This window comes from Amycolatopsis sp. NPDC104819 (genome assembly GCF_055583145.1).
This window is the reverse complement of record NZ_JBVJON010000003.1, coordinates 57672-113979: the sequence shown is the minus strand read 5'-3', so window position 1 is coordinate 113979 and position 56308 is coordinate 57672. Positions and strand designations below refer to the sequence as shown.

Sequence of the window (56308 nt, the reverse complement as noted above, 5' to 3'; positions counted from 1 at the left end):
CGTCGTGGTCAGCAGCGAGAGCGCCGCGGGCAGCGTCATCGCGGTGGCGAAGCCCTGCAACGCGCGGGCCGTCAGCAGCACTTCGGGGTTCGTGGCGACCCCGCCCAGCAGCGACGCGGCGGCCAGCAAGGCCATGCCGGACCGGAACATCCGGCGGCGCCCGACGAGGTCCGCGAGGCGCCCGCACACCAGGGTGAAGCCGGCCGCGGGCAGCACGAACGCCGTGCTGACCCACGGCAACGCCGTCAGGCCGAGCCCGACACCCGCGCCGACCTGCGGCAACGCGACGTTGAGGATCGAGAAGTCGATCGACAGCAGGAAACCGGCGCCGAGCAGCACGGCCAGCACCGTGCGCTGTCTCGACGTGAAACGGGCAGGGGGTAGCGCGACAAGGGACACGGGTTTCTCCAACCGGGGAGTCAGTCCTGCTCGGCGAGGCGCTTGATCTTGGCCAGGCGGCGGTCCCAGTCGGCCGCGAGCCCGGACATCCAGCGGGCCGTCGCGTCCAGGGCTTCGGACCGCACCGCGTACCGGACCTCGCGGCCGACCTTCACGCTGTCGACCAGCTGGGCCGTTTCCAGGACGGTGAGGTGTTTGACGATCGCCTGCCGCGAGACGGGGAGGCCGCCGGCGAGGGTGGTCGCGGTGGCCTGGCCGTGGGCGGCGAGCAGGTCGAGCACTTGCCGGCGGGTCGGGTCGGCCAACGCGGCCAGGACACCGTCGACGACGTCGGAGGACATCACGCGGCGCGAGCGGCGAGTGCGGCGAAGCACTGCTCCCAGCCCGCGGTGTGGTCCTTCACGACGTTGCGGCGGTTCTCGTCGGACGTCGGCAGTTCGGTGAACCCGCTCTCGACGACACGCAGCCGGGTGCCGGCGCCTTCGGGAGTCAGGGTGAACTCGACGAGGGTCGAGTTGTCTTCGCGCAGCTCCTCGCCGGGGAACGCGCTCACCCAGCGGTAGGCCAGGTAGTTCGGCGGATCGACCTTCTCGACGCGCATCGGGAACTCGCCGTGCTCCGAGTGCGTGACCACCAGGGTCTGGCCTTCTTCGGCCAGCGTGCCCCGGACGGTCTCGTCGTCGGTCGCCCAGAAACCGGGCTCGGCCACCAGGGCCCAGACCTTCTCCGGCGCCGCGGCGATCAGGGTCTCGCGTTCGATGATCATGTCTGACTCCTCTCATGTGCAACACCAGAGTTGCACATGAAGGACGGTGGCGCAACCCTTGGGTTGCACTTCGGGGACCGGTCCCGGCGCCGATGCACTACAAACCCGGTATGCCGCGGTCCAAGCGCCGTAAGCCCAAGAAGGCACGGCACCGCATCGAGCCGAAACGGGCCGTTCCCGTCGAGGAGGCGCCGGTTCGGACGCCGGTGGTGGTCCGGCCCGCCCCCGAGCGGCCGCCCTACGAGCAGGCGCTGGAAGAGCTGTGCCGGAACCTCGTCCGTGCGGTGGGCCTGCTGAAGACCAGGCGCGATCTCCGGCTGGGGAAAGCCTTCCTGGAAGGCCGCCGGGTGGCGCGCGGGCTGCTCGCGCCGCGGTGGCGCCGGATCTTCCAGGCTCCGCGGGCCAGCTACCTGCGGGCGCTGGGTCCGGCGCTGACCACGCTGAACCGGGAGCTGGAGCGCCGCGAGACGACCTCGCGTTACATAGCCGACCTGGAGCGCCGCGCGGAGTTGCAGGTCGAGCTCTACCGCGCCGACGTCGGGGCCGTGCCGGAGCCGATCTCGAACCCTTGCCTGGTCGCCGATCGGTGCGAAAACTGCGCTTCGCGCACCGAACGGCTGTTCGTTGTCGTCGAGGACAGTGCGGTCGATGGCCCTCCGGCGGGCGTGCGGGTGGCCTGCGCGACGTTGTGCCGCGACTGCCGCGGAATCCCGTTCCGCACCCTGTTCGACCCGGCCGAGATCTCCCGGCGCGTCATCGCGCACCGATCCCACTGAGCGGGCCTGAGGTGAAGGCATGACGGGGCCCCGGTTACCTCGGCGGCGCCGTGTTCGTGTTCGGCGTGTGTGGCTGCGCGGCGCAGTTAGTCCTCGTCAGCCGGGACTTCGCCCGCTTCGGCCGCGCGGACGGCTTCGCGGCTGGCGGCTTCTTCGCTGAGCCCGCGCCGCCAGTACCCGGTGAAGCAGATCCGCCGCTTGTCGACTTCTCGCTCCCGCACGAGGTGCCGCCGCACCAGCTTCACGACGCCCGCTTCGCCGGACACCCACGCGTACGGCGCTCCGCCCGGGAAGGTCGCTCCGCGCACCGCGTCCAGCAACGGCTCGCCCAGCGGTCGCGAGCCGCGGACGATCCAGTGGACTTCGACCGCTCCGCGCGTCTCGAACGTCTGACGCTCTTCGCGCTCCGAGACCTCGACGTAGACCGAAGCGCGCGTACCGGCCGGGAGCCGCTCGATGATCGCGCCGATCGCGGGCAGCGCCGTCTCGTCGCCGACCAGGAGCTGCCAGTCGGTGCCGGCCGGGACGTCGTAGAGGCCGTGCGGGCCCAGGAACGCCACGCGGTCGCCGGGCGTGACCCGCGACGCCCACACCGAAGCCGGGCCGTCGTCCCCGTGCAGCACGAAGTCGACGTCGATCTCCGCCGCCGCCGGCCGGTGCGCACGCACGGTGTAGGTCCGCATCGGCGGCCGGGTGCCGTCGGGCATCGCGAGGTACGTGCGGTACCACGACAGGACGTCGGAGCCGGTCTCCGGCAGCACCGGCGCCTCCTGGCCCGGCAGCGGGAAGAAGACCTTGACGTACTGGTCGGGCGCCCCGGGCGGCACCTCGCGGAAGCTCGCCGCTTCGAACGTCACGCGCACCGTGTGCGGCGTGACCGGCCGGACCACGGTCACCCGCGCGCGGTGGTAGGTCAGGGCCGGGCGCTCCACCTGCGTCGTCATTAGGGGAGGCTAACCTAAAAACCAGGGCTCAGAACAGGCCCTCCTCTTCCTCGTCCGGCTGCCAGCGGTATTTGCGCAGGTTGACGCGCTGGCCGTCGGCCAGCACACCCTCCGCGCGCAGCCGCTCCAGCTGGTCGTGGACCAGGTGCGGCGCCGGGGTGCCGTTCGCGCGCAGGATCCGGTGCCACGGCAGGTCGTGCCCGTCCTCGGCGAGGATCGCGCCGACCATCCGCGGTGAGGGGGCGCCCGCGAGCGCCGCGATGTCGCCGTACGTCGCCACCGTGCCGGCCGGCACCGACTCGATGATCTCCCGCACGCGCTCGTGCAGAACGTCGTCCATACCCCCACTCTGCCGCACGGGTACGACACTTTCAGTTGCCGCCCGTCGCACGCTCCGGCACCTTCACCGAACGCGCCGCCGTTAAGGCGTGCCGGTGCCACGCCGGTTACTCCGGTCGTGGTTCCATCGCTGGGTGAACGCGAGGCGAACGGCGCAGGCGGACGCGCGGCTGGTCCGCCCGCCGATCGCCGGCGCACCCACGTTCACCTGGGACTCCGCGGCCCGGCGCCTGCTCTCCGCGCCCGAGGGGTTCCGCCGCGTGCTCGGCGGCCCGGGCACCGGCAAGACGTCGCTGCTGGCCTCGGCCGCCACTCGCCGCATCGCCGAGGGCGCCGACCCGGAGAGCGTGCTGGTGCTCACCACGTCCCGCAAGGCCGCCGACGCGCTGCGCGCCGACATCACCCGGCGGCTCACCGCCGATCCCGACCAGGCGCGGCCGCTGCCGCGGACCGTCCGCGAGCCGCTCGTCCGGACCGTCCACTCCTACGCCTATTCGCTGCTGCGGCTGGAGGCGAACGCCGAGGAGCTCCCGCCGCCCCGGCTGCTCGCCGGCGCCGAGCAGGACGTCGTCGTCCGCGAGCTGCTGGCCGGTGACCTCGACGAAGAGGCCGAGTACTGGCCCGAGCAGCTGCGGCCGGCCCTGATGGTTCCCGGGTTCGCCGAGGAGCTGCGCGACCTGCTGATGCGCGCGGCCGAACGCGGGCTCGGCCCGGAAGACCTCGCGGAGCTGGGCCGCCGCCGCGGCCGTGAAGAGTGGGTCGCCGCCGGGCAGTTCTGGGCGCAGTACGAAGAAGTCACGCAGCTGCAGGGCGCGGGCGGCAACGCGCTGGGGGTCGCGAGCGCGCCCGCGCTGGACGCCGCCGAGCTCGTCACCTCCGCGCTGCTCGCCCTGGAGGACGACGACGAGTTGCGCGAACGCGAGCGCACGCGCGTGCGGCACCTGTTCGTCGACGACGCCCACCACCTCGACCCGCTGCAGACCAGCCTGGTCCGGATGATCGGGCACACCGCCGCCGAGTTCGTGGTGGCCGGCGACCCCGACCAGAACGTGTTCTCCTTCCGCGGCGCGGACGCGCACCTGTTCGCCGACGCCGACCCGGACGGCAGCCGGACCGTCACGCTCACGACGGCGCACCGGCTCGCCCCGGCGGTGCGCGTGGCGGTCGCGAAGATCGGCCGGACGCTGCCCGGCGCGTCGGCGCACCGCAAGATCGTCGCGCCGGAGGGGGCGGTCGGCGGCAATGTCCGGGTCCGCGTGATGCCGACCCCGGCCGCCGAGGCGAGCTGGATCGCCGACCAGCTCCGCCGCGCGCACCTCGTCGACGGTGTGCCGTGGTCGGAGATCGCGGTGCTCGTCCGGTCACCGGCGCGGACTTTTCTGGTGCTGCAACGCGCTTTGCGTGCGGCCGGCGTCCCGATCGGGTCGGCGACCGAAGAGCTGCCGCTGGCGAAACAGCCCGCCGTGCGGCCCCTGCTGGCCGTGCTGAAGCTCGCGCCGTCACCGGAGCTGCTCGACGTCGACCTCGCCGAAATGCTGCTGTCGTCGGCGCTCGGCGGCGCGGACCCGCTGGCGTTGCGCCGGCTGCGGCGCGGTCTGCGCCGGCTCGAGCTGGCCGGCGGCGGGCAGCGGTCGAGTGACGAGCTGCTCGTGGAAGCGTTGCGCGGCGGGGACATCCTCGTCGGGCTGGCCGACGCTGAAGCCGAGCCGGTGCGCCGTGTCGGCGGCCTGCTGCGGCTCACGCACCAGGCCGTCCTGCGCGGGGACGGCGTCGAGCAGGTGCTGTGGCAGCTGTGGACCGAAAGCGGTTTCCAGGACAAGCTGCTGAAGCAGGTCGAGCGCGGCGGCTCGCTGGGCGCGCAGGCCGACCGTGACCTCGACGCCGTGGTCGCGCTGTTCGACGCGGCCGGCCGGTATGTCGACCGGCTGCCGCGTTCGAGTGTCTCGTCCTTCGCGGACTACCTGGGCGCGCAACGGATCGCGGGCGACACGCTCGCCCCGGCCGCGGTCCCGTCCGACGGTGTTTCGCTGCTCACCGCGCACGCCGCCGCCGGTCGCGAGTGGACGGTCGTCGCCGTCGCCGGGGTCCAGGAAGGCGCGTGGCCGGACCTGCGGCTGCGCGGGTCCGTGCTCGGGGTGGAACGGCTCAAGGACCTGATGGCCGGGGTCGACGACGACGCCGTGTCGCAGACCGCGCCGATCCTCGCCGAGGAGCGGCGCCTGTTCTACCTCGCGATGAGCCGCGCCAAGCAGACGCTGCTCGTCACGGCGGTTTCGGGTGAGGACGAGCAGCCGTCGCGGTTCCTCGACGACCTCGAGGAGAACGGCGCCGACGACGGCGGCCTGGACTCGCGGATGAAGCCGCCCGGCCGGTCGCTGGTGCTCGCCGAGCTGGTGGGGGAGCTGCGTGAGGTCGTCTGCGACGACAAGGCCGATCCGGCACGCCGGCGTCGCGCGGCGAAGCAGCTCGCGCGCCTGGCCGAGGCGAAGGTGCCCGGCGCGCACCCGTCGACGTGGTACGGCCTGCTCCCGGCGTCGACCGACGCGCCGGTGCACGCGGCCGGCGACCTGATCCGGATCTCACCGTCCACAGTGGAAGTCCTGACGAAGTGCCCGCTGCGCTGGATGATCGAGCGCCACGGCGGCAGCGACCCGGCGCAGCTGGCCGCCGTCACCGGGACGTTGGTGCACGGGCTCGCGCAGGCGGTGGCGTCCGGCAGCACCGACGCGGAGCTGCAGGCCGCACTGGACGACGCGTGGGTGCGCGTCGACGCGGGCGCGCCGTGGTTCTCCCGGCGCGAGCGGCGGCGGGTCGAGGGGATGCTGCAGAACTTCGTCACGTGGCTGGAGCGCAGCCGGGCCGAGCTCAAGGAAGCGGGTGTCGAGCAGGACATCGAGGTCGAGCTGCCGGCGGGCGGTTCGGACGAGCCGCGGGTGCTGCTGCGCGGGCGCGTCGACCGGGTCGAGCTGGACGCCGAGGGCCGCCCGGTGATCGTCGACATCAAGACGGGCAAGGTCCCGGTGTCGGGCGCGGAGGCCGAGGCGCACCCGCAGCTGGCGGCGTACCAGCTGGCGGTGCTGCTGGGAGCGATCAAGGGCAGCAACGAGCCCGGCGGCGCGCGGCTGGTGTACGTGGCGAAGGCGAACAACAAGACGGGCGCGACGGAGCGGTCCCAGCCACCGCTGGACGAGGTGGGCGGCAAGCAGTGGCTGGAGCTGGTCCAGACGGCGGCGGCGTCGGCGGCGGGCCCGGACTACCAGGCCCAGGAGAACCCGGACTGCGACCGCTGCCCGGCGCGGGGCTGCTGCCCGCTGCGGCCGGAGGGCAGGCAGGTGCCGGGCCCGTGAGCGAGCCAAAAGATGTCGTGAGTGGTAATTCGGGTTCTAACCCTAATTACCACTCACGACCGAGTGGGGTGCGATCGTGAGTCCCCTTGTCATCGCCAACCCCGTCGAGCCCGCGGAACTCGCCGACGCGCTCGGGCTGCACCGGCCGACACCCGAGCAGGCCACCGTCATCGCCGCGCCCGTCGAACCCTCGCTCGTCGTTGCCGGGGCCGGGGCCGGGAAGACCGAAACCATGGCCGCGCGGGTCGTCTGGCTGGTCGCCAACGGGATCGTCAGCCCGGACCGCGTCCTCGGCCTCACCTTCACCCGCAAAGCCGCGCGCCAGCTCGGGGAACGCGTCCGCGCTCGGCTGCGGCGGCTCGCCGGGTCCGGGCTGCTCGACCGGCTCGATCCCACCGGCGGGCTGCGGTCCACTGTGGTCGCCGGTGAGCCGACCGTCCTCACCTACCACGCCTACGCCGGGCGCCTGCTCTCCGAACACGGCCTGCGCCTGCCGGTGCAACCCGGCGTGCGGCTGCTGTCCGAAACCTCGTCGTGGCAGATCGCGCACCGGGTCGTGTCCACTTGGGACAACGAGCTGGACACCGACCGCGTGCCGCCGACCGTCACCGCGGACGTGCTGCAGCTCGCCGGCGAACTGGGCGAGCACCTCATCTCGACCGACCAGCTCGCCGAGTACACCACCTGGATGTGCCGCGTCATCGAGAACGCGCCGCGCGCCAAGGGCCAGCGCGCCGCGCTGCCGCAGAAGCTCACCGAAATCATGGCCGCGCAGCACTTCCGGCTCGCGCTGCTGCCGCTCGTCGAGGAGTACCACCGCCGCAAGCGCAACGAAGGCGCGCTCGACTTCGCCGACCAGATGTCGCTGGCCGCCCAGCTGGCGAGCGGGTACCCGTCCGTCGTCCGCGGGGAACGCGAGCGGTTCGGCGCTGTGTTGCTCGACGAGTACCAGGACACCGGACACGCCCAGCGCGTGCTGCTGCGGGCGCTGTTCGGCGGCGTCGAGAACCCGCCGATGCCGGTCACCGCGGTCGGCGACCCCGCCCAGGCGATCTACGGCTGGCGCGGCGCCAGCGCGGCCAACCTCCCGCGGTTCACCACCGACTTCCCCCGCTTCGACGGCGAACGGCTCGTGCCCGCGCACGACTTCGGGCTGCTGACGAGCTTCCGCAACCCGCCGGAGATCCTCGACCTCGCCAACGCCATCGCCGAACCGCTGCGGGCGCGCGGCCTCGGTGTCGAACGGCTGCGGGCGCGCGAAGGCGCCGGGTCCGGGGACATCGCGTGCGCGCTGCTGCCGGACATCCGCGCCGAACGCGAGTGGGTCGCCGACGCGCTGGCCCGGCGCTGGCACACCGTGCGCGAGGAGACCGGCAAGCCGCCGAGTGCCGCGGTGCTGGTGCGGCGCCGCGCCGACATGGCCCCGATCGCCGCCGAGCTGCGGGCGCGCGGGCTGCCGGTCGAGGTCGTCGGGCTCGGCGGGCTGCTGGACGAGCCCGAGGTCGCCGACCTCGTTTCGACGCTGAAGGTGCTCGCGGACCCGCTGTCGGGTAGCGCCGCGGCCCGGCTGCTGACCGGCGCCCGCTGGCGGCTCGCGGCCGCCGACGTCGCTGCGCTGTGGCGGCGCGCGGGGGAGCTGTCGAGCCCCGAAAAGGCCGAGGGCCCGGAGCTGGTCGTCGACCGCGTCGAGCAGGCCGGGCTGATCGACGCCGTCGACGAGCCGGGCGCGCCGGAGCGGTACTCGCCGGAGGGCTACCAGCGCGTGAAACGCGTCAGCCGTGAGCTTTCCGCGTTGCGGCGGCGGCTCGACCAGTCGCTGCCGGAGCTGGTCGCCGACGTCGAGCGCACGATGCTCCTGGACGTGGAGTCGCTGGCCCGCCCGGGATCCGCCGGGCGGGCGCACCTGGACGCGTTCGCCGAGGTCGTCACCGACTACGCCGAGACGGCGCCGACGGCGACTCTGCTGTCCTTTGTGGACTACCTGAACACGGCCGCGCACGCCGAAGACGGGCTCACTCCCGGCGAGGTCGAGGTGGTGCCGGACCGCGTGCAGGTGCTCACCGTGCACTCGGCGAAGGGCCTGGAGTGGGAGGTCGTCGCCGTCCCGCACCTGGTGCAGGACGTCTTCCCCGGCCGGCGGCGGTCGTCGTCGTGGCTGCGGACCGCGACGTCGCTGCCCGCGGTGCTGCGCGGTGACGCCGAGGACCTGCCGGAGCTGCGGATCGCCGAGGGGTACGACCGCAAGGAAGTCCAAGAAGGACTGGAGCTGCACGAAGCCGGGTTCGTCGAGCGGGAGCAGTCGGAGGAGCGGCGGCTTTGTTACGTCGCGCTGACCCGCTCCGAGCACGCGCTGATCGTGTCCGGGCACTGGTGGAACGAAAGCAGCAGCCGGTCGAAGGGGCCGTCGGAGTTCCTGACGGAGATCGCCGGTGTGGTGCGCGAGACCGGCGTCGGACAGCTCGCCGAGTGGGCGCCGGAGCCGGCCGCCGAGGACGAGAACCCGCTGGTGTCGGACTCCCGGACGGCCCGCTGGCCGCTCGATCCCCTGGCCGACCGCCGCACCGGCGTGCAGACCGGCGTGGACCTCGTGTTCGAAGCACTGTCCACTTCGGACGAAGAAGAGTCCGAAGAGGACGACCCGGACGGCTGGACGACCGACACCGACGTCCTGCTGGAGGAGTGGGCGCGCAAGGACGACCGGGTCCGGCGGGTCCCGCTGCCGTCGAAGCTTTCGGTGAGCCAGCTGGTCGCGCTCGCCGACGACGCCGACCGCCTCGCGACCGACCTCGGCCGGCCGCTCCCGGTGGAGCCCAACAGCTTCGCCCGCCGCGGCACGGAGTTCCACGGCTGGCTGGAGCGCCGCTTCGCCGGCGACCAGCTCATCGAGATCGACGACCTCCCCGGCGCGGCCGACTTCGGCGAGGTCCCCGACGCGGACTTCGAAGACCTCCGGACGGCGTTCGAGCAGAGCGAATGGGCGTCGCGGGTGCCGCACGCGGTCGAGGTGACGTTCTCGGCCGACGTCGAGGGCATCACCCTGCGTGGCCGCATGGACGCCGTGTTCCGCCACCCGGACGGGTACTGGGAAGTAGTGGACTGGAAGACGGGCTCGGTGCCCCCGGAGTCCCGGCTCCCGGTGCTGTCGGTCCAGCTCGCGGCGTACCGGATGGCGTGGGCGGCGCTGAAAGACGTCCCGGTGGAGGAGGTCCGCGCGGCGTTCCACTACGTCCGCGCGAACCGCACGATCCGCCCGGCGGACCTGTTGGACCCGGAAGCCCTGCGCCGCCTGCTCCGCGACATCCCCGAGGCGTGACCAGACCCGTATCTCGCGTGATCAGGCCCGTATCTCGCGTGATCAGGCCCGTAACTCGCGAGATCCGGCTTCGATCACGCGAGTTACGGCTCTGGTCACGCGAGTTACGCGTTCGATCACGCGCTAGAGGTTCAGCGGGTAGAGGTGCAGGCTCTCGGCGGTCAGGCGCAGCCACGCGCCCGGCCGAATTTCCGAAGCCGGCAGGCGGATCTCGGCCAGCACGAGACTGTCGCCGAGGCGGAGGGTGGCGATCCGGTCGCCGGAGTCGTACGCCGCGACCTGGGCCGTGACGTGCACCTGGTTGCCGGTGCCGTGGAGCTCGGGCACGCCGATCGGGGTCACCGCCCGGATCCGTACCTCTGCCGGGAACTCCAGCTCGACCGGGCACTCACCGGTCCGCGGCGGCTCGGCGCCGCGCCAGGTCGCGTTCGCGGTGCCGAACGGCGAAGCGAACCAGACCACGCCGTCGTCCGACACGCTGGTGATTTCGGCTCGCACGACGATCAGGCGGCGTCGCGGACCTTCAGCGCCCACGCCACCAGCGGCCACTGCAGCGGCAGCCGGCCGAAGGCGATCGCGCGCTGCGGCAACGGCGCCCGGCGCGCGTCCACCGCCATCTTGACGTTGCCCGGGAAGACCCCGACGAACAGCAGCGCCGCCGCCAGGCCGCCCAGCCGGCGGGTCCGCGGGGTGGCCACGGCCGCCGCCACCGCCAGCTCCGCGACGCCCGAGCCGTACGTCCACGCGCGCCGGGAACCCGGGAGGGACCGCGGGATCAGGCCGTCGAACGGCTTCGGGACGGCGAAGTGCAGGATGCCCATGAAGCCCAGCGCCCCCGCCAGGACGTGCGCGGGCCGTTGCGAGGTAGCCATCGGCCGATCGTTCCACGCGGCGGCGGTTCCCGCGGTTCGGCTATCCTCCGGGCGTGAGTGACGCTCGACACCGGCCGCCCGGAGCGGGTGCATGAAGGCGCTGAGGCGGCTGCCGCTCGGCAGCCTCACCGATCGCCCGGACCACGAGCTCGTCGGCGTCCTGCGGATGCCCGAGCTGACGGTCAGCCCCCTGCGCGCCATCCTCAAGCGGGTCATCGGCGCGACCCTCGCCCTGCTGCTGACCGTGGTCATCGTCTACGTCGACCGCGACGGCTACCGCGACGCGAACGGCGACGGCCTGTCCCTGCTGGACAGCCTGTACTACGCCACCGTCTCGCTCTCGACCACCGGCTACGGCGACATCGCGCCCGCGACGTCGTCCGCCCGGCTGGTGAACGTGCTGGTGATCACCCCGCTGCGGGTGCTCTTCCTCATCGTCCTGGTCGGCACGACCCTGGAAGTGCTCACCGAGCGCTCCCGGCAGGCGTTCAAGATCCAGAAGTGGAGGACGAAGGTGCGCGACCACACGGTCGTCGTCGGGTTCGGCACCAAGGGCCGGTCCGCCGTCAACGCGCTGCTCGGCGACGACAACGTCGCCCCGGGCCAGATCGTCGTCGTGGACACCGACCAGCAGGCCCTCGACGCGGCCAGCGCGCTCGGCCTCGTCGCCGTGCACGGCTCGGCCACCCGCTCGGACGTCCTGCGCGTCGCCGCGGTGCAGCACGCCCGCGCGGTGGTCGTCGCCCCGAACCGCGACGACACGGCGGTGCTCGTCACGCTCACCGCCCGCGAGCTGGCGCCCAAGGCGCACATCGTCGCTTCGGTGCGGGAGGCGGAGAACGTCCACCTGCTGAAGCAGTCCGGCGCCGACCAGGTCGTCGTTTCCAGCGAGACGGCCGGGCGGCTGCTCGGCATGGCGACGTCGACGCCGCTGGTCGTCGACATCATGGAGGACCTGCTCACGCCGGAGTCCGGCCTGGCGATCGCCGAGCGGCCGGTCGAGCCGTCGGAGGAGGGCGGGTCGCCGCGGCACCTGCCCGACCTCGTGCTCGGCGTGGTCCGCGACGGCGTCCTCTACCGCGTCGACGCCCCGCAGGCCGACGCCATCGAACCCGGCGACAAGCTGCTCTACGTCAAGAAGGTCACGCAGGCGGAGAAGATCGAGCGATAGGTCCGCTTCGGCACCGAGCGGGACCGGGCCGCCTGGGTTTTGCCCGCCGGATCTGGAACCATGGCCGGGTGCCCCCGCGACCCCTCGCCCTGAAGTGGCCCACGGTGGCGATCCCCGCCGCGGCGGGCCTGCTCGTCGTGCTGCTGGCCTGGCTCGCCGGGCCGGGCCTGCTGGGCATCACCAACGACGACGTGGGCGCACCCGTGCAGGCCGAGGTCACGAAGCCGGCGCCGTGCGACGGGGCGGACGCGGTCGAGACCGTGAAGTTCACCGTCGCGGGCAAGACGCACGAAGGCACGCTGAACGGCTGCGGCCACGGCCAGGGCGAGCGCATCGACGTCGGCGTCCCGGAGGTCCTGCCGGACCAGGGCACGGTCACCGTCCGCGCCGCGGACACCTCGGCCGGCGCCTCGGACGCGCGCCGCCCGATCGGACTGTTCCTGCTGGTGTTCGCGTGCTTCTCCGGCGGGATGTTCGTCTACCTGTGGCTGAGCATCCCGCTGCGCCCCAAGACCGCTAGCTGACCTCGGACGACGGCGCCGCGAAGGTGTTGCAGTCGGCGATCCGGTTGCTCGTCGCGCCCGCCCGCCACCAGGACGCGTAGTGCGCGTTCGTCCCGTGGTCGTGGCTGCGGGACGTGTTGTCGCCGCGGGTCTCCTGGTCGTTCCAGGCCTTGTTGTACATGTCCCGGCTGATCGTGCCGCCCTGGTCGACGTGCGCGCCGAGGAACATGCCCGAGAAGCACTGGGCCTGCAGCTCCTTGCGCCGCGACATCTCGAGCCCGGCCGGGCTGTTCTGGCCGGCCTCGTAGATCTTCTGCCAGGCCGCGTCCATCAGCCCGGCGACCTCCTGGACGTGGTGGCCGTACTCGTGGGCGAACAGGGCCAGGTAGACACCCGGGTTGTTGCCGTACTGGTCGGTCTGCAGCCCGCGGAACGGGACGTACAGGTTGTTCTCGCAGTAGTACGCGGCGGTCGCGATGCCGACCTGGATGGTGCCGCACTCGGTCTCGAAGCTCGCGCCGGTCGGGAAGTGCAGGGCCGGCGAGGTGAACGGCAGGTGGTAGGCCTCGAGGAACGGGCCCCACGCCGCGTCGAGGCACTTGCTGGCGGCCGTGAAGAACGCTTCCGCGCCCGCCTGGGTGCTCCGCCAGGCCGGCAGCGTGCAGACGCGGTTCTGCAGGCCGGCGTTCGGGTCCTGCAGGATCGGGTGGTCGGCCAGCTTGAGGATCTTCTGCGGGCCGGTCGCGCTGGGGGTCTGCACCTCGGTCGACGGGCCGGGGGACGCCGAGGCCGGGGCGCCCGCGCCGCCGGGCGGCAGCTGCGAGGGGGCATCCTGCGACGTCGGCGTGTCGCGGTAGTTCGCGTTCGCCAGCGGGGCCTGGTCGCCGCGGTTGAGGGCCACGATCGCGACCAGCCCGAGCACCAGCACGGCCGCCGCGCCGAGGCACACCCCGATGATCGCGGCCGGTGAGCGGCGCTTCGGGGCGGAGACGGTGTGCGGGTGACCCAGCCACGGGGGAGCCGGTTGCGCATCCGGCACCGGCGGCGGCTGGACGGTTCCGCGAGGCGGTACCTGGCCGTGGGGCGGTTGCGTCACTAGGCAGTCCCGAAGGGTCTCGGTACGGACCGGGGGTACCCGATCCCGCCGTTCAGCATATCGGGGGAACGGGCCCTCTCGCACCCGTCTGTGCGCGAGCGGTCACGACGCACCGACGTCACCCCAGGTCTGGCCGGGTGTGACCGGCTCTGAAAGAGTGGCGGCAAGCACGTACTGCAGGCGAGGGGCTTCGATGACAGACACCGGTGGCGCGCCCGGCGGAGAGGGCGCCGACACGCCGACACCGAGCCAGGGGATCCCCCAGGCTCCCGCCCCTGGATCGGGTGAACCGAAGCCGCCGGAAGGTCACTCGGCGTCACCGGCGACGCCGCCGCGCGGGTGGCAGGCGCCGGATTCGCAGCCCACTCCGCCACCCGGTTGGCAGGCTCCCGGCCCGCCGGCCCCGCCGACCGCGTCGTACGGCATGCCGCAGTACCCCGGCCAGCCGCCGCGGTGGAACCCGCACGGCCTGGGCAAGCCGGGCGTGATCGCGCTGCGGCCGCTCAACATCGGCGACGTCCTCGACGGCGCGATCACCACGATCCGCCGGCTGCCGCTACTGACCCTGGGCATCGGCGCGGTGGTGGCGGTGATCGCCGCGGCCGTCACGTTCGTCGTGCAGAAGTTCGTGCTCACCGACCTCGAGAGCCTCGCGAACACCGCGCAGCTCGGGCCGGGCGCGACCGAGGCGGAGCTGCGTGACGCGCTCTTCGGCACGTTCGGCGACCTCTTCCTGGTCGCCATCCCGGCCGCGCTGATCTCGACGTTGCTGATGACCGTCACCACCGGCCTGATGGCCGCGGTGATGGGCCGGGCCGCGCTCGGCCGCGAGGTCACCTTCGGCGTCGCCTGGGCCGAGGTGCAGCCGCGGCTGCTGCCGCTGCTCGGCGTCGCGTTCGTCTACTCGCTGGTCTCGACCATCGGCCTGATGCTCTGCATCATCCCGGGTGTGGTGGCCTGGGTGTTCTGGGCGCTGGCGGCCCCGGCGCTGGTCCTCGAACGCGGCAGCTTCCGGCAGGCGTTCTCGCGGTCGGTCACGCTCGTCAAGGCCGCCTTCTGGCGGGTGCTCGGCATCCTCGTCCTGGCGCGGATCATCGAGTCGTTCTTCGAGAACATCATCCAGGTGCCCTTCAACCTCGGGTCCGGCGTGTTCTCCGGGATCCTGAACCCGGGCAAGATCGTCGTGCCCGGCACCGGCGATCTGCTGCTGCAGGCGGCCGGGCAGATCGTCTCCGGCACCATCGCGATCCCGTTCGTCACGCTGGTCACCGTGATCGTCTACCTCGACCAGCGGATGCGCCACGAGGGCATGGACATCGAGCTGGCCCGCGCGGCCGGAGTGCAGCAGCCGCCGCAGGCATGGTGACGCTGCTGCTCACCGACGTCCCGGTCGACATCGACCGGGACTCAGCGCGGCGCGCGGCCGCCGAAGAGCTGTCGGACCCGAAGTACCGCGACGCGAAGCCGAACATCCTCCAGCAGGTCGGGCAGTGGCTCGGCGAGCAGCTGCAGAAGCTGCTGGACGGGCTGTCGTCGGTGGTCCCGGGCGGGATCTTCGGGCTGGTGCTGGTCCTCGTGCTGCTGATCGTGCTCGTGGTGGTCGTCCGGCTGCGCACCGGCAAGATCGCCCGCACGGCCCGCGCCGAGCGCGCCGTCTTCGGCGGGGCGCGCCGGAGCGCCGCCGACTACCGCCGCTCGGCGGCCGAAGCCGCGGCCGCCGGCCGGTTCGACGACGCCGTGCGCGACCGCTTCCGAGCCGTCGTGCGGGCGCTGGAGGAACGCGCGCTGCTCGACGCCCGTTCCGGCCGGACGGCCGACGAAGCCGCCATCGAGGCCGGGGTGCTGCTGCCGAACGTCGCGGAAGCGCTGCGGCAGGGGGCGCGGCTCTTCGACGACGTCCACTACGGCGGCCGCGAAGGCACCGAAGCGGCGTACCGGACGCTGACCGAGCTGGACGAGCGCTGCCGCCGTGAACGCCCCGTCGCCTTGGCGGGCCCGTGACCACTTCGGTTTCCCCGGACCTGCGCCGGATCTGGCGCGGCGTGCGGATCCCGCTCGCCCTCGTCGCGCTGATCTTCGCCGCGGGCGCGCTGCTCCTGCTCGGCCGCGGCGAGCAGACGCACGGCATGCTCGAACCCGGCTCCTACGAACCCGGCGGCGCGCACGCGCTGGCGCAGCTGCTGCGCGACCAGGGTGTGGACGTCCGCACCGCGCACACGATCGGGGAAGCCGACAGCGAGATCGGCGAAAACGCGACACTGCTGGTCACCCAGCCGGACCTGGTCCCCGCGAAACGGCTCGACGCGCTGCGCGAGCGCGCCGCCGACGTCGTCCTGGTGACACCGGGCGCGCCGACGCTGCGCGATTCACTGCCGCTGGTGCGGCCGGTCGGCCAGAGCGGCCAGGAGACCCTGAGCCCGCAGTGCACGGTGGCCGCGGCCGTCGCGGCCGGCGACGTCACGCTCGGTGGGGTCGGATACGCCGCACCCGGCGCACGCTCGTGTTACCCCGCCGAGGACGGCGGCGGCACGCTGCTGCAGTTCGCCGACAACGGCGGCACAACGACGCTGCTCGGCTCGTCGGCGCCGCTGACCAACGCGAAGCTCGGCGACCAGGGCAACGCGGCGCTGTCGCTGCACCTGCTCGGGGCGCACCCGACGCTCGTCTGGTACCTGCCGTCGGTGACCGACCCGGCGCTGGACGCCAGCCGGAAGTCGATCTTCGAGCTGATCCCGGACGGCTGGTACTTCGGCGCCGCGCAGGCGTTCATCGCCGTGGCGCTGCTGGCGTTGTGGCGCGCCCGCCGGCTCGGCCCGGTGGTCACCGAGCCGCTGCCGATCGTCGTGCGCGCGGCCGAAACCGCCGAGGGACGCGCCCGGCTGTACCGGCGGGCGAAAGCCGCGGGCCACGCGGGCGAGACACTGCGGGAAGCGGCGCGGGCCCGGCTGCGGACCGCGCTGGGGCTGCCCCGCGACGCCGACGCGGCGGCGCTGGTGAGCTCGGTGAGCGAACGGACCGGACGGCAGGCCGCCGACGTCGGCGCGGTCCTCTACGGCCCGCTGGTGCCGGACGACCCCGCGCTGGTCCGGCTGGCCGGCGAACTGGACAGGGTGGAACGAGAGGCAGGGCGAACTTGACCAGCGAGAATACGACCGGGGCCCGGGACGCGCTGATCGCGCTGCGCGCCGAGGTCGGCAAGGCCGTCGTCGGCAACGACGCCGCCGTCACCGGGCTGATCCTGGCCCTGCTCTGCCGGGGGCACGTGCTGCTCGAAGGCGTCCCCGGCGTCGCGAAGACGCTGCTGGTGCGGGCACTCGCGGCGGCGCTGGACCTGGAGACGACGCGGGTGCAGTTCACGCCGGACCTGATGCCCGGCGACGTCACCGGCTCGATCGTCTACGACGCGCACAGCGGCGAGTTCTCCTTCCGCGAGGGCCCGGTGTTCACGAACCTGCTGCTCGCCGACGAGATCAACCGGACGCCGCCGAAGACGCAGTCGTCGCTGCTGGAGGCGATGGAGGAGCGGCAGGTCTCGCTCGACGGGAAGTCGCGGCCGCTGCCCGACCCGTTCATCGTGATCGCCACCCAGAACCCGGTGGAGTACGAGGGCACCTACCCGCTGCCGGAGGCGCAGCTGGACCGGTTCCTGCTGAAGCTGACCATGCCGACGCCGTCGCGCGAGGACGAGATCGGGATCCTCTGGCGGCACGCGCAGGGCTTCGACCCGCGCAACCTCGCTGCGGCGGGCCTCAAGTCGGTCGCGGGGGCCGCGGAACTGGCGGCCGCGCGCGAAGCCGTCGCGCGTGTGACGATCGGGCCCGAGGTGATCGGGTACGTCGTCGACCTGTGCCGCGCGACGCGGTCCCTGCCGTCGGTGCGGATCGGCGTTTCCCCGCGTGGCGCCACGGCTTTGCTCGCGGTGACGCGCGCGTGGGCGTGGCTCGCCGGACGCGACTACGCGACGCCCGACGACGTCAAGGCGCTGGCGCGGCCCGCGTTGCGGCACCGCCTGGACGTGCGGCCGGAGGCGGAGCTCGAAGGCGTCACCGCGGACGGGGTGCTGGACCGCGTCCTCGCGTCCGTGCCCGTGCCGCGCTGACATGGCCGTCACCGGAAGGCTCGGGCTGCTGGCGCTGTTCGGCGCGCTGGTGGTCGGGCTGCTCGCGCCGTCGGACACCGGGATCCTGGCGGTCGGCGGGGTGCTCCTGCTGCTCGTGGTCGTCGACCTCGTGCTGGCCGGGAGCGTGCGGCCGTTGACCTTCCGGCGGTCCGGCGACACGTCGGTGCGGCTCGGCGAGCCGTGCGAGGTCACGCTGGTCGTCGCGAACCCCGGCGGGCGAACCGTGCGCGGGCTGCTGCGCGACGCGTGGCCGCCTTCGGCCGGTGCGTCGGACCGGCATCCGGTGCGCGTGCCGCCGGGGGAGCGGCGGACGGTGGTGACCTCCTTGAAGCCGTCGCGGCGCGGTGACCGGACGGCGGCGCGGGTGACGGTCCGGTCGGTGGGGCCGTTGGGTTTGGCGGCTCGGCAGGGTTCGCACGAGGTGCCGTGGACGGTTCGTGTGCTGCCGCCGTTCCACAGCCGCAAGCACCTGCCTTCGCGGCTGGCGCGGCTGCAGCAGCTCGACGGCCGCAACGCGGTGCTGATCCGCGGCCAGGGCACGGAGTTCGACTCCCTGCGCGAGTACGTGATCGGCGACGACGTCCGCTCGATCGACTGGCGCGCGACGGCCCGCGCGGCCGACGTGATGGTCCGGACCTGGCGCCCGGAACGTGACCGGCACGTGGTGCTGGTGCTCGACACGGGCCGCGTCTCGGCCGGCCGGGTCGGCGACGCCCCGCGCCTCGACGCGGCGATGGATGCTGCGTTGTTGTTGGCGGCACTGGCTTCCCGCGCCGGTGACCGCGTCGACCTGCTGGCCTACGACCGGCGGCTGCGGGCCGCGGTGCAGGGCTCGTCCGGGGCGGCGCTGCTGACGTCCCTGGTGAACGCGATGGCTCCGCTGGAACCGTCCCTGGTGGAGACGGACGCGCGCGGGATGGTCGCGGAGGTGCTTCAGCGGACCCGCCGTCGTTCGCTGGTCGTGCTGCTGACCGGCCTGGACGCGGCGCCGCTGGAGGAGGGGCTGTTCCCGGTGCTGGGCTCGCTGACCACGCGGCACGAGCTGGTGATCGCGTCGGTGGCGGACCCGAGGGTGGCGGAGATGCTGACCGGCCGCGGTGACGCGGAAGCCGTGTACGACGCGGCGTCGGCGTCGCGAGTGGTGGCCGAGCGGCAGCGCGTGACCGAACGGCTGGCGCGGCACGGCGTGAGTGTGGTGGACGCGGTGCCGGAGGAGCTGCCGCCGGCGTTGGCGGACCGGTACCTGGCGTTGAAGGCGGCCGGGCGGCTCTGACGGGTGACTCCGGTGGTGGGCGTCCGGCCGGCCTGTTAAGCCCGAAGCATGTGGAAGCTCATGGCGGTGGCCCTGGCGATCTCTTCGGCGCCCACGGCTGACGGCGCTCCCGTCTACCTGGCCGACGGCGGCGGCAAGCTGTCGCTGGCGGTGGTGTCCGGGCAGCCGGTCCTGGCCGACGCGGCCGACCCGGGCGCCAAGTGGACCTACGCCGGGCAGCACTTCACGAACGTCCAGAGCGGACAGTGCCTGGCCGCGGCGAGCCCGGTCGACGGCGTCGCGGTGAAGCTGGCGGCCTGCGACGACAAGGACAAACACCAGGCGTGGCGGCGCGTGGCGGGCCTGCCAGGCCTGGTGGAGATCGCGAACGTCGCGACGGCGCGTTGTCTGACGGCGGAAGGCGCGGTCGCGGGCGCCCGCCTGTACCAGGAAGTCTGTTCCCTGACGGGCATCGCGAACACGTGGGCAGCGGGCGGCCGGACCCTGGCGATCCTGTCCGGCAACGGCCAGCGCCTGGCGACGAAGGACCCGGGAGTGCCATTCGTGGTCCGGGTGATCGGCGAAAACGGCCAGCCGGCGGCCGACGTCCCGGTGACGTTCTTCGTCCGGGCGGCACGTCCGAAGAATGTTTTGGTTTTCGACGGTGGCAGTGAGACGGTGACGGTGAAGACGGGCGCGGACGGTTCGGCGTCGAGCCCGAAGCTCGTGTTGACGGAGGTGGGGGAGTTCGAGGCCCGGTTCGTGGGGACGGCGGGGCTGGAGGACGGATCGTCGATCGCCTTCGAGGGCTCGTGCTTATGCTGACTCGGGCAGGGCGTCGCCGATGTCCCGGGCTTCGAGATCGCCGACTTCGCCTTCGTTCGCCGCGCGCCTTCCCAGCGTGAAGACGTACACGAGGAACGCCACCTCGACCACCACACCGATGCCCACGCGGACCCACGTCGGCCAACCCGACGGTGTCACGAACGCTTCGATGATTCCCGTCACGAACAGCACGCACGCCAGCCCGAGTGCCATCACCACCACCGAACGGCCCTGCTCGGCCAGCGCCTGTGACCGCGAACGGCGGCCCGGGTCGATCACCGTCCAGCCGAGCTTCAGGCCGGTGCCCGCCGCGACGAACACCGCCGTCAGCTCCAGGAGGCCGTGGGGGAGCAGCAGGCCGATCATCACGTCGAGGCGGCCCGCCGCGCTCATCGCGCCGATGATCACGCCGGCGTTGAGCGCGTTCAGCCAGAGCCCGCCGATCACCGGCAGGCCGAGCGCGACGCCGAGGAACAGCGACGTCGCCGCCACCCAGGCGTTGTTCGTCCACACCCGCGCCGCGAACGAGCCCGCCGGCCCGGTCGAGTAGTAGCTCTCGGCCTCGCCGCCGGGCTTGGTCAGCTCGTTCAACCCGTCCGGGGAGTCGATCGCCGCCCGGACGTTCGGGTCGTGCGCGACCCACACCGCGATCACCGCCATCACCGCGATCGACACCAGCGCGGCCGGGATCCACCAGCGTCGCGACAGGTAGACCGCGGCCGGGAACCGGCGCGTGAAGAACAGGGCGACCTCGCGCCAAGCGGGGTTGTGCGACCCCGAGATCGCGCTCCGGCCGCGCGCGACCAGCCCGGACAACCGGCCGACCAGCGCCGGGTCGGGCGCGACCGACCGGACGATCGACAGGTGCGTCGCGGTCCGCTGGTAGAGCGTCACCAGCTCGTCGGCCTCGGGCCCGGACAGCTTTCCGCCCCGGCGGGTCAGCTCACCGAGCCGGTTCCACTCCGCCGTGTGCGCCGCGACGAACACGTCCACATCCACGCGACCACCCTATCCGTCGTTACGCTGGGCCCCGTGCACGAGGAATCCGAGCTGGTCACCGGCGAAGCCGTCGTCCTGGACCTGCGGGTGGCCAAGCTCGCCAGCCGCGCCCTGGCGATGGCGCTGGACGTCCTCGTGCAGTTCGTGCTGCTGCTGGGCGCGATCCTGCTGCTGACGGTCGTGGTGCCGGACGCGGACGAAGCGCTCGCGCTGACCCTGATCCTGGTGTTCCTGGTGCTGATCATGGTCGGGTACCCGGTGCTGTTCGAGACGCTCTCGCGCGGCCGCTCGCTGGGCAAGCTGGCCGTGGGCCTGCGCGTGGTGCGCGTCGACGGCGGCCCGATCCGGTTCCGGCACGCGCTGGTGCGCGGGCTCGCCGGGTTCATCGTGGACTTCTGGATGCTCGGGCTGTTCGGCGCGGTCGCGGTGATCGTGTCGCTGTGCTCCTCCGACGGCCGCCGCGTCGGCGACTTCCTCGCCGGGACGCTGGTGGTCCGCGAGCGGGTGCCGGAGAGCGCGGGTTACCCGGCGATCGGCATGCCGCCGGGCCTGGAGGGCTGGGCGGCGCAGCTCGACCTGACGCGTCTGCCGGACGATCTTGCGTTGGCGAGCCGGCAGTTTTTGGCGCGCTTCAGTCAGCTGCGCCCGGAGGCCGCGGAGGCGCTCGGCTGGGGGTTGGCGCAGCAGGTGGGCAACGCTTTGGGGACGCCGATGCCGCCGGGGGTGCCGCCGTGGGCATTCCTGGCGGCGGTGCTCGCGGAACGGCGGCGGCGGGACCAGGCCCGGGCTTTCCAGGCGTATGCGGCTCGGCAGGCGGGGCGGCCGGGCTTTGCGGCGGCGGGGCAGCCCGAAGCTGCGCGGGGACAGGCGTTCGCGCCGCCGAGCCACTTCGCCCCCGCTCCGCAGCCGGATCCGCCGACTCCGCCGTCGGGCGCTCCTGCCGTCGAGAATCCGTTCACCCCGCCGAGCTGAACGCACCGAAGGCCACATTGGGGCGCTAGGACACGTCCCCGGACGCCGAGAGCCACGTGTTGCACTGCTGGTTGCGGTTGGTCGTCGCGCCGTGTTGCCACCAGGAGATGTTGTGGCGGGCGCTGCCGTGGTCGTGCTTGCCGTTGCGGGCGTAGTCGTCGCCGCGGTCCTGGGCGTTCCAGGCCTCGTTGTAGATGTTCTTGTCGACTGAGCCGCCGGAGACCGACGCCGAGCCGAGGAACATCCCCGAGAAGCACTGCGCTTCCAGCTCCATCCGCCGGGACAGCTCCAGCCCGACGGCCGAGTCGGCGCCCGCGTCGTAGCGCTGGTTGCCGTACGCCTCGCTGATGCCGGCCATGTTCTGCACGTGGTGGCCGTACTCGTGGGCCAGGATCGACAGGTACGGGCCGGGATGGTTGCCCCAGACGTCCAGTTCGATGCGGTCCATCGGCATGTAGATCGTGGTGTTGTTCGGGCAGTAGAACGGCGTGACGCCGGTGGTGGTGCCCCCGCCGCCGCAGGGCGTCGAGGATTCGGAGATCGACCCCGGCACCGACAGCTTCGGCGACTCGAACGGCAGCCCGGCCGCGCCGAGGACGCGTGACCACATCGCGTCGAGGCAGGTGATGCCGGACTGGAAGAACCGCTGGACGCTGTTCTGGTCGGTCGCCCAGCGGCTCAGCGAGCAGGGGACGTTCTGCAGGCCGTAGTTCGCGTCCTCGAAGAGCGGGTTGTCCTTGGTGCGCGCGACCGAGCGCGGGCCGGACGGCGTTTGGGACGTCGTCGGGGTTTCGCGTTCGGAGGTGCGGGACGTGGTCCGTTCCGTGGTGGGGGTGGTTTCGGTGGTGCGTTCGGACGTTTCGGTGGTTTCGGTCGGGTAGGTGCTGGAGTACCCGGCGTCGGCGACGTGCCGTTTGTTGCCCCCGGTGAGCGCGATGGCCGCGATCAGCCCCCCGACGACGGCGACGATCCCGATGATCGCGACGGCCACGATGACGCCGGTGTTGGACTTCTTGGCGACGTAGGGCCGGTACCCGGGAGCGAACCGCGGCCCGAAGGGAGTCCCGGGTGGCGGCCCGGCATAACCGGGCGTGAAGACGGGCGGCGCGGCGGCAGCCGGCGGCGGAAGGGGAGTGCCCGGTGGCGGTATGAAGGGGCCGGTCGGCGGGCCGGTGTAGCCGTGGGGGTAGGGCGCGGTCTGCGGGGGCATGCCTTGCGGCGGCGGCCATCCGCCGGGTGCCTGGGGCGGTCGGCCTTGGTTCGGAGCACCGCCCGGCCACTGCGACGGCTGGCCCGGCGCACCGCCGGGACCGTGCGACCCTTGGCCCGGCGCGCCGCCAGGGCCTTGGGGTGGCTGGCCCGGAGCACCACTCGGCGCCTGCCCCGGTTGCCCGCCCTGCCCAGGCCCGTGGGGCGCCTGCCCGCCTTGCTGGCCCGGCGCACCACCCGGCCCACCCTGCCCCGGCCGGCCCGGCGGCAACGGCCGCACCCCCGGCGGCGGCAGCGGCGCTCGCCCCGGTGGCAGCGGGCGGCGCGGGTCGTGGGGACCCGGGCCGTGTGGACCCGGGCCCTGCGGGCCTTGCGTCATCGAGTGGAACCCCCCGTGCGTTCTCCGCGTCGAAAGCGGCGTACCTGCGGTGATCTCGCCGTTCCGGGCGTCAGCATAGATCGGGTGCTCTAGTGTGTGGTGCTGTGTTGAGGAAATGGGGGACGGCCGCCGCGGTGGCCGGGCTGCTGGCCATCGGGGGGACCGCCGCCGCGCAGACCGGGCCGTCCGCCGGCCCCACCCTGCCCAACCCGCCGAGTGACCTCGTCAAGAAGCCGCAGCTGCTCGACGGCAACCAGGTCCAGCCGCCGGCTCCCGACGGCACCAGCGCCGACGTCGCCCTCAAAGTCCTCCGTGACGGCTCCCTGTCCGTCACCGAGAAGGTCACCGTGCCGGGCGGGCAGCAGCTCACCTCGCGCGTGCCGCTGCGGGTCGCCGCCGGGGACGAGCAGGACCGCGTCTTCACCGTCCGCGACGTCAAGACCGAAGGCGCCGCCACCAGCCAGCTCACCGGTGACCAGCTCGTCCTCACCTTCACCGGCGGCTCCTCGACCGTCACCTACCTCGTCGACGGCGCCGTCGCCGACCAGAGCGGCCGCCAGCAGGCGCGCTGGCAGGTCGCGAGCGGCTTCGACGCCCCGCTGGCCAAGCTCACCGCCTCCTTCCTCGCGCCGTCGCCGGAGCTGTCCCCTGTGGACTGTTTCGCCGGCCCGACCGGCTCGAGCCGGCGCTGCACCCTCGCCGAGCTCGACCACACCGGCGTTGTGCGCCTGGAGCAGAACGACGTCCAGCCCGGCGAACGGGTCGACCTGCTCGTCGGCCTGCCCGCGGGCACCACACCCGCCAACGCCGTGTTCGCCGACATCGGCCTGCTGGCAGGCGCCTTCGCGCTGACCCCGCTGACCGGCGCCGGTTTCGCCGTGCTGCTCCTGTTCCTCGTCGCCGGCGGGCTCTTCGTGTGGCGCCGCCGCAAGCAGGACGCGGGCGCGCTGCACACCACCACCGGCCCGGTCGAGGTGCTGCTGCGCGACGGCGACCGCGTCTTCTTCGCCAGTCCCGACGGGGTGCTGCCCGGCCAGGTCGGCACGGTCGTCGACGAGACCGTCGACGTCGTCGACATCAGCGCCACCGTCGTCGACCTCGCCGTCCGCAACTACCTCTGGCTCGCCGAACTGCCGGGCCAGGACTGGCAGCTCGCCCGCCGCAACCCGCCGGACGAGCACCTCCACGACTTCGAACGCGCCGTCTACGAAACCCTGCTGCCGCCGGGCACCGAGACGGTCCTGGTGTCGCAGCTGCGTGCCCGCGGCGGCCTCGACCTGCGCCGGATCAGCGACGCGATGTACACCGACGTCGTCACCAAGCGCTGGTTCTCCCGCCGCCCGGACACCGCTCGCGGCCGCCTGACCTGGCTCGGCGCCGGGATCTTCGCGCTCGGCCTGGTCACCACCGCGGTGCTCACCTTCACGGTCGGCGACGCGCTGCTCGGCGTCGCGGTCGCCCTGGCCGGGCTCGCCGTGGCCGCGGCCGCCGCGCTGCTGCCGTCGCGCACCGCGCGCGGCCGGGTGCTGGCCGGGCAGGTCCGCGGCCTGCTCGACTACCTGCACACCGCCAAGGCCGAGGACATCCCGCCCGCCGACCGCGAGCTGGTGTTCTCCCGGTCGCTGCCGTACGCGGTCGTGCTGGGCGACACCGAACGCTGGCTGGGCGCCTTCGCCGCGCTCAACCCGGCGTCGGACGGCTCGGCCGGCCTGTACTGGTACGGCGGAATGGAGGCCGACAGCGACCTGCGCCGCTTCGGCACGCGCTTCCCGTCCTTCTTGACCGCGCTCGACGGGCTGCTCACCGAGGCCGGCCGCGCCGCCGCGTCCCGCTGACCGTGCTCGCGGCGGCGGCGCTGGCGCTCTTCCTCACCGCGGCGCCGGTCGACCAGCCGCCGTTGCCCGCGCTGCCGCAGAGCGCGGAGATCCAGCTCAAGCTGGAGCGCGACGGCTCGCTGTCGGTTGCCGAGGCGGTCTCCGTGCCCAACGGCCTGACGATGGACCGCCGGGTCCCGCTGCGCGTCGCGGCGCCGCACCACCGCGACCGCGTCTACGGCGTCCGTGACGTCGTCCTCGAAGGCAGCGGGACGGCGTCGGTCGACAAGGACGTCTTCACCGTCCACCTGACCGCGGGCACCTCGATCGTCCGGTACACAGTGGACGGTGCGGTCGACGGCGACCGGGTCACCTGGGAGCTGGCCGGCGGCTGGAGCGCCGAGCTGAAGTTCCTCCGCGCGTCCTTCGCCACACCGAAGATCCCGGCGGCGGTGGACTGCCTCGCCGGGCCGCCGGATTCGGACTTCCCGTGCGGCGCCGCGCAGATCGACCACGCCGGGCTGACCCGGTTCAGCCAGCAGAACCTGGCCGCGGGCCAGCGGATGACCACGACCGTCGAGCTGCCGGCGGGCACCGTCCCGGCGAACGCAGTACTCGTCCCCGCCAAGACGATCGCCGGCGCGTTCGTGCTCACTGCCCCGGTCGCCTGGGCCTGGGCCGGCTTCGGCGCGCTCCTGCTGGCGGCGGCCGCCTGGGTCCTCCTCGCCCGGCGTAGCTTTCACGTGAAAGCTACGGTTCCAGGTGGTCGCTTTCACGCGAAAGCGACGGGGGAGTTCGCGTCGCCTGCCGGGGTGCTGCCCGGGCACACCGGCCTGCTGCTGCACGGCCGTGCCGGGCCCGCCGACCTGGCCGCGACCGTGCTCGACCTGGCCGTCCGCAACTACCTCTGGGTGAGCGACGGCCCCACGCTGACCCGCCGCAACCCGCCCGACGAGCACCTGACGGCCTTCGAACGTGCCGTCTTCGACGCCGTCGTCCCCGAGGAGTCGGTGACACTCGCCGAACTGCGGCAGCGGCACGTCGAGATCCCACGAGCGGAGCTGCACGCCGATCTCGTCGGCCGCGGCTGGCTCGCGACCGGACGGCTCGGGCGCGCCGGGACCCGGGTCGTCTTCTACGGCGTGTTCCTGACCGTCCTGCTCGCGCTGACCGTCGGGTACGCCCAGCTCGGCGTCCTCCTCGCCCTCACCGGGGCCGCCGCGGTCGCGGTGTCGGCCGCGCTGCCCGCGCACCGCCGGGCGGGCGCCGAGGTCGCGCGGCGGCTCCGCGGCGTCGCGGAAGAGCTCGGCTCGGTGCGGGCGAAGGACTTCGGCAAGCCGCACCGGGAGCTCGTGTTCTCGCGCGGCCTGCCGTACGCGTTAGCTCTGGGCGAACTGGGCCCGTGGGTGGCCGCCTTCGGCGCGCTCGACCACCCGCCGCGGGTCTACTGGCACGCCGGCGACGTCACGCCTGACCAGGCCGGATCCTTCGCGCTGAACCTCACGGGGGTGCTCGCGGCGGCCCACCGTGGTCGCCTCCAGAGCCTCGTGAGTGGTAATTCGGGTTAGAACCCTAATCGCCACTCACGAGGCGGGCAGCCGAGAAGTGCCGACCCGTCGTAGGGTGGGGCCATGGCCGATCCCGAGCTCGTCCGATACACCCTAGACAACGGTCTGCGCGTGGTTCTGGCACCCGACGCGACCGCGCCCGTGGTCGGTGTCAGCGTGCACTACGACGTGGGCTTCCGCTCCGAGCCGGAGGGGCGCACCGGTTTTGCGCACCTCTTCGAGCACCTGATGTTCCAGGGCTCCGAGAGCCTGGAGAAGCTCGCGCACTTCCGGCACGTGCAGTCCAGCGGTGGCACCTTCAACGGGTCCACCCACCCGGACTACACCGACTACTTCGAGGTGCTGCCGAGCGCCGCGCTCGAGCGCGCGCTGTTCCTCGAGGCCGACCGGATGCGCGCGCCGAAGCTGACCGCCGAGAACCTGGCGAACCAGATCGACGTCGTCAAGGAGGAGATCCGGCTCAACGTGCTGAACCGGCCCTACGGCGGGTTCCCGTGGATCACCCTGCCGCCGGTCCTGTACTCGACGTTCCCCAACGCGCACAACGGCTACGGCGGCTTCGAAGACCTCGAGAGCGCCACGGTCGAAGACTGCGCCGCGTTCTTCGACACCTACTACTCGCCGGCGAACGCGGTGCTGACCGTGGCGGGCGACTTCGAAGTGGACAACGCGAAGAAGCTGATCGAGGCGCACTTCGGCGACGTCCCGCACCGGCCCGCGCCGCAGCGGCCCTCGTTCGCCGAGCCGCTGCCGACCACCGAGCTGCGCGGCGAGGTCGAAGACCCGCACGCCCCGCTGCCCGCGCTCGGCATCGGCTACCGGATGCCGGACCCGATCAACGACGTCGACGGTTACCTGGCCTACCTCGTGCTCGCCGGGGTGCTGACCGACGGCGACGGCTCCCGGCTGCAGCAGCGGCTGGTGCACAAGGAGCCCCTGGTCGTCGATATCGGCGCCGGCGCCGGGCTGTTCGGCCCGTTCGAGGCCCGCGACCCGGACACCTTCACCGTCACCCTGATCCACCCGCACGAGGTCCCGCGCGAGCGCGTGCTCGCCGCGCTGGACGACGAGCTGGAGAAGATCGCCGAGAACCCGCCGAGCGAGGAGGAGCTGCGCAAGGTCACCGCCCGCTGGACGGCGAGCCTGCACTCCGAGCACGACCGCCTGGTGAGCCGGACGCTCGCGCTCGGCTCGTTCGAACTGCTCTACGGCGACGCTTCGCTGGTCTACCGGCTCGCGGACCGGATGTCCGCCGTCACCTCGGAAGCCGTGTCGGCCGCGGCGAAGGCGCTGCGCCCGGACGCGCGCGCCGTGCTGGTGGTCAAGCCCGCTTCGGAAGGGAACAACGAGCAGTGACTTCTGCAACGCACCGCACGGCCGAGGAGATCGGCCGCACCGCGCGGGGCCCGCGCCCGCTGCCCCCGCTGGGCGAGCAGCGCGCCGCCGGCGACCTGTCGCATGTGGACACCGAGCTCGCGAACGGCCTGCGCGTGCTGGCCGTCCGCAAGGCGACCGTGCCCATGGTCGAGGCGCGGCTGTGGATCCCGTTCGCCGGCGACGACGCCCTGCACCCGGCGATCGCCGAGGTGCTCGCCGAGACGATCCTGACCGGCACCGCGCGCCGCAACCGCATCGAGATCGACGCCGAGCTGGCGCTGATCGGCGGCGACATCGGCTGCGGCGTCGACCCGGAACGCCTGGTGCTGACCGGGTCCGCGCTCGCCGAGAAGCTGCCGACGTTCCTCGACGTGCTGGGTGACGTCCTCACCGGCGCGACCTACGCCGACGAGGAGATCGCCCGGGAGAAGGAGCGGCTGGTCGAGCGGATCGCCGTCTCCCGCACCCAGCCGCGCACGATCGCGCGCGAGGCCCTGCAGAAGCACCGCTACGGCGACCACCCGGCGACGCGCGAGGTGCCGCGCGCCGAAGACGTCGCGGTCGTGACGCCCGAGCAGGTGCGCGAGCTGCACCGGGTGTCGGTGCAGGCCCGCGGTTCGGTGCTGGTGCTGGTCGGCGACATCGACCCGGCCGCGGTCGTCGGCGAGCTGGAGAAGGTGTTCGGCGGCTGGGCTTCGGACCGCTCCGCCGTCCGGCTCCCGCCGTTGCCCGACCTGACCGGCCCGGACGTGCTGCTGGTGCCGCGCGCCGGGGCCGTGCAGTCGCAGATCCGGCTTTCGGCGCAGACCGTGCCGCGCACGGACCCGGGCTACGCGGCGCTGCAGCTGGCGAACCTGGCCTACGGCGGGTACTTCTCGTCGCGGCTGGTCGAGAACATCCGCGAGAACAAGGGGTACACGTACTCCGCGCACTCCGGCTTCGAGTTCACCGACGGCACGGCGGTGGTCAACGTCGACGCGGACACCGCGACCGACGCGACCGCCCCGGCGCTGCTGGAGACCCGCTACGAGCTGGGCCGCCTCGGCCAGGTCCCGCCGGCCGGCGACGAGCTGGAGTCGGTGCGGCAGTACGCGATCGGCTCGCTGCTGACCTCGACGTCGTCGCAGTCCGGGCTGGCCGGGCAGGTGCTGGCGCTGGCCTCGACCGGGCTCGGCCTGGAGTGGCTGAACGAGCACCCGGCGCGGGTGGCGGCGGTGACCGCCGCGGACGTGGCGGAAGCGGCGTTGAAGTACTTCGCCCCCAAGCGGTTCACCGGCGTGGTGGTCGGCGACGCGGCGGTGCTGGAGCGCAAGCTGCTGTCCCTCGGCGACGTCGTCGTGGGCGAGCCGGCCTGATGTCCGTCCCGTTCACCCTCGGTGCGCTGCCGACCCTGTCCCGCTCCACTGTGGACAGGCAGGAAGGCTTGCGCACCAACCCTTCGCGGCTGTTGTCGCGCTGGCCCGACGCCCGGGTCGTCCTCCTGGACGACACCGGGCGCACCCCGGTCGTCGAGGGTTCGTCGGTGCTGGCGTTCCGCAAGGCGATCGACTTCGGCGCGGCCCCGCCACCGGACGCGGTGTTCCTCGGCGAGTGGCAGGACGTCGACTACTGGTCGCTCCCGGGCGGCCCGACGGGTGACGCCGGCACGGTGAAGATGGCGGGCAGCTGGGGGTTCGTCGAGGAGGTCCCGAGCGCGGACGGCGAGATCTGGGTCGAGCTGCGCGGCTACGGCGACCTGCTGGACGACACGTCGGCGGGCCTGTTCACCACGGCGCAGGCGCTGCGGAACTGGCGCCGCCAGGCGAAGTTCTGCACGCGCTGCGGGCATCCGACCGAGCTGATCCAGTTCGGCTGGGCGAGCAAGTGCACCAACGACGGCCGCGAGGAGTACCCGCGCACGGACCCGGCGGTGATCTGCCTGGTCCACTCGCTGGAGGGCACGAACGGCTCGCACGTCCTGCTGGCCCGCCAGCCGATCTGGCCGGCCGGGCGATACTCGGTGCTGGCGGGGTTCGTGGAGGCAGGGGAGTCGCTCGAGGCGTGCGTCCTGCGCGAGATCCGCGAGGAGGTCGGGGCTCGGGTGTCGGACGTCCGGTACCTGGGCAGCCAGCCGTGGCCGTTCCCGCGTTCGATCATGCTGGGGTTCACGGCCCGGGCGGACCGTGCGGCGCCGCTGGTGCCGGCGGACGGCGAGATCGAAGAGGCGCTGTGGGTGTCGCGCGCCGAGGTGCGTGAGGCGTTCGCGAACAGCCAGCTGAGGAACGAAGGCGCCCGCCCGACGCCCATCGCGGACGGGGCGGCGGAGATCATCCTGCCGGGGAACTCGTCCATCGCCCGCGTGATGCTGAAAGCCTGGGCGGACGCCGAGGAGTAGCCGCTCCTCGGCGTCAAGGCCAGTACGGCTGGGCGTTCGCCGCCGCTTCGGCGATCGCCCGGCCGTCGATCACGGTCCCTGTCCGCTCGAGACCGACCTTCCGCCACTCCACGCTGAACTCGACCGGCCCCGCCGGCAGCGGCGCCAGCCACAGCTGCCGGTCACCCCGGTAATGCCGGTCGCCGCTGCTCGCCCCGCCGCCGACCTCCGTCAGTGCGCCCACGTCGACCCGGAACTGCAACCCCGCGTCGTCCGGGCCCGGGAATCCGCCCGCGTGGCTGCTGTCGATGCCGTCCCAGACCTGCTGGGACAACGACCCCCGACGCACCGACAGGTGCACGGCAAAACCGCAGCCGCCCGGGTATGCGACCACGTGCTGCAGCGCGACCACCGCCAGCTCCGTGCGCGCGACGAACCGTGCGATCGGCACCGGGCAGCCGAGCACGTCCTCGGGCGGTGTCGTCTCCATGTCTCCAGCGTCCCCGCCCGCGCAAGCGAATACCCAAGCCCGCGGGACCGGCGGAACTCGTTCACCGGTGTTGCGTCCAGGTAGCCCAACGCGCCGCCAAGCGTTACCTGGCCGTTTCCGGAGCCCGTTGACGACTGTGCCCCGGCTCACTACAGTCCTGCGAAACCGTCTGTAAAGTATCCTAATTAAGTCGGGAGCGACGAAGAGTGCGAGCCGGTAGCCCGCGGATGCTGCGCGAGATCAACGATCGCGCCGCCATCGAGGTCCTCCTCCGGGAGGGCCCGCTGACCCGCGCCGAGCTCGAGCTCGCCATCGGGCTCTCCAAGCCCGCGACCGCCCAGCTCATCACCCGGCTCGAGCTGGACAACCTCGTCGTGAAGGCCGGCGTCCGGGGCGGTGGTCGCGGCCCGCGCGCCCAGCTCTGGGCGGCCAACGGCGGCCTCGCCTTCGTCGCCGCCGTCGACCTCACCCCGCACATCGCCGACTTCGTCGTCTCCGACGTCGCCGGGATCGTGCTCGCCGAGTACCAGGTGCCGCTGCCCGTCCACGAAGGCGCCGACGTCGTCGGGACCTTCGGTGACGCCCTGAACCACGTCACCGCGGCGGCCGGGATCACCCGCGAAGAGCTCGCCCACGTCGTGATCGGCGCGCAGGGCGCGTTCGACCCGCGGACCGGCCTGCTCTCCTCCGCCCCGCACATCCCCGGCTGGCTCGGCTTCGACGTCCCGCAGAAGCTGTCCGACGAGCTCGGGGTCGACGTCCTGATCGAGAACGACGTCAACCTGGTCGCCGTCGAGGAAATGAGCGTCGGGCAGGCCCAGGACGTCGACGACTTCGTCATGGTCTGGCTGTCCGAAGGGGTCGGCGGCGCCGTCGTCATCGGACGGCGGCTGCTGCGCGGCGCCACCGGCGGCGGGGGCGAGATCGACTGGATGCGCGTGCCCGACGCGGCCACGGTGGACACCGGCGACGTCTGGCCCGAGGCCGGCGCCCGGTTCGGCAACCTCGTCGACTCGCCCGCCATCTGCCGGCTCGCCGCCGCCCACGGCATCGAAGCGAACACCGCCTGGGACGCCGTGGCCAAGGCCGAGCCGGGGCACCCCTTCCTCGACGACCTCGCCCGGCGGGTCGCCGGCGGCGTCGCCAACCTCGTCGCGGTCGCCGACCCGCAGCTCGTGCTCCTCTGCGGCGACACCAGCCGCGCCGGCGGAGAAGCCTTCGCCGCGCTGGTGCAGGACCGGCTGCACGAGCTGGTCCTGCCGCGCACGCCCGTCGGCTGTGCGTCGGTGCAGGGCAACGCCGTCCGCGCCGGCGCGCTGCAGTCGGCGCTCGCCACCACCCGTGAGGACGTCTTCGGCGTCGTCACCCCCACGCTCCTCGGGTCGCGCAGGCCCGAGGCCGGAAGAACCCGTCCCGCCCCGTCCCCGACCGAGTAGCCCAACCGATGAGGAGGAGGGCCATGCCCCCTACCACCCGGATCCGCCGAGGCGCCCTGTTAGCGGCCGCCGCCGCGGCGTCCGTCCTGCTGACCAGCGCCTGTTCCGGCGCCGCCGCCCCGAGCGGGGGTGACGCCGCGGCCGCGCCCGGCAAGGACGACAAGCTCACCATCACGGTGTACTCCAAGTTCACCGACCGCGAGTACGGCGTGGTCACCGCGGGCCTGAACAAGCTCAAGGCGAAGTTCCCGAACATCGAGATCAAGCACGAGGGCAACCAGGACGACGACAAGCTCACGCAGTCGATCCGCGGCGGCAACCCGCCCGACGTCGCGATCTCCTTCTACACCGACAACCTGGGCGCCTGGTGCTCCACCGGCAGCTTTCAGGACCTCAAGCCCTACATCGACCGCGACAAGATCGACCTGAACCAAATCCCCGAAGCGGTCCGGAACTACACCGAGTACCAGGGCAAGCGGTGCGCGATGCCGATGCTCGCCGACGTCTACGGCTTCTACTACAACAAGGACATGCTCGCGGCGAAGGGCGTCACCTCGCCGCCGAAGACCACGGACGAGCTGCTCGAGGACGCCAAGAAGCTGACCGAGTACAACGCGGACGGCTCGATCAAGGTCGCGGGCTTCCTGCCCTCGATGCCGTTCTACGCCAACCAGGCCCAGTACTGGGCGCCGAACTTCGGCGCGCCGTTCCTCGGCCCGGACGGCAAGTCGGACCTCGCCACCAACCCCGGCTGGAAGGCGATGTTCGAGTTCCAGAAGAAGCTGATCGACGCGCTCGGTGGCCACGACAAGGTCGAGCAGTTCAAGGCCGGCCTCGGTGACGAGTACTCCGCCGACAACGGCTTCCAGAAGGGCAAGCTGGCGATGATCTACGACGGTGAGTTCCGCACCGCGTTCATCAAGGACCAGGCGCCGACCCTGAACTACGCCACCGCGCCCGCCCCGGTGCTCACCACCATGGCGGACAAGTACGGCAGTGCCTTCACCACCGGCACGATCATCGCGATCCCCAAGGGCGCCAAGAACCCCGGCGCCGCGTGGGAGCTGATCAAGCAGGTCACCCTGGACACCGACACCCTGGTGGACATGGCCAACGGCCTGAAGAACGTGCCCAGCACGAAGGCCTCGCTGACGTCGCCGCGCCTCGACCTGCAGCCGCAGTTCAAGACGTTCCTCGACATGTACGACAGCGGCAAGCTCGTGTCGAACCAGACCACGCCGATCGGTGACGCGCACCTCAAGGCGGTCAACGACTTCGCCGAGAAGTGGCAGGCCGGCTCGATCCCCGATCTGACCGAAGGCCTGAAGAAGGTGGACGCGCAGATCGACGACGAACTGAAGCAGAAGGGCGCGGGCGGATGACCTCCACCCTCGCCGCGAAAACCGACGGTTCCCCGTCCGCGCCTGCGAAGGCGCGGACGGGGGCCCGCCGGGCCAAGCGCCGCCGGACCGTCTTCCTCTTCATGGCCCCGGCGTTCGTCGGGTTCCTGATCTTCTTCGGGTACCCGCTGATCGCCACGGTCTACTACTCCTTCACCCGGTACGACCTGATCAACCCGCCGCAGTTCATCGGGTTCGACAACTACGTCCGGATGTTCACCAGCGAGCCGCTGGTCGGCACGGCCGCGTACAACACGCTGTGGCTGGTGGTCGTGCTGACCGTCTGCCGCGTGGTGTTCTCCCTCGGCATCGCGTCGGTGATCTCGCGGCTCAAGTCCGGCGTCGGGCTCGTCCGCACCCTGTGCTACCTGCCGACGCTCGCCCCGCCCGCGGCGGCGACGCTGGCCTTCGTCTTCGTGTTCAACCCGGAGTTCGGGCCGGTCAACCGGTTCTTGCGGCTCGTCGGCATCGACGGCGGGCTCTGGTTCAACAGCCCGGCGATGTCGAAGCCGGCGCTGACGCTGCTGGCGCTGTGGGGCTCCGGCGAGCTGATGATCATCATCCTGGCCGCGCTGCTGGACGTCCCGACCGAGCAATACGAAGCCGCGGAGCTCGACGGCGCCGGCGCGGTCCGGCGGTTCTGGCACGTCACGCTGCCGTCGATCTCGCCGGTGCTGCTGTTCGGCGTGGTCAACTCGATCATCTACGCGCTGCAGTTCTTCACGCAGGCGATCGTCGCCGCGTCCGCCTCGGCGGGCACCGCCGACGTCGCCGGCAACTCGAAACTCATCGGGGCGCCACAGAACTCGACGCTGACGTATCCGATCTGGCTGTACGTCCAGGGTTTCCGCTACTTCAACATGGGTTACGCGGCCGCGATGGCCGTGCTGCTGTTCATCGTGTCCTCGGCGTTCACGTGGATCCTCGTGCGGCAGCTCCGGAAGTCCCAGCACCAGGAGGAGGGGGCATGACCGCACTGGCCGAAGCGCCGCAGAAACCGGCGGGTGTCCCGCCGAAGGTGCGGTTCAAGCACAGCTGGGACAAACGGCTGTCCTACATCGCGACACACGCGATCGGGATCGCGCTCGGCGTGATCTTCATGCTGCCGCTGCTGTTCGTGTTCCTCACCGCGGTGATGAAGAGCGACCAGGCGATGACGGCGAGCCTGTGGCCGACCGAATGGCACTTCGAGAACTTCGTCGAAGTGTTCAAGAAGGCGCCGCTGCTGGAGTACTTCGGCAACAGCCTGCTGTACTCGGCCCTGGCGACGGCGGGGGCGCTGCTGTCGGCGATCCCGGCGGCGTACGGCCTGGCGAAGCTGCGGTGGCGCGGGCAGAACCTGTTCTTCATGCTGACCGTGGCCGCGATGCTGCTGCCACCGCAGGTCACCGTCGTGCCGCTGTACGACCTGTGGGTCCGGATGGGGCTCACCGGCACGCTGGTCCCGCTGATCGTGCCGTACTTCTTCTTCGACGCGTTCTCGATCTTCCTGCTCCGGCAGTTCTTCCTCACCATTCCGAAGGACTACATCGAGGCGGCGAAGATCGACGGCTGCAACGAGTTCCAGGCGATGGTCCGGGTGCTGATCCCGATGGCCAAGCCGGGGATCGCGGCCACCGCGATGTTCTGCTTCCTGTTCACCTGGAACGACTACTTCGGGCCGCTGCTCTACACCGGCGAGAACCAGGACCACTGGCCGCTGTCGCTGGCGATCGCGTCCTTCCGCGGCATGCACCACGTCGAGTGGAACCTGACGATGGCCGCCACGGCCCTCATCATGGCGCCGGTCATCGTGCTGTTCATCTTCGCCCAGAAGTCGTTCGTCAAGGGCATCACATTCACGGGAGTCAAGGGATGAAGCTGGCAGTCGTCGGTGGCGGGTCCACCTACACGCCGGAGCTGATCGACGGGATCGCCGGTCGCCGGTCCACTTTGGACGTCGACGAGATCGTGCTGGTCGACCCGGACGCCTACCGCGTCGAGGCCGTCGGCGGGTTCAGCCAGAGACTGCTCTCGCACGCCGGTCACCCCGCGCAGGTGCGGACCACGCAGTCGCTGGAAGAGGGCGTCGACGGCGCGTCGGCGGTGCTGATCCAGCTGCGCGTCGGCGGGCAGCGGGCGCGGCGCTCCGACGAGACGTTCCCGCACGCCTGCGGCTGCGTCGGGCAGGAGACGACCGGCGCCGGCGGGCTCGCGAAGGCGTTGCGCACGGTGCCGGTGGTGCTCGACATCGCCGACCGCGTCCGCAAGATCGCCGGGGACGACACGTGGATCGTCAACTTCACCAACCCGGTCGGCATCGTCACCCGCGCGCTGCTCAACGAAGGACACCGCGCGGTCGGGCTGTGCAACGTCGCGATCAACCTGCAGCGGCAGTTCGGGAAGCTGCTCGGCGTCGGCGCGGACGACGTCAAGCTCGTCCACACCGGACTGAACCACCTGAGCTGGGAGCGCGGCGCGCTGGTCGACGGCGTCGACCGGCTGCCGGAGCTGCTGGAGGAGCACCTGGACTACCTGTCCAACGAGGTCAGTGTGCCGGAGAAGTGGCTGCGGCGGATGAACGTCGTGCCGTCGTACTACCTGAAGTACTTCTACGCGCACGACGAGCAGGTCACCAAACAGCGCACCGAGCGGCCGCGCGCGGACGTCGTCTCGGACGTCGAGGAAGAGCTGCTGAAGATCTACCTCGACCCGGAGCAGAACACGAAGCCGGAGTCGCTGGAGAAGCGCGGCGGGGCGTACTACTCGGAAGCCGCCGTGCAGCTGGTGCACGCGCTGACCGCGGGCGGGCCGGCCGAGGAGCACGTGGTGAACGTCCGCAACGACGGGACGTTCCCGTTCCTGCCGGACGACGCCGTCATCGAGGCTCGGTCCACTGTGGACTCGAACGGTGCGACGCCGATCCCGCAGCCGCCGGTGGAGCCGAACTTCTCCGGGCTCATCGCGGCGACGACGGCGTACGAGTTCCTCGCGCTGGAGGCGGCGGTCAAGGGCGGCCGCGACCGCGTGGCGGACGCGCTGCTCGCGCACCCGCTGGTCGGCCAGTACACGAAGGCCGACACGCTGGCGGACTCGCTCGTGCAGATCAACCGCGAGTACCTGCCCTGGGCGCGCGGATGAGGCCAGCTGTCATTGCCATCGACGGCGGGAACAGCAAGACCGAGGTCCTCGTGGTGTCGCACGAGGGCGTCGTGCTGGGAAAGTCGCGCGGTCCGGGCGCGTCGCCGCAGAACATCGGCGTCGCGGCGTGCGTCGCGGCGCTGGAGGACCTGGTCCTCGAAGCGCTGGGCGCGGCGGGCCTGCCCGACGAACGGCCGTTCGCGGTGCACACGTCGGCCTACCTCGCCGGGCTCGACTTCCCGCGTGAGGAAGAGGCGCTGCACGCGGCGCTGGCGGTCCGCGGCTGGAGCGACACGCTCGTCGTCGGCAACGACACCCTCGCGCTGCTCCGGGCGGGCAGCGCGGGGGTGGGTGTCGCGGTGGTGTGCGGCGCCGGGATCAACGGCGCCGGCGTCGGCCCGGACGGGCGGGTGCACCGCTTTCCCGCGCTGGGCAAGATCTCCGGCGACTGGGGCGGCGGGTACCGGCTCGGCGAGGAGGCCCTGTGGTGGGCCGTGCGCGCCGAGGACGGCCGCGGCCCGCGGACCGCGCTGATGCCGGCGGTGGCGGCCTACTTCGAGAAGCCGACGCTGCTGGACGTCGTGCAGGGCCTGCACTTCGAGGAGATCGACCCGGCGTCGATCCACGGCCTCTGCCCGCTGCTGTTCGAGGTCGCGGCGGCGGGCGACGAGGTCGCGGCGGACATCGTGACGCGGTTCGTCGAGGAGGTCAGCGTCTTCGCGGCGGTGATCCTCCGGAAACTGGACCTGACCGAGGAGGCGCCGGAGATCGTCCTGGGCGGTGGCGTGCTGACCGGGATCGGCGCGCCGGTGATCGCGGAGATCGAGCGCCGGTGCCTGAAGGTGGCGCCGCGCGCGGTGGTCCGCGTCGTCGACGTGAACCCCGTGGTGGGAGCGGCCCTGTTCGGACTGGACACGCTGGGCGCGTCAGAGGCCGCGAAGGCGGCGCTGAAGGCGGCGACCCAGCGCGTGTGAACTCTGGCGGGACGGGCCTCGAAGCGGCGCGAGGCCGGTCCCGCCAGACCCTTTCACGGCGCGGGGACCAGGATTTCGCCGGTCTCCAGCAGCGACTTGAGGTCCGACAGCACCCAGGCCCAGCCCCCACCGGCGTTCTCGCCCGGCCCGGCGTTGACGTCCTCGTGCACCCCGGCCACCATGTCGGCGGTCAGCGGCGCGCCGGTGAGGTCGTGGGTGACGGTCAGTCTGGTGCCGGCGGTCTTCGTCGCCTCGATGTCGTAGGTGAGCGTGGTGTACGGCTCGGCGCCCATGCCGTCCGGGCCCATGAGCAGCTTCCAGGTGATGACGAGCTTCCGCGGCGGGTCGACCTCGAGGACCTCGCCGTCGACGAGGTCGCCGGTGAAGCCCGCGTCGATGAACTCCTGCGTCGCGCGGGTGCGGTGCTTGCCGCCGACCTTGAGGTCGAAGTCGGCGAGGCCGGTGTAGCCGTACTTCTGCGTCCACTCCGGCTTGGTGATGGCTTCCCAGATGCGTTCCGGGGTGGCCTTGATGTAGACCCGGTGGACCTGCACGGTGGTCGTCATGGTTCTTCGCCTTCCAGTTCGTTCTTGAGGTCGAGCAGCGCGGTGACGTGGCGTTCGGTGTACTTGTCGATCCACCGGTCGTGGATCTGCCGGATGGGCACGGGGTTGAGGAAGTGCCGCTTCTCACGGCCTTCCTTGCGCGCGACGACGAGCCCGGCCTCTTCGAGGAGCTTCAGGTGCTTCATGACGCCGAAGCGGGTCATGTCCACCTGGGTCTCGAGCTCGGTGAGCGTGCGGCCGTCACGCTCGAAGAGCAGGTCGAGCAGGAACCGGCGGGTCGGATCCGCCAGCGCCTTGAACACCAGGTCGTCGTCGGGCACGTCAGCGAGAATAGGTGACCAGAAGGTCACATGTCAACGGACGCGGTCCGTGTCGACCCTCCAGTCACGCGTGTCGACCCCCTGATCACGCGTGTCGGCTGTTCGCGCACGCGCGTGATCGGGGCGACGACACGACGAAGGCCGCCACCCGGCGTGGGTGACGGCCTTCCGCGGACCCGGCCTAAACGACCAGCGACAGCGGCAGGATCAGGGCGATCGCCACCACCGAAATCAGCGTCTCCATCACCGACCAGCTCTTCAGCGTCTGGCCCACCGACAGCCCGAAATACTCCTTGACCAGCCAGAACCCGGCGTCGTTGACGTGCGAGAAGAACAGCGACCCGGCGCCGATCGCCAGCACGAGCAGCGCGCTGTGCGACGGGTCCATCGAAGCCGCCAGCGGGGCGACGATGCCCGCCGCCGAGACCGTCGCGACCGTGGCCGAGCCCGTGGCCAGGCGGATCGCCACCGCCACCAGCCAGCCGAGCAGCAGCGGTGAGAGGTTCGCGTCCTTGGCCAGGCCCGTGATGACGTCGCCGACGCCCGCGTCGACCAGCGTCTGCTTGAAGCCGCCGCCCGCGCCGACGATCAGGATGATCCCCGCGATCGGGCCCAGCGAGTCACCGACCACAGTGGACAGCCGGTCCCGGCCGAGGCCTGCCGGGCGGCCCAGCAGGACCATGCCGACCAGCACCGCCGCGAGCAGTGCGATCAGCGGGTCGCCGACGAAGTCCAGGATCTTCCGGGCCTGGCTTTCCTTGGCCAGCAGGATGTCCGAGAGCGCTTTCGCCAGCATGAGCACCACCGGCAGCAGCACGGTGGTCAACGTCGCGGCGAAGCTGGGACGCGGTTTGTCGGTGTCCGCGCGTTCCGGGATCAGCCGCTCCGGCGGCGCGGCGTCCGGCACCAGCCGGGCCGCCAGCCGACCGAACAGCGGGCCCGCGATGACCAGCGTCGGGATGCCGACGAGCAGGCCGAACGCCAGCGTGATCCCGACGTTCGCGTTCAGCGCGCCCGCCGCGGCGAGCGGGCCGGGGTGCGGCGGGACCAGGCCGTGCAGCACCGAGAGCCCGGCGACGGCCGGAATCCCCAGCAGCATCAACGGCTTCCCGGTGCGCTTCACCGCGAGCAGCACCACCGGGATCAGCATGACGAGCCCGATCTCGAAGAACATCGGCAGCCCGATCAGCGCCGCGACCAGCGCCATCGCCCACGGCAGCGCGGCGCCGCGGGCCTTGCCCAGCACGGTGTCGACGATCTGGTCGGCGCCGCCGGAGTCGGCCAGCAGCTTGCCGAGCATCGCGCCGAGGGCGATCAGGATGCCGACGGACGCGACCGTGCTGCCGACCCCGCCGGAGAAGCTCTTCAGCAGCTTGTCGACCGGCATCCCGGCGGTCAGCCCGAGCACGAGCGACCCGAGCACCAGCGACAGGAACGGGTGCAGCTTCACCTTGGTGATCAGCACGACGATGACGGCGATCGCGACGACCGTCGCGACGATGAGCCGGGTGTCGTGGCCGGTCCAGGCGGTGGCGAGGGTGGTCATGAACGCTCCCGGAAGGCGGTCAGGGCGGCTTCGGTGATCTCCTCGGGTGTGCCGCCGATGTCGAAGATCGCGCCGGGCTCGTCCGGCTCGAGGGGCTCCAGGTCGGCGAGCTGGGAGTCCAGCAGCGACACCGGCATGAAGTGACCCGAGCGGTGCTTCATCCGCTCGGCCAGCAGGGCGCTGTCGCCGTGCAGGTGGGCGAACCAGACGTCACCGCCGGTTCTCAGCACGTCCCGGTACCGGCGCTTCAGCGCCGACGACGTCACGACAGCGCCGGAGCGCTCGTGGTCGCGGATCCAGCCGGCGATGGCTTCGAGCCAGGGGGCGCGGTCCTCGTCCGTCAGCGGGTGGCCGGCGGTCATCTTCGCGATGTTGGCCTTCGGGTGGAACGTGTCCGCTTCGGCGTATTCGACGTCGAGCGCGCCGGCGAGCGCCGTGCCGATCGTCGTCTTCCCGGAGCCCGACACCCCCATCACCACGATGACGGTCATCCCGCACCTCCCACTTCGTTGTGCCCGGGTGAGTGAAACTCAAAAGTACTACTTATTCAAGATGAAGTACTACTTAATCGAGTCAGACGGCTAGCTTGGTCGGGTGAGGCATGAGCAGGTATTGGACGCCCTCGGCGCGGCGATCGCGACCGGAGCGCTGCCGCCGGGCACCGTCCTACGTTCCGAAGAGCTGCAGGAGCGCTTCGGCGCTTCGCGGACGGTGGCGCGCGAAGTCGTCCGCGTGCTCGAGACGATGCAGCTGACCAGCAGCAAACGCCGGGTCGGGGTGATCGTGCGGGCGCCGGGGGAGTGGAACCACTACGACCCGCGGCTGATCCGCTGGCAGCTCGACGGCCCGTCGCGGCCCGCGGCGCTCGCGACCCTGAACGAGCTGCGCTCGGCGGTCGAGCCGTGCGCGGCGCGGTTCGCGGCCCTGCGCGCGACGCCGGAGGAGCGCGGCCGCCTCGGCGCGCTGGGGGAACGCCTCGCGCGGACGGCCCGCGCGCGCGACCTCACGACGTTCCTCGAGTTCGACATCGCCTTCCACGACCTGCTGCTCGGCGCGTCCGGCAACCCGATGTTCGCGCAGCTGTCGGAGGTCGTCGCGGAGGTGCTGACCGGGCGGACCGGGCACGGCCTGATGCCGCCCGAGCCGCAGCCCGAAGCCGTGGCGCTGCACCTGGAGGTGGCGGCCGCGGTGGCGGCCGGGGACGCCGACCGGGCGGAGCGGGCGATGCGCGACATCGTCGTCCAGGCGCGTGACGAGATCGCCGCGCTGGTCGAGTAGCCTCGTCGGGAACTGGACTTACTTCCGCCGGGGGGCACGGGTGAGCGCGGCGCGCGCGATCGGACTGGTGTTGGGTGTGGCGGCCGACGGCGCCCTGGGCGACGCCCGGCGACGGCCACCGGTGACGGCGTTCCGCCGCGTCGCGCACCGCCCGGTCCCGGGCGCGCTGGTCGCCGGCGCGGCGGTCCTGGGCGGCGTGCTGCTGGAACGAGCGGGCCGCGGCCGTCCCCTGGTGCAGGCGTCGGCGACGGCGGTGACGACGTGGGCGGTGCTCGGCGCGGCGGGCCTGGCGCTGCAGGGCACGGAGCTCGCCCGCGACCTCGAGGAGTGCCGCTTCGAGCCGGCGCGCTCGACACTGTCCGAACTGGACCCCCGGGTCGCCGACGCCCTGGGGCCGGTCGCGCTGTCCCGCGCGTCGGTGGAAACGTTGGCGGAGAACACTTCCGACGCCGTGGTGGCGCCCCTGGTGTGGGGCGCGGTGGCGGGCGTGCCGGGCCTGCTGGGGGCGCGCGCGGTGAGCCTCCTGCGCCGGGCCCGCGACGGCCGTCGTGGCCACTGGGCGATCGACCGGCTCGACGAGCTGGTCCACCTGGTGCCCACCCGCGTGGCGGCGGCCCTGACGGTCTTGGCGGCCCCGGTGGTCGGCGGCTCGGCGGGCGGCGCCTGGCGGGCGTGGCGCCGCGACACGATCGCCCACCCGAGCCCCAACGCGGGCCGCGTGGAGGCGGCTTTCGCGGGCGCGCTGGAGGTCCGCGTCGGCGGGCGCACGGTGTACCCGCACGGGGTGGCGGAGCTGCCGGTGCTGGGCGTGGGGCGCAACCCGGACGCGGGGCACGTGACGCGGGCGGTGGAGCTGTCCCGGGTGGTCGGCTGGCTGGCCGGGGTGACCGCGGTGGTGCTGGCGGTGTTGACGGGGTTCCGCCGCCGTTCCGTCAGTACCTGAGCCCGTACTCGCGCGAGAGCCCGAACAGTCCGGACGGGAACTCGCGTGCCTCCGGCTGGAAGAGCCAGCCGTCCTGGTGCCGCCGTAGCGAGCCGAGGACCACGGCGGTCCCGTCGGACAGGCCGTCGGGACGGTGGCCGGCCAGTTCGGCGCCGTCGGGCCCGGCGATCCGGACGTGCGTTTCGTCGATCTGCTCGAAGCTCAGGCGGCGGGTGTCGGCGTCGTAGATCGTCAGGACGAACACGATCTTCTGCACGCCGGCGGCCAGTTCGCGGAACGAGATCCGGACCAGGTCGGCGTTCGCGGCCTGGTCTTCCCGCTCCTGCCGGATACCGCCGCAAGGACTCCGGAGGTTGTTGAAGAAGACGTGGTAGCCGTCGCCGAGCGCGCGCCCGTCGGCGCCACAGCCGATCGCGGCGGCGTCCAGGTCGATCTCGACGTGCGTGTCTTCGGCGACCTGCCACCCGAACGTGACGTCGACCGTGTCCAGTAGGGGGATCACCACCGGATCACCTTCCGGGCAGGTGCCGAAGCGGTCGGTCATGACCTTCATCCTGCCCGACGCGCTCGCTCAGCTGCGGCGTTTCAGCTGGGTCAGGGCTTCTTCGTCCAGTCGTCCGCCCCGTTCGGCCAGTTTCCCGCGGATCCGCTCGCGGTCCTCAGCCGTCCGGTTCCCACCGAACTTGAACTTCGCCCGGACCCGCGTGATCGTGAACTCGATCCCCCGGATCCCCGGCAGCAGCCGCCGGTCCGGCGCGTCGGAAGCGCTTACCGGCGCCCGGGCCCCGTCCGTCTCGAAATGGCGCAACTGCTTGTCCAGCAATGCCGCATTCGCAGCCGGGTCGTCGACCACCGTCAGCAGCGCTCGCGGGTGCTCCTCCAGCAGTGGCCAGATCGGGTTCGGGCGGGCCAGGTGCGTGACGATCGTCCGGTCGCCGTCGGCAGGTCGCGGCCCGTGCCGCCCGCGATCAGCTGGCCGAAGTCGTGCCCGGCCGGCCACGCCTGCCACTCGGCGTCCTCGGCCGCGTCCCAGGGGTGGATCAGCATGACCCGAGTGTCACCGAGGGCCACTTTCCGCGTACTCGTCCTCGGCCAGGATCTCCGCGACGGACTTGCGACGCGTCGGCGTCGAAGCCGACTCGGTCAGCGCGCCGCCCGGCTTCAGCTCGCGGACGGTGAAGTACAGCCAGCCCAGCAGGGCCATCGCGCCGAACGCGATCCACTGCAGCGCGTAGGAGAAGAACGGCCCCGAGTCGGTCTGCGGCAGCGGCAGCGCGCCCAGCACCCCCGGCTGGCCGGTGTCGAGCTGGAAGTACCCCGGCCGGATGTCGAGCTTGCCCGCCCGCGCGACGACCTTCGAGTCGACGACGTAGCTCTGCAGCTGCCCGCCGGTGGAGGCGTCGGCGAAGGCGTCGCGGTTCTTCGGGTCGACCTCGTCGGCGCGCACCCGCGCGGTGACCTGCACGGTCCCGGCCGGCGGGGCCGCGTACGGCAGCGCCCCGGACTTGCTGTCGAGCCGGACGTACCCCCGGTCGATCAGCACGACCGTGCCGTCGGTGGTCCGCAACGGCGTCAGCACCTCGAAGGCGCCCTCACCCTGGACGGTCCGCAGCCGCGCGACGACTTCCTTGTCCGCCAGGTACCGGCCGCTGATCGTGACGAGGTGCCATTCGGTGTGCGGGCCGGGCACGGCGCCCGGCGGCAGCAGCTGCGCGAACGGCAGCGGGGCGGCGGTGAAGGACGCCTCCAGCGCGGAGTTCTGCTGCTCGCGCTCGGTGTTGCGGCTGAACTGCCACGGCGAAAGCAGCGTGAAGCAGCAGATGGCGAAGGTGAACACCACCACCGTCAGCGCCAGCCACCCGGGCTTGAGCAGGAACCGCAACCGCACCCCACCACGGTAGGCCGTGCCCGGTCCGGGCCGCCCGCCGACCTCCACGACCGGTGACTTCTACCCCCGCGAACGCACCCAATCGAGCAAACCGGGCACCGAGCGTTCGATCATGCCGAGGACGTCTTCGAAGCCGTCGTCACCGCCGTAGTACGGGTCCGGGACCTCGGCCCCTTCGGGCGCCGACGGGTCGAACGAGCGCAGCAGCCGCACCTTCGCCGGGTCGTCGACGCGGGCGCGGAGGAACTCGGCGTGCCCGGCGTCCGCGGCCAGCAGCAGGTCGGCGGCCAGGTCCTCGTCCGACACCTCCGAGGCGACGTGGGAGGTCGGGTAGCCGTGCGCCTTGAGCGTCGCGCGGGCGCGCTTGTCGGCGGACTCCCCGGCGTGCCACGGGCCGGTGCCGGCGCTGGTCACCCGGACGGCGTCACCGAGACCGGCGTCCTCGAGCCGGGCGCGGAACACCAGCTCGGCCATCGGGGAGCGGCAGATGTTGCCGGAGCAGACGAAGACGAGGTGCGTCACGTCCCCAGCGTAACCACCGGGTTCACCCGGTCACCCGCTCGCTCGGCGGTACCCGGCGCCCGACCCCGCCACTTAGCGTCGATCGGGCGAGGACGCGAACCGGAAGGAAAGCGATCATGCACGGATGCTGCTCGAAGTGCACCGGTCAGGGCTGCGGCTGCTGCGGCAACTGCAACTGACGAACCCACCCGGCGCTCGCGGCGGCGGCGGTCCGACGCCGCCGGAGCGCCCTTAGTCCGGCGCTGCGCCCATGCGAAGATCCCCGGGTGCCCGCCCTTTCCGAAATCATCACCGCGCTGGAGCAGGCGTACCCGCCCGCGCTCGCCGAGTCGTGGGACGCCGTCGGCCTCGTCTGCGGCGACCCGGCCGAACCCGTCACCAGCGTGCTCTTCTGCGTCGACCCCGTCACCGAGACCGTCGACGAAGCCCTCGAGATCGGCGCGCAGCTGATCGTCGCGCACCACCCGCTGCTGCTGCGCGGGGTGCACGGCGTCCCGGCCGACACCGCCAAGGGCGCGCTCGTCCACCGGATGATCCGCGAGGGTGTCGCCCTCCACTGCGCGCACACCAACGCCGACTCCGCCGACCCCGGCGTCTCCGACGCGCTGGCCGCGGCGATCGGCCTGCGCGTGACCGGCCCGCTCGAGCCGAACGAAGACGGCGTCACCGGCATCGGCCGCCTCGGTGAGCTGCCCGAGGCCGAGCCGTTCGCGATGTTCGTCCAGCGGGTCGCCGACGCGCTGCCCGCGACCGTGCCCGGCGTGCTCGGGGCGGGCGACGCCGACCGCCCGATCCGCACCGTCGCCGTGTCCGGCGGGGCCGGGGACTCCTACCTGAAGCAGGCCACCGCGGCCGGTGTCGACGCCTTCGTCACCGCCGACCTGCGGCATCACCCCGCCGGTGAGCACCTCGCGGCCCGCGGCCCGGTGCCCGCGCTGGTCGGGCTGACGCACTGGGCGTCCGAATGGCCCTGGTGCGGGCAAGCCTCGGCGGTCGTGGCGCGGGCGTTTGCGGGTAACGTCGACACCTCCGTCTCCACGCGGTGCACCGACCCGTGGAACGTCCGCGCCGAGCGCACATCGATTTAGAGGGAGCACCGTGAAGGCCGAACCCGCCGTGCAGCGTCAGCTGCTCGAGCTCGCCAAGGTGGACGCCGAACTCTCGCGCACCGCGCACCGCCGTCGCACCCTGCCCGAACTGGCCGAGATCGACGCCGGGGAGAAGACGGTGCGCGAACGCCGTGACGCGCTCGTGTCGGTGGAGACCGCCGCCTCCGACCTCGACCGCGAGATTGCCCGCCAGGAGAAGGAGATCGAGTCGGTGCGGGCCCGCGAAGACCGCGACCGCAAGCTCCTGGCGTCCGGCACGGTCGTCGCCAAGCAGATGGCCGACATCGAGCACGAGCTGCAGAGCCTCGAACGCCGGCAGGGCGCTCTCGAGGACGACCTGCTGGAGCTGATGGAGCAGCGCGAGGCGCTGGGCCTGGACGCGCAGCGCACCGGCGCCGAGGTCGACAAGGCCGAAGCCGAGGTCGCGGCCGCGGTCGTCCGCCGCGACGAGGCGTTCAAGGACCTCGACACCACCCGCGCGCGTCGCGACGAAGACCGCGTGAAGCTGCTGCCGCGCTTCCCGGAGCCGCTGCTCAAGCTGTACGAGCGCGTCCGCGAGCACAAGGGCATCGGCGCCGCGCTGCTGCGGGCCCGCCGCTGCGGCGCCTGCCAGCTGGAGCTGGACCGCAACACCGTCAACGAGATCAAGGGCGCGCCCGAGGACGACGTCGTCCAGTGCGAGAACTGCGGCGCGATCCTGGTCCGGACCGTGGAGTCGGGTCTGTGACGTCGCACGTGGTCGTGGAGGCCGACGGGGGTTCCCGGGGCAACCCGGGCCCGGCCGGGTACGGCGCGGTGGTCAAGGATCCCGCGTCCGGCGAGGTGCTCGCCGAGCGCAAGGAAGGCCTCGGGGTCGTCACCAACAACGTCGCCGAGTACAACGGCCTGATCGCCGGGCTGGCCGCCGCGGCCGAGCTCGGAGCGTCCACTGTGGACGTCCGGATGGACTCGAAGCTCGTGGTGGAGCAGATGTCCGGGCGCTGGAAGATCAAGCACCCGGACATGCAGCCGCTCGCCGAGCGGGCCAAGGAGCTGGCCGCCGGGTTCACGCGCGTCCGCTACGAGTGGATCCCGCGCGCGGAGAACTCCCACGCCGACCGGCTGGCCAACGAAGCCATGGACGCGGCGACCGGCAAGCCCGCCGCCACGCCGAAGCTGCCCACTCGCAAGCCCGACCGCGCGACAGTGGCCTGGACCGGCGCGAAGGGCACCCCGACCCGGCTGCTCCTGCTGCGCCACGGCCAGACGGAGATGTCGGCGCTACGCCGCTACTCCGGCCGCGGCGACGTCCCGCTGACCGAGCTGGGCCGCGCGCAGGCCGCGGCGGCGGCGAAGCGGCTGGCCGCGATGGACGGCCTGGTCGACGGTGGCGTGGGTGGCGAGGCCGTCCCGATCATCGCCTCGCCGCTCACCCGCACCAAGCAGACCGCGCAGGCGGTCGCCGACGCGCTCGGCGGCCGCGTCGAGACCCACCCCGGCCTCATCGAGACCGACTTCGGCGACTGGGAAGGGCTGACGTTCGCCGAAGCGGCCGACCGCGACCCCGAGCTGCACCGCTCGTGGCTGGGCGACAGCGCGGTGCCGCCGCCGAACGGGGAGAGCTTCGACGTCGTCCACCGGCGGGTCCGCAAGGCCCGCGACGAGCTGATCGCCGAGCACGGCGGGAAGACGTTGCTGCTGGTCAGCCACGTGACGCCGATCAAGACGCTGCTCCGGATGGGCCTCGACGCGGGCCCGCAGCTGCTGTTCCGGCTGCACCTCGATCTGGCGTCGCTGTCGATCGTCGAGTTCTACCCGGACGGCAACGCTTCGGTCCGGCTGGTCAACGACACCTCGCACCTGGCCTGACGACCCAAATGTGGGGTGGATCACGCTCAATGCCGACGCGTGGCCGACCCCCGATGGGGTATTGGCTACAGTGTCTCGACCGCGACGCCGCGGTGGCGGGCCCGGCCTCGGGCGCGCTTCATGGGGCGCCAGCTCGTGCGTATCCCACCGGCAGAGGCCTGCGGGCGGAACAGTGACGAGGAAATGACGGCTAGCGCACTCAGCGAGACCTCCCAGAGCGACGTCCCCGAGGACCCCGCGCCCGCCACGACCGCGCGCGGCTGGGGCGCGCGCCTGGCGCCGGTGCTGGCCGTGCTCGCCGGCGTCGCGGCGGTCGCCGCCCACGCCACCCGCTACGGCCACTGGATCGTCGACGACGCCGCCATCACCTTCTCCTACGCGCGCAGCTTCGCCGACGGCCTCGGCCCGGTGCTGCAGCCGGGCGCGCCGCCGGTCGAGGGCTTCTCCGACCCGACGTGGATGGTGCTGCTCGGCGTCGGCAAGCTCGTCGGCCTCTTCGACCACGGCCTGCTGTTCGGCCTGCCCGACTACGTGCTGTTCCCGAAGGCGCTGGGCCTGCTGTTCACCGGCGGCATCCTGACAGCGTGCTACATCGCCGCGAAGCAGGTTTTCACGCGCTTCGCGTGGCTGGTCACGCTGGTCGCGGGCCTCACGCTGGCGACGATTCCGTCGTTCGTCATCTGGGTCGTCTCCGGCCTGGAGAACTCGCTGTTCGCCTTTGTGGTCGTCACGCTGGGCGTGACGCTGTTCGTCTCGGTGAAGCGGGACAAGCTGCTGACGCCGAAGGTCGCGCTGTGGGCCGGGGTGCTGGTGGCGTTCGCCGCGCTGACCCGCCCGGAAGGCCTGATCTACGCGGGCGCGTACCCGCTGGCGGCGCTGTTCCTGCTGCGCGGCGGCCTGTTCTGGAAGAGCTTCCGGCTGGCGCTGCTGTCGGTGGCGGCGTTCGCCGTGCCGTTCGGCGCGTACGTCGTCTGGCGGCACGCCGAGTTCGGCCGGCTGCTGGCCAACCCGTCGGTGGCGAAGCAGCAGGGCCTGCCCGGCTTCGACGCGGTCAAGCGGCCGTTCGAGCTGGTCGAGTACGCCGGCTGGGCCGGTGTGGTCCTGCTGGTGCTGGTGGTGGTGTTCGCGCTGGTCAAGGCCCCGTGGCGGCGTTCGCTGATCGCGCTGCTGGTGCCGCTGGGGCTCGGGGTCGTGGCGTACGGCGTGATGGTCGCCGACTGGATGTACCAGCACCGGTTCGCCAGCCCGATCTGGGCGCTGGCGGTCATCGCGGGCACGCTGTCGGCGGGCGAGCTGCTCAAGCACCGCCGTGCGCTGCTGCGGGTCGGGATCGTCGTGGTCCTGGTCGGCGCGTTCGTGCCGTCGGCCGTCGGGTTCGCGCAGGCCGCGGACAAGTTCGCGAAGAACCCGAACATCACGGCGTGCCTGGTGGCGGACCGTTTCGGCCGCGGTTTCAACACTTACGCGGACATCCTGGGCATCCAGAAGGCGTCCCTGTTGCTGCCGGACCTCGGCGGCTCGTCGATGACCAGCCGCCTGGAGCTGGTGGACATGGCGGGTCTGGTCAACAAGCCGATCGCCGACCTGGTCCACGACAACAACCTGGCGGGCCTGCGCGACTACGTGTTCGACACGGTGAAGCCGACGTTCATCCACTCGTGGGGCCCGTGGGCCGCGGGCAACGGCATCGCGCTGGACCCCCGCCTGGACCGCGACTACGTGCTGATCTATTCGTCGCCGATCGAGGGCTTGCGCAACGGCGACTGGGTACGCCGCGACGCGGCGACGGACCCGGCAAAGCTGAAGGCGGCGCAGGAGTACGCGGCGAAGACGATCCCGGAGGTGGCGGCGGACCGCTTCGGCGGACCGCTGGACGACTGCGGGGCGACGATGAAGCCGGGGCAGACGATCAGGATGCCCGGCTGAGTCCGGCTCCGACCACGTCGGTTGCGAGTTACGTCACCAGGCTCAGGCTGAGCCACAACGCTACGGTCGCCGCGGCCAAACACAGCGGCGTCGTGATGAACCCGAGCGCGTGAAACGTCTTCGCCGACGGAGGCGCCGGCAGCGTCCGGCGCCACAACAGCGTCGCCAACGAACCCAGGTAACTCGCGTTCGGCCCGATGTTGACCCCCAGAAGCACGGCCAGCAGCACACCGGGCGCCGGGTGCGAGCCCAGAACCGACAGCAGGATCAGCGTCGCCGGGAGGTTGTTGACCAGGTTGGCCAGCAACGCCGCCACGCCGGCCGCCAGCAGGAGCTCGGCCAGGCCCGTCGACGTCGGCAGCAGGGACCGCAGCAGGCCGCCGAGCAGGTGCTCCGAGACCGCCTCCACCACCACCGCCAGGCCCAGCACGAACAGGCACAGCTGCGGCGCCGCCTCCGTCACCAGCTGCCACGGCTTGATCTTGCCCGAGGCCAGCGCCCGGACGCCGAGGATCAGCGCCGCCAGCGTCGCGATCCACACCGGCTCGACGTGCCCGAGCGGCCCCAGCGCGAACCCCACGAGCGTCAGCGCCAGGACGACCAGCGCGAACGTCGGCGTCTCGAGGTGCTGCGAAGGGGACGCCGTCTCGCGCGGACGCAGGTCCAGCGAGAAGAACCGCAGGAACACCAGCAGCTCGATGCCGATGGTGACCAGCCACGGCAGCGCCATCAGCGCCGTGAACCCGGCGAACGTCAGCCCCGACGCCGCGAAGGCCAGCAGGTTCGTCAGGTTGGACACCGGCAGCAGCGTCGACGCCGAGTTCGCCAGGTGCGCGCACGCGTAGACGTGCGGACGCGCGGGCAGGCGCAGGCTCGTCGCCGTCGCCAGGACGACCGGGGTGAGCAGGACGACCGTGGCGTCCAGGCTGAGGACCGCCGTCACGCCGGCCGCCGCGGCGAAGGTCAGCACCAGCAGCCGGCGCGGCTTGCCGTGGCACGCCTCCGCCAGGCGGTTGCCGAGCCAGGTGAAGACGCCGTCGACACTGGCCAAAAAGGACAACAGCAGGATCGCGGCCAAAAAGCCCAAGGTCGGGAGGATCTCGACGGCCCGCGCCCCGGCCGCGGCGGGCGAGACCCAGCCCAGCAGCAGCGCGACCCCCGCGGCCGGCACCGCGGCCACGGCCTCGGGCCAGCCCCGCGGCCGCACGATCGCGAAGACCAGCACGCCGGCCAGCAGCGCCAGGCTGCCGGCCCCGGCCCAGAAGTTCACCAGCTCACGCTAATCGGCCCCCGGTTCTGTCGATGCACTCGGGTAGCGCGGAAGACGGGGGGCAGGGTTTCGGCGAAGTCGGATTCGCCGGTCGGCTCGCAGCGCGGACGGCCAGGTGCACACGCCGGAGGTCGCGGTAGCGGTCCGGGAAGATCGTGAATGACTCATTCATGACCTCTGACGCAGTGAATGAGTCATTCACGGCATCGCAGCGGCTCGCCAGTCACGTTCGCTCCGGCTTTGCCGGAACCCCGCGGGCCCCGGAGTTCCGGCGAAGTCGGTGGCACCGCTGAGCCCCGGCACGGTCCGGCACCCGGTCCCGGTGCCGCGAATGGGTCATTGGGGACGCCAGACGTCCGCAATGACCCATTCGCGACACACAAAAGTCGCGGTCGGGAGCGAGTTGAGACGCGGCCCGCCGTCGCAGGGGTGGGAGCCGCCGACCGCAGCTCGGCCACGCGAATCCGACTCTGCCGAAACCCCGGCTCCGGGCTCAGACGCCCAGCGGCTCCGGCGTGGCGGCACCCCGCGCCAGATCCTTCTCCTTCTCGCGGATCACCGGCAGCACGTGCTTGCCGAAGTGCTCGACGTCCTCGAGGTAGTGCAGGAACCCGAGCAGCAACAGCGAAGCCCCGCGCTTCTTGTACTCGATCGCCCGGTCGGCGATCTGCTCCGGCGTGCCGATCAGCTTCGTGCGGAAGCCGTCGTTGTACTGGACGAGGTCCTCGAACTCCGAGTCGGCCCACATGCCCTTGGTGTCCGAAGTGGACTTCCCGGCCTGCTTCACGGCGTTGCGGAAGCCTTCCACCGCGTCCTTGTTCGCCTTCTCGACGATTTCGCGCAGCACGTCCTTGGCTTCACTTTCGGTCTCCCTGGCGATGAGGAAGCCGTTCAGTCCGAATCGGACGGTGTGGTCGTTCTCCGCCGCGTACCCGCGTACCTCGGCGACCTGCTCGCTGAAACCGTCGAAGTCCTTGCCGTTGCTGAAGTACCAGTCCGAGACGCGGCCGGCGAGCTTGCGCGCGGCCGTGGAGTTGCCGCCCTGGAAGATCTCCGGGTGCGGTGCGGCGACCGGCTTCGGCTTGATGTCGAAGTCGTGGATCCGGTAGAAGTCACCGCGGAACTCGGCGTGGTCGTTCGTCCAGAGCTCCCGCAGCACGCGGATGAACTCCTCCGTCCGGCGATAACGCTCGTCGTGCTCCAGCCACGCCTCGCCGAGGCCGGTGAACTCGTCCTTGAACCAGCCGCTCACCACGTTCACCGCGGCGCGCCCGCCGGAGATGACGTCGGCGCTGGCGATGAACTTGGCCAGCACACCCGGGTGCCACAGTCCGGGGTGGACGGCCGCGATCACCTTCAGCCGCTGCGTCGCGAGCAGCAGCGCGAGGCTGAACCCGGTCGATTCGTGCTGGTAGGCGGCGCCGTAGCTGGCGGTGTAGCGCACCTGCGAGAGCGCGTACTCGAAGCCGTTGTTCTCGGCGAGCACCGCGAGGTCTCTGTTGTACTCGTAGCCCCAGTCCGTCCGCTGTTCGATGTCGGACGTGACCAGGCCACCGCTCACGTTCGGGACCCAGTAGGCGAATTTCAACGGCTCTTCGAGCGACATGCCCCGAGTAGAGCAACGACCCCGGGAGGGGTCAACGCGCGTCCAAGCGCTGAGAAGACTTCGCCAGCGCGCCACCGAGCTCCGCGCGGCCGGGGATGCCGAGCTTGCGGTACGCGCCGGACAGGTGCAGCTCCACCGTCCGCCGGGTCAGGTGCAGCGCCGTAGCGATCTCGCGGTTGGTCAGGCCCTGCGCGGCCATCACGGCGATGCGGTTCTCCTGCCGCGTCAGGCCGTGCTCGTTGTCCTTCGCCGGGGTGAGCGCCCGGCGGGACGAGCGCAGCTCCTCGGCCGCCCGCCGCGCGAGGGGACGCGCTCCGCAGTGCTCGCTCAGCTCGACGGCCTGCCGCAGCGTCTCGATGGCCTTCTCGGACTGGCCGTGCCGCGACTGCAGCGTGCCCAGCTCGGTCAGCGCCGTCGCCAGCTGCAGACGCGCCGGCGACGAGCGCAGCGTCGTGATCGCCTTGGTCAGCGCCCGCTCGGCTTCGTCGTCTTCGCGGACCAGGCCGATCGTCGTCAACGCCGTGCCCAGCGGGCGTGCCGCGCCCCAGCGGGCCGACGCGTTCATGTCCTCTTCGGCCAGCCGGGCCGCGTCGTCGGCCTGGCCGAGCGCCAGCGCCGCGCGGGCGGCGTGTGCGCGCCACGGCACGAACCCCGGGAACCGCATGCCGTGGTGGGCGAGCCGGCGGCCGCAGCTGAGCAGGTCCTCGAACCCGAAGCGCGTGTAGCCGGTCGCGACGCGCAGACGGCCTCGCGCGTACAGGAGGTAGGTGTGGGTGAACAGGCCCTGGCTCGCGACGAAGTCCATCCGGTCCAGCAGCGACGTCGCCGCCTCGAACCGGCCCAGGTCGACCCAGCACTCGATGAGCTTCGCCGCGCACAGCACGCCGACCGGGCAGGTCGTCGTCCCGCCGCGCTCGTCGAACCGGCGCAGCAGCGACTCGAAGTGGACGCTCGCGCGCTGCAGGTCACCGCTGGCCTGCAACGCGATCCCGCGGGCCAGGGTGGGTAACGCGCCGTGCGGCACGTGCACGTCCCACGGCTCGCGCTCGACGTCGAGGACCCGGCACAGCCGGTCGACGTGCGCAGGTTCGTCCGCGAGCACCGCCGTGGCCAAGGTGAAGAAGTAGTGCTGCTCGAAGAGCTCGCCGTCGTCCCCAGTCAGTGCACCGGCGAAGTGCCCGACGGCGTCCTGCGCCGACTCGCCGCTGCGGACGGCGTCGAGCGCCAGCAACGCCGAGCGGCTGCGCTGCGCCGCCGCGTCGGTCAGCGGCGCCCACTGCTCCTCGAAGTCGCGGAACTCCGGCGGCGGGCCGAGCCGGCTGCCGGCCTCGGCGAGGTAGGTCATGCACAGCAGCGGCCAGACGGCGTCCGGCCCGCCCGCGTCGAGCCGCGCCGCGATCTGGCCGGCCGCGCTGATCGCGAGCCGGGCGTCCTGGCCGCCGCAGAGCGACAGCAGCATCGCGGTGGCGATGAACGCGGCCGTGTCGCGGTTGCCGATCGTGTCGACGGCCTCCCGCACCCGCTTGGCCGCGGCCGGCGGGTCGAGCTGGAACTCGGCGTGGGCCAGCTGCAGCAGCACGGCGACCCGGCGCCCGGACGTCAGCCGCTCCTCCAGCGCCCGCCGCAGATGCCGTGTGGCCAGCTCCGGCCGGCCCGAGAACACGGCGATCCGCGCGCTCATCCGCAGCACGTCCACACCCCACGGGATCCGGATCGACGTCGCTTCCAGCAGGTGCGCGGCGACGCGCTCGGCCGGCGCGCCCGCCTCCGAGAGCAGCTTCGCCGCCCGCGCGTGGTTCACCGCCCGCGTCGTCTTCGGCATGTCCCGCAGCACGGAGTTGCGGACGAACGGCAGGGTCAGCTCCGGGCGGCTGCTGTTGTGCAGCAGGTGCAGCCGGACCATCGTGTCGATCGCCTGCACCGCGTCGAACTCGTCCACTCCGGCGAGCTGGGCCAGCAGGTCGAAGCCCGCGTCCTCCCCGAGGATCGCGGCCGCGTGCAGGATGGCCGGCGCGTGCGGGAACTCCTTCATCCGCGTGTGCAGCACCTGCCCGATCAGTGACGAGCCCAGCTCCCGCGGGTCCGCGCCGGGCAGCAGCCGCGGGCGCAGCGCGTTGAGCAGGTACGGGTTGCCGCCGGTCGACTCGCGGCAGGCGGTGGCGAGCTCGCCGGGGGCCAGGCCGAGGACCTCCGCCGCGGCCGCGTCACCGAGGCCGTGGAGGGTGATGGTGGCCGGCGTGCAGCCCGCCATCTCCAGCAGCGCGACGTCCCGGTGCGGCGGGTGGCCGGTCAGGGACGTGAGTATGATCAACACCGGCAGGTCGAGGACGCGGTTGCGGATGTAGGCCAGGCACCGCATGGACCAGGCGTCGGCGAGGTGCACGTTGTCGATGCCGAGCAGCAGCGGGCCCCGGTCGGTCGCGTCGCGGACCAGGCGGAAGAAGTGCTCGAGCGCTTCGCTCTCGCCGGCCGGTCCGTACTGCTCGGTGAAGGCCGGGCGGGGTGCGCCCGGTTCGTCCAGCGCGCCGGCCAGCTGACGGGCGAGCCCGCCGGGCAGGTGGCTCTCCAGCCGGGACCCGGTGGCGGTCGCGACGGTGAAGCCGGCGTCCGCGGCCAGCGCCACGACGGCGTGCAGCGTGGTGCTCTTGCCCATGCCGAACTCGCCGACCAGCACGGCGCTCGCGGCCGTGCCGCCGAGGGCGACCGGGAACAGGCTGGTCAGGCGGCCGAGCTCGCGCTCGCGGCCGGGGAGTCGCGCAGCGGGACGCTTCGGTACCGAAGCCCCGCTGACAGGGGGCTCGGAATTTACTTCGGTATCCACCGTAAGGACTTTCGTCTTGGGTTGGAGCAGACTACTGGAATCCGGTCGTCCGCGGGAGATCCCGCAGGTCAACGCCGGTGCCGGCCACGACCTGAGCAGGGGAGACGATGCACGCAGCCGACGCGAACCGGATCTTCCCGCCGGCCGGCCGGACCGCGCAGAGGGCCGTCAGGGCCACCGCGACCACTAGCAGGAGCACCCCGGCCGTAGAGCCGCGGCGGCCGGCGAAGACGCAGGGCTTCCGCCGCCGGGCGGCGCCGTCGCTCGGCGACGGGTAGCCGCCGGGGGAGTCGCCGGGCGCCGGGTCGTCACCGAAGGACCGAGAGCCCGGCGGATCGCCGCCGGGCGGCAGGTAGCCGAGCCGGACCGCCTCCGCCAGCGCCGCCGACACCGGCGCGAACCCGGTGCGCAGCTCCCGGCATCGGACGCAGTCCCGCAGGTGTTCTTCGAACTCCGCCGAATCGTCGAGGACACCGAGCTCGTAAGCCGCGGCGTCGGCGTGCCGCCCCCTCATCGCGCCGCCACTTCCCCGAGTGCCTTCCGCAATTGCCGCATCGCCGTGTACAACCGCGATTTCACGGTTCCCTCGGGAATTCCCAGAATTGTTGCCGCCTGCCGGACGTTGTTTCCGGCGAGGTAGGTCTCGGTGATGACGGACTGGTATTTCTCGTCGAGTTCCACCAATGCCTGAGTAATCGTTAGTGCGGCTAACGAACTGTCCGCGCGATCGGCGGACTCGGCGTTTTCCGGGATCTCCAGAGCGACCTCCTGTGGGCGGACCCGGCGGTTTCGCCAGCCGTCGATGACGATCCGGCGGGCCACGGTGAGCAGCCAGCCGCGCAGCATTCCGG

Annotated in this window: 52 protein-coding genes and 1 pseudogene (2 of these 53 only partly in view); 29 read left to right on the top strand and 24 right to left on the bottom strand. The window is 72.2% G+C overall.

The features are described 5' to 3' along the window. The 3 genes from ACZ63E_RS09590 to ACZ63E_RS09580 all read right to left on the bottom strand — a co-directional run. Positions 1 to 348: the start of an MFS transporter gene (locus ACZ63E_RS09590; protein ID WP_465335611.1), read on the bottom strand. Its footprint begins 933 nt before the window's first position; 348 of the gene's 1281 nt are visible here — the first part of the coding sequence; the start codon lies at positions 346 to 348; the stop codon falls past the left edge of the window. A 71-nt stretch (positions 349 to 419) separates the two neighbouring features. Continuing rightward, entirely contained in the window at positions 420 to 740 is a 321-nt protein-coding gene (locus ACZ63E_RS09585) for an ArsR/SmtB family transcription factor (RefSeq protein ID WP_465335610.1), read from the bottom strand. Then, positions 740 to 1165 (bottom strand): SRPBCC domain-containing protein, encoded by a 426-nt coding sequence (locus tag ACZ63E_RS09580; RefSeq protein WP_465335609.1) that lies wholly within the window; start codon positions 1163 to 1165, stop codon positions 740 to 742. The genes ACZ63E_RS09585 and ACZ63E_RS09580 overlap by 1 nt, the downstream gene beginning before the upstream one ends. A 110-nt stretch (positions 1166 to 1275) precedes the next feature. On the opposite strand from ACZ63E_RS09580, the gene ACZ63E_RS09575 reads away from it, so the two are divergent. Next, a complete protein-coding gene (locus ACZ63E_RS09575) occupies positions 1276 to 1941 on the top strand; it encodes a hypothetical protein (RefSeq protein WP_465335608.1) in 666 nt (221 codons plus the stop codon). Positions 1942 to 2027: 86 nt separating this feature from the next. Here ACZ63E_RS09575 and ACZ63E_RS09570 read toward each other — a convergent pair whose 3' ends face one another. Further along, the gene (locus tag ACZ63E_RS09570; RefSeq protein WP_465335607.1) at positions 2028 to 2885 is read right to left on the bottom strand and encodes a siderophore-interacting protein; all 858 of its coding nucleotides are present in this window, start codon (positions 2883 to 2885) and stop codon (positions 2028 to 2030) included. 28 nt (positions 2886 to 2913) lie between these two features. Then, a complete protein-coding gene (locus tag ACZ63E_RS09565) occupies positions 2914 to 3225 on the bottom strand; it encodes an MGMT family protein (RefSeq protein WP_465302968.1) in 312 nt (103 codons plus the stop codon). 133 nt (positions 3226 to 3358) lie between these two features. Here ACZ63E_RS09565 and ACZ63E_RS09560 point away from each other — a divergent pair, with 133 nt between their 5' ends. After that, positions 3359 to 6571 (top strand): ATP-dependent helicase, encoded by a 3213-nt coding sequence (locus ACZ63E_RS09560; protein ID WP_465335606.1) that lies wholly within the window; start codon positions 3359 to 3361, stop codon positions 6569 to 6571. A gap of 76 nt (positions 6572 to 6647) precedes the next feature. Further along, positions 6648 to 9884, top strand: a complete 3237-nt coding sequence (locus ACZ63E_RS09555) for an ATP-dependent helicase (protein ID WP_465335605.1) — start codon at positions 6648 to 6650, stop codon at positions 9882 to 9884. Between the two features lie 123 nt (positions 9885 to 10007). On the opposite strand, the gene ACZ63E_RS09550 is transcribed toward ACZ63E_RS09555, so the two are convergent. Further along, a complete protein-coding gene (locus ACZ63E_RS09550; RefSeq protein ID WP_465335604.1) occupies positions 10008 to 10382 on the bottom strand; it encodes a hypothetical protein in 375 nt (124 codons plus the stop codon). Positions 10383 to 10387: 5 nt separating this feature from the next. Next, positions 10388 to 10756 (bottom strand): DoxX family protein, encoded by a 369-nt coding sequence (locus tag ACZ63E_RS09545; protein WP_465335603.1) that lies wholly within the window; start codon positions 10754 to 10756, stop codon positions 10388 to 10390. 91 nt (positions 10757 to 10847) lie between these two features. Here ACZ63E_RS09545 and ACZ63E_RS09540 point away from each other — a divergent pair, with 91 nt between their 5' ends. After that, positions 10848 to 11927 carry a potassium channel family protein gene (locus ACZ63E_RS09540; protein WP_465335602.1) on the top strand — a complete coding sequence of 360 codons (1080 nt, stop codon included), beginning with the start codon at positions 10848 to 10850 and terminating at the stop codon, positions 11925 to 11927. A 104-nt stretch (positions 11928 to 12031) separates the two neighbouring features. Next, entirely contained in the window at positions 12032 to 12451 is a 420-nt protein-coding gene (locus ACZ63E_RS09535) for a hypothetical protein (protein ID WP_465336088.1), read from the top strand. On the opposite strand, the gene ACZ63E_RS09530 is transcribed toward ACZ63E_RS09535, so the two are convergent. Further along, positions 12444 to 13469, bottom strand: coding sequence for a neutral zinc metallopeptidase (locus tag ACZ63E_RS09530; protein WP_465335601.1), 1026 nt, complete (start codon positions 13467 to 13469; stop codon positions 12444 to 12446). The genes ACZ63E_RS09535 and ACZ63E_RS09530 overlap by 8 nt on opposite strands. Positions 13470 to 13719: 250 nt before the next feature. Here ACZ63E_RS09530 and ACZ63E_RS09525 point away from each other — a divergent pair, with 250 nt between their 5' ends. The 6 genes from ACZ63E_RS09525 to ACZ63E_RS09500 are packed head-to-tail and all read left to right on the top strand — an operon-like array spanning position 13720 to position 19723. Continuing rightward, positions 13720 to 14892 (top strand): hypothetical protein, encoded by a 1173-nt coding sequence (locus ACZ63E_RS09525; protein ID WP_465335600.1) that lies wholly within the window; start codon positions 13720 to 13722, stop codon positions 14890 to 14892. Beyond that, positions 14886 to 15527 (top strand): DUF4129 domain-containing protein, encoded by a 642-nt coding sequence (locus ACZ63E_RS09520; protein WP_465335599.1) that lies wholly within the window; start codon positions 14886 to 14888, stop codon positions 15525 to 15527. The genes ACZ63E_RS09525 and ACZ63E_RS09520 overlap by 7 nt, the downstream gene beginning before the upstream one ends. Further along, entirely contained in the window at positions 15524 to 16663 is a 1140-nt protein-coding gene (locus tag ACZ63E_RS09515) for a DUF4350 domain-containing protein (protein ID WP_465335598.1), read from the top strand. Before ACZ63E_RS09520 ends, ACZ63E_RS09515 begins: the two co-directional genes overlap by 4 nt. Then, complete coding sequence (locus ACZ63E_RS09510) at positions 16660 to 17625, top strand: AAA family ATPase (protein ID WP_465335597.1); 966 nt, start codon at positions 16660 to 16662, stop codon at positions 17623 to 17625. The genes ACZ63E_RS09515 and ACZ63E_RS09510 overlap by 4 nt, the downstream gene beginning before the upstream one ends. A gap of 1 nt (position 17626) precedes the next feature. Further along, complete coding sequence (locus tag ACZ63E_RS09505; RefSeq protein WP_465335596.1) at positions 17627 to 18919, top strand: DUF58 domain-containing protein; 1293 nt, start codon at positions 17627 to 17629, stop codon at positions 18917 to 18919. Positions 18920 to 18967: 48 nt separating this feature from the next. Next, complete coding sequence (locus ACZ63E_RS09500) at positions 18968 to 19723, top strand: RICIN domain-containing protein (RefSeq protein WP_465335595.1); 756 nt, start codon at positions 18968 to 18970, stop codon at positions 19721 to 19723. On the opposite strand, the gene ACZ63E_RS09495 is transcribed toward ACZ63E_RS09500, so the two are convergent. After that, positions 19715 to 20722 (bottom strand): stage II sporulation protein M, encoded by a 1008-nt coding sequence (locus ACZ63E_RS09495; protein WP_465335594.1) that lies wholly within the window; start codon positions 20720 to 20722, stop codon positions 19715 to 19717. The genes ACZ63E_RS09500 and ACZ63E_RS09495 overlap by 9 nt on opposite strands. Positions 20723 to 20755: 33 nt before the next feature. Between ACZ63E_RS09495 and ACZ63E_RS09490 the strand changes: the two genes are divergently transcribed. Next, complete coding sequence (locus tag ACZ63E_RS09490; RefSeq protein WP_465335593.1) at positions 20756 to 21694, top strand: RDD family protein; 939 nt, start codon at positions 20756 to 20758, stop codon at positions 21692 to 21694. A gap of 25 nt (positions 21695 to 21719) precedes the next feature. On the opposite strand, the gene ACZ63E_RS09485 is transcribed toward ACZ63E_RS09490, so the two are convergent. Beyond that, positions 21720 to 22904 (bottom strand): neutral zinc metallopeptidase, encoded by a 1185-nt coding sequence (locus tag ACZ63E_RS09485; RefSeq protein WP_465335592.1) that lies wholly within the window; start codon positions 22902 to 22904, stop codon positions 21720 to 21722. A 482-nt stretch (positions 22905 to 23386) separates the two neighbouring features. Here ACZ63E_RS09485 and ACZ63E_RS09480 point away from each other — a divergent pair, with 482 nt between their 5' ends. From ACZ63E_RS09480 to nudC, 5 genes are all read left to right on the top strand, one after another. Then, positions 23387 to 25117, top strand: a complete 1731-nt coding sequence (locus ACZ63E_RS09480; RefSeq protein ID WP_465335591.1) for a DUF2207 family protein — start codon at positions 23387 to 23389, stop codon at positions 25115 to 25117. A gap of 2 nt (positions 25118 to 25119) precedes the next feature. Continuing rightward, on the top strand, positions 25120 to 26664 hold the full coding sequence (locus tag ACZ63E_RS09475) for a DUF2207 domain-containing protein (RefSeq protein WP_465335590.1): 1545 nt from the start codon (positions 25120 to 25122) through the stop codon (positions 26662 to 26664). Positions 26665 to 26727: 63 nt separating this feature from the next. Further along, positions 26728 to 28020 (top strand): M16 family metallopeptidase, encoded by a 1293-nt coding sequence (locus ACZ63E_RS09470; RefSeq protein ID WP_465335589.1) that lies wholly within the window; start codon positions 26728 to 26730, stop codon positions 28018 to 28020. Beyond that, a complete protein-coding gene (locus tag ACZ63E_RS09465) occupies positions 28017 to 29396 on the top strand; it encodes a M16 family metallopeptidase (RefSeq protein ID WP_465335588.1) in 1380 nt (459 codons plus the stop codon). The genes ACZ63E_RS09470 and ACZ63E_RS09465 overlap by 4 nt, the downstream gene beginning before the upstream one ends. Beyond that, positions 29396 to 30415, top strand: coding sequence for an NAD(+) diphosphatase (gene nudC, locus ACZ63E_RS09460; protein ID WP_465335587.1), 1020 nt, complete (start codon positions 29396 to 29398; stop codon positions 30413 to 30415). Before ACZ63E_RS09465 ends, nudC begins: the two co-directional genes overlap by 1 nt. Positions 30416 to 30428: 13 nt before the next feature. On the opposite strand, the gene ACZ63E_RS09455 is transcribed toward nudC, so the two are convergent. After that, entirely contained in the window at positions 30429 to 30884 is a 456-nt protein-coding gene (locus ACZ63E_RS09455) for a hypothetical protein (RefSeq protein WP_465335586.1), read from the bottom strand. A 227-nt stretch (positions 30885 to 31111) separates the two neighbouring features. Between ACZ63E_RS09455 and ACZ63E_RS09450 the strand changes: the two genes are divergently transcribed. Genes ACZ63E_RS09450 through ACZ63E_RS09425 form a run of 6 tightly spaced genes read left to right on the top strand, consistent with a single transcriptional unit; the run spans position 31112 to position 37814 of the window. Next, positions 31112 to 32320: an ROK family transcriptional regulator gene (locus tag ACZ63E_RS09450; RefSeq protein ID WP_465336087.1), complete on the top strand. Its 1209-nt coding sequence runs from the start codon at positions 31112 to 31114 to the stop codon at positions 32318 to 32320. A 23-nt stretch (positions 32321 to 32343) separates the two neighbouring features. Further along, positions 32344 to 33702, top strand: coding sequence for an extracellular solute-binding protein (locus ACZ63E_RS09445; protein WP_465335585.1), 1359 nt, complete (start codon positions 32344 to 32346; stop codon positions 33700 to 33702). Beyond that, on the top strand, positions 33699 to 34691 hold the full coding sequence (locus ACZ63E_RS09440; RefSeq protein ID WP_465335584.1) for a carbohydrate ABC transporter permease: 993 nt from the start codon (positions 33699 to 33701) through the stop codon (positions 34689 to 34691). The genes ACZ63E_RS09445 and ACZ63E_RS09440 overlap by 4 nt, the downstream gene beginning before the upstream one ends. Continuing rightward, entirely contained in the window at positions 34688 to 35578 is an 891-nt protein-coding gene (locus tag ACZ63E_RS09435) for a carbohydrate ABC transporter permease (protein WP_465335583.1), read from the top strand. Before ACZ63E_RS09440 ends, ACZ63E_RS09435 begins: the two co-directional genes overlap by 4 nt. Then, positions 35575 to 36840 (top strand): 6-phospho-beta-glucosidase, encoded by a 1266-nt coding sequence (locus tag ACZ63E_RS09430; protein WP_465335582.1) that lies wholly within the window; start codon positions 35575 to 35577, stop codon positions 36838 to 36840. The genes ACZ63E_RS09435 and ACZ63E_RS09430 overlap by 4 nt, the downstream gene beginning before the upstream one ends. Beyond that, a complete protein-coding gene (locus ACZ63E_RS09425; protein ID WP_465335581.1) occupies positions 36837 to 37814 on the top strand; it encodes an N-acetylglucosamine kinase in 978 nt (325 codons plus the stop codon). Before ACZ63E_RS09430 ends, ACZ63E_RS09425 begins: the two co-directional genes overlap by 4 nt. 53 nt (positions 37815 to 37867) lie before the next feature. Here ACZ63E_RS09425 and ACZ63E_RS09420 read toward each other — a convergent pair whose 3' ends face one another. From ACZ63E_RS09420 to ACZ63E_RS09405, 4 genes are all read right to left on the bottom strand, one after another. Next, the gene (locus ACZ63E_RS09420; RefSeq protein WP_465335580.1) at positions 37868 to 38380 is read right to left on the bottom strand and encodes an SRPBCC domain-containing protein; all 513 of its coding nucleotides are present in this window, start codon (positions 38378 to 38380) and stop codon (positions 37868 to 37870) included. Next, entirely contained in the window at positions 38377 to 38700 is a 324-nt protein-coding gene (locus tag ACZ63E_RS09415) for an ArsR/SmtB family transcription factor (protein ID WP_285482766.1), read from the bottom strand. Before ACZ63E_RS09415 ends, ACZ63E_RS09420 begins: the two co-directional genes overlap by 4 nt. A 181-nt stretch (positions 38701 to 38881) precedes the next feature. Continuing rightward, positions 38882 to 40246, bottom strand: coding sequence for a GntT/GntP/DsdX family permease (locus tag ACZ63E_RS09410; protein WP_465335579.1), 1365 nt, complete (start codon positions 40244 to 40246; stop codon positions 38882 to 38884). Then, complete coding sequence (locus ACZ63E_RS09405) at positions 40243 to 40737, bottom strand: gluconokinase (RefSeq protein ID WP_465335578.1); 495 nt, start codon at positions 40735 to 40737, stop codon at positions 40243 to 40245. The genes ACZ63E_RS09410 and ACZ63E_RS09405 overlap by 4 nt, the downstream gene beginning before the upstream one ends. A gap of 103 nt (positions 40738 to 40840) precedes the next feature. Between ACZ63E_RS09405 and ACZ63E_RS09400 the strand changes: the two genes are divergently transcribed. After that, positions 40841 to 41524, top strand: a complete 684-nt coding sequence (locus ACZ63E_RS09400) for a FadR/GntR family transcriptional regulator (protein WP_465335577.1) — start codon at positions 40841 to 40843, stop codon at positions 41522 to 41524. A gap of 40 nt (positions 41525 to 41564) precedes the next feature. Then, the gene (locus ACZ63E_RS09395; protein WP_465335576.1) at positions 41565 to 42467 is read left to right on the top strand and encodes a cobalamin biosynthesis protein CobD/CbiB; all 903 of its coding nucleotides are present in this window, start codon (positions 41565 to 41567) and stop codon (positions 42465 to 42467) included. On the opposite strand, the gene ACZ63E_RS09390 is transcribed toward ACZ63E_RS09395, so the two are convergent. The 4 genes and pseudogenes from ACZ63E_RS09390 to ACZ63E_RS09375 all read right to left on the bottom strand — a co-directional run bounded on the left by ACZ63E_RS09390 (position 42457) and on the right by ACZ63E_RS09375 (position 44877). Beyond that, positions 42457 to 43011 (bottom strand): TerD family protein, encoded by a 555-nt coding sequence (locus ACZ63E_RS09390; protein WP_465335575.1) that lies wholly within the window; start codon positions 43009 to 43011, stop codon positions 42457 to 42459. The two genes, ACZ63E_RS09395 and ACZ63E_RS09390, sit on opposite strands and share 11 nt — an antisense overlap. A gap of 27 nt (positions 43012 to 43038) precedes the next feature. Next, positions 43039 to 43514 (bottom strand): annotated as a pseudogene (locus tag ACZ63E_RS09385) (FMN-binding negative transcriptional regulator). A gap of 10 nt (positions 43515 to 43524) precedes the next feature. Beyond that, on the bottom strand, positions 43525 to 44355 hold the full coding sequence (locus ACZ63E_RS09380) for an SURF1 family cytochrome oxidase biogenesis protein (RefSeq protein WP_465335574.1): 831 nt from the start codon (positions 44353 to 44355) through the stop codon (positions 43525 to 43527). Positions 44356 to 44415: 60 nt separating this feature from the next. Then, entirely contained in the window at positions 44416 to 44877 is a 462-nt protein-coding gene (locus tag ACZ63E_RS09375) for a low molecular weight protein-tyrosine-phosphatase (protein ID WP_465335573.1), read from the bottom strand. Between the two features lie 266 nt (positions 44878 to 45143). On the opposite strand from ACZ63E_RS09375, the gene ACZ63E_RS09370 reads away from it, so the two are divergent. The 4 genes from ACZ63E_RS09370 (at position 45144) to ACZ63E_RS09355 (ending at position 49760) form a co-directional block, all read left to right on the top strand. Beyond that, the gene (locus ACZ63E_RS09370) at positions 45144 to 45965 is read left to right on the top strand and encodes a Nif3-like dinuclear metal center hexameric protein (RefSeq protein ID WP_465335572.1); all 822 of its coding nucleotides are present in this window, start codon (positions 45144 to 45146) and stop codon (positions 45963 to 45965) included. 10 nt (positions 45966 to 45975) lie between these two features. Next, complete coding sequence (locus tag ACZ63E_RS09365) at positions 45976 to 46713, top strand: zinc ribbon domain-containing protein (RefSeq protein ID WP_465335571.1); 738 nt, start codon at positions 45976 to 45978, stop codon at positions 46711 to 46713. Then, positions 46710 to 47834: a bifunctional RNase H/acid phosphatase gene (locus tag ACZ63E_RS09360; protein ID WP_465335570.1), complete on the top strand. Its 1125-nt coding sequence runs from the start codon at positions 46710 to 46712 to the stop codon at positions 47832 to 47834. Before ACZ63E_RS09365 ends, ACZ63E_RS09360 begins: the two co-directional genes overlap by 4 nt. A 183-nt stretch (positions 47835 to 48017) precedes the next feature. Beyond that, positions 48018 to 49760 (top strand): hypothetical protein, encoded by a 1743-nt coding sequence (locus ACZ63E_RS09355; protein WP_465335569.1) that lies wholly within the window; start codon positions 48018 to 48020, stop codon positions 49758 to 49760. 28 nt (positions 49761 to 49788) lie between these two features. Here the strand turns inward: ACZ63E_RS09355 and ACZ63E_RS09350 are convergent, their stop codons facing one another. The 5 genes from ACZ63E_RS09350 to ACZ63E_RS09330 all read right to left on the bottom strand — a co-directional run. Next, on the bottom strand, positions 49789 to 51030 hold the full coding sequence (locus ACZ63E_RS09350; RefSeq protein ID WP_465335568.1) for an SLC13 family permease: 1242 nt from the start codon (positions 51028 to 51030) through the stop codon (positions 49789 to 49791). A 493-nt stretch (positions 51031 to 51523) separates the two neighbouring features. Beyond that, positions 51524 to 52636 carry a dimethylsulfone monooxygenase SfnG gene (sfnG, locus tag ACZ63E_RS09345; protein ID WP_465335567.1) on the bottom strand — a complete coding sequence of 371 codons (1113 nt, stop codon included), beginning with the start codon at positions 52634 to 52636 and terminating at the stop codon, positions 51524 to 51526. A gap of 31 nt (positions 52637 to 52667) precedes the next feature. Next, positions 52668 to 55457: an AAA family ATPase gene (locus ACZ63E_RS09340; RefSeq protein WP_465335566.1), complete on the bottom strand. Its 2790-nt coding sequence runs from the start codon at positions 55455 to 55457 to the stop codon at positions 52668 to 52670. Positions 55458 to 55488: 31 nt separating this feature from the next. Then, on the bottom strand, positions 55489 to 55971 hold the full coding sequence (locus ACZ63E_RS09335; RefSeq protein ID WP_465335565.1) for a hypothetical protein: 483 nt from the start codon (positions 55969 to 55971) through the stop codon (positions 55489 to 55491). Next, positions 55968 to 56308, bottom strand: partial view of a sigma-70 family RNA polymerase sigma factor gene (locus ACZ63E_RS09330; RefSeq protein WP_465335564.1) — the 3' portion only. It continues 238 nt past the right edge of the window; the window shows 341 of its 579 coding nt (coding positions 239-579); its start codon lies beyond the right edge, outside the window; it ends in the stop codon at positions 55968 to 55970. The genes ACZ63E_RS09335 and ACZ63E_RS09330 overlap by 4 nt, the downstream gene beginning before the upstream one ends.

Excerpts from the sequence above, each read along its gene's own strand:
- ACZ63E_RS09570 (WP_465335607.1), bottom strand. The coding sequence starts at position 2,885 with ATGACGACGCAGGTGGAGCGCCCGGCCCTGACCTACCACCGCGCGCGG.
- ACZ63E_RS09335 (WP_465335565.1), bottom strand. The coding sequence starts at position 55,971 with ATGAGGGGGCGGCACGCCGACGCCGCGGCTTACGAGCTCGGTGTCCTC.
- ACZ63E_RS09430 (WP_465335582.1), top strand. The coding sequence starts at position 35,575 with ATGAAGCTGGCAGTCGTCGGTGGCGGGTCCACCTACACGCCGGAGCTG.
- ACZ63E_RS09585 (WP_465335610.1), bottom strand. The coding sequence starts at position 740 with ATGTCCTCCGACGTCGTCGACGGTGTCCTGGCCGCGTTGGCCGACCCG.
- ACZ63E_RS09505 (WP_465335596.1), top strand. The coding sequence starts at position 17,627 with ATGGCCGTCACCGGAAGGCTCGGGCTGCTGGCGCTGTTCGGCGCGCTG.
- ACZ63E_RS09405 (WP_465335578.1), bottom strand. The coding sequence starts at position 40,737 with ATGACCGTCATCGTGGTGATGGGGGTGTCGGGCTCCGGGAAGACGACG.
- ACZ63E_RS09500 (WP_465335595.1), top strand. The coding sequence starts at position 18,968 with ATGTGGAAGCTCATGGCGGTGGCCCTGGCGATCTCTTCGGCGCCCACG.
- ACZ63E_RS09440 (WP_465335584.1), top strand. The coding sequence starts at position 33,699 with ATGACCTCCACCCTCGCCGCGAAAACCGACGGTTCCCCGTCCGCGCCT.
- ACZ63E_RS09545 (WP_465335603.1), bottom strand. The coding sequence starts at position 10,756 with ATGGCTACCTCGCAACGGCCCGCGCACGTCCTGGCGGGGGCGCTGGGC.
- ACZ63E_RS09525 (WP_465335600.1), top strand. The coding sequence starts at position 13,720 with ATGACAGACACCGGTGGCGCGCCCGGCGGAGAGGGCGCCGACACGCCG.
- ACZ63E_RS09580 (WP_465335609.1), bottom strand. The coding sequence starts at position 1,165 with ATGATCATCGAACGCGAGACCCTGATCGCCGCGGCGCCGGAGAAGGTC.
- ACZ63E_RS09390 (WP_465335575.1), bottom strand. The coding sequence starts at position 43,011 with ATGACCGACCGCTTCGGCACCTGCCCGGAAGGTGATCCGGTGGTGATC.
- ACZ63E_RS09410 (WP_465335579.1), bottom strand. The coding sequence starts at position 40,246 with ATGACCACCCTCGCCACCGCCTGGACCGGCCACGACACCCGGCTCATC.
- ACZ63E_RS09445 (WP_465335585.1), top strand. The coding sequence starts at position 32,344 with ATGCCCCCTACCACCCGGATCCGCCGAGGCGCCCTGTTAGCGGCCGCC.
- ACZ63E_RS09575 (WP_465335608.1), top strand. The coding sequence starts at position 1,276 with ATGCCGCGGTCCAAGCGCCGTAAGCCCAAGAAGGCACGGCACCGCATC.
- ACZ63E_RS09470 (WP_465335589.1), top strand. The coding sequence starts at position 26,728 with ATGGCCGATCCCGAGCTCGTCCGATACACCCTAGACAACGGTCTGCGC.
- ACZ63E_RS09520 (WP_465335599.1), top strand. The coding sequence starts at position 14,886 with ATGGTGACGCTGCTGCTCACCGACGTCCCGGTCGACATCGACCGGGAC.
- nudC (WP_465335587.1), top strand. The coding sequence starts at position 29,396 with ATGTCCGTCCCGTTCACCCTCGGTGCGCTGCCGACCCTGTCCCGCTCC.
- sfnG (WP_465335567.1), bottom strand. The coding sequence starts at position 52,636 with ATGTCGCTCGAAGAGCCGTTGAAATTCGCCTACTGGGTCCCGAACGTG.
- ACZ63E_RS09565 (WP_465302968.1), bottom strand. The coding sequence starts at position 3,225 with ATGGACGACGTTCTGCACGAGCGCGTGCGGGAGATCATCGAGTCGGTG.
- ACZ63E_RS09485 (WP_465335592.1), bottom strand. The coding sequence starts at position 22,904 with ATGCCCCCGCAGACCGCGCCCTACCCCCACGGCTACACCGGCCCGCCG.
- ACZ63E_RS09420 (WP_465335580.1), bottom strand. The coding sequence starts at position 38,380 with ATGACGACCACCGTGCAGGTCCACCGGGTCTACATCAAGGCCACCCCG.
- ACZ63E_RS09540 (WP_465335602.1), top strand. The coding sequence starts at position 10,848 with ATGAAGGCGCTGAGGCGGCTGCCGCTCGGCAGCCTCACCGATCGCCCG.
- ACZ63E_RS09425 (WP_465335581.1), top strand. The coding sequence starts at position 36,837 with ATGAGGCCAGCTGTCATTGCCATCGACGGCGGGAACAGCAAGACCGAG.
- ACZ63E_RS09455 (WP_465335586.1), bottom strand. The coding sequence starts at position 30,884 with ATGGAGACGACACCGCCCGAGGACGTGCTCGGCTGCCCGGTGCCGATC.
- ACZ63E_RS09435 (WP_465335583.1), top strand. The coding sequence starts at position 34,688 with ATGACCGCACTGGCCGAAGCGCCGCAGAAACCGGCGGGTGTCCCGCCG.
- ACZ63E_RS09450 (WP_465336087.1), top strand. The coding sequence starts at position 31,112 with ATGCTGCGCGAGATCAACGATCGCGCCGCCATCGAGGTCCTCCTCCGG.
- ACZ63E_RS09355 (WP_465335569.1), top strand. The coding sequence starts at position 48,018 with ATGACGGCTAGCGCACTCAGCGAGACCTCCCAGAGCGACGTCCCCGAG.